This window comes from Paenibacillus sp. EB106-06-01-XG199, assembly GCF_058791575.1.
Genome location: NZ_JBYTDQ010000018.1, coordinates 1 through 56,861 on the forward strand (window position 1 = coordinate 1; position 56,861 = coordinate 56,861).

The following is a 56,861-nucleotide window of genomic DNA, read 5'->3' on the forward strand; positions in this document are numbered from 1 at the left end:
TAGACTATAGCTCTTGTTTGCCATCTAAGATCATTCCTTCCGTTGAGCCTGAACATCTCAATTTTATCGGAATGGTCTTGGTGGTCAAACCCTTGTTCCCTCCACCCGCATAGCGGGTGGTTTTTTGTTTCGCGCGTTTCACGCACTCAACTGGCTAAAGCCATAATCAAAACAGCCGCCCTTCACAAGTGAAGGACGGCTCATTTATTTGCAATATTACGACTCTTGAACCACCGTCCCCGGTTGCTCCTCTAGCTTCAGCTTCTCCACCTGAATGGTGGTCGAGAAGAAGGTGGCGCCGCGGCCCATGTCGCTGAGCCGGGCCGGTGTCAGAACATTGACCCGCTGCGGGCCGTCTTCCCCTTCCCACCAGAGGCCTTGGCTGATCACGGTGCCGGGCAGCATTTTGTCGGTCACAACGGCTTTCAGCACGATTTCGCCCCGGCCGTTATAGACCTTCACTCTGTCGCCGTCACGGATGGAGCGGGCTTCAGCATCCAGCGGGTGGATCTGTAGCATCGGCCCCTTCTCCATCCGCTGATGTTTCTCCACATTGGCAAAGGTGCCGTTCAGGAAATTGTGGTTCGGCGGCGAGATGAAGTTCAGCGGATACGGATCATCTGCACGGGGACGGCGTACACCGTCATATCCTTCCTTCAGCGGTTCGTAAACAGGCAGGGGCGAGAGGCCCTCTGCCTTAAGTGTGGAAGAATACAGCTCGATTTTGCCTGATGGCGTGGGCAGCTTATCCAGGAAGTTCTCCCGCGCCGTCAGATCCAGCTTCACATGGCGCTCGGCCTGCAGCCGCTCCAGTGTAACACCGTTCAGGTACGGGTTGGCCGGATTGTCCAGCGCCTCGCGGATCATTTCGTCCTCGCTCTGACTGAAGGCCTCCTCGTCAAACCCCATCGCACGGCCCAGCAGTGAAAACAGCTCAAAGTTGCTTTTGCACTCTCCCGGTGCCTCAAGAACTGGCTCCTGGAGCTGCATATAGTGATGCCAGTAGGAGGCATACAGGTCGGTATTCTCGAACGAAGCTGTTGACGGCAGCACGATATCGGCATACTTCGCAGTGTCGGTCATAAACAGCTCATGTACCACGGTGAACAGATCCTCCCGCTGCATGCCGGCGCGCACCCGGTCCGCTTCCGGCGCCACTACCACAGGGTTGCTGCAGAACACAAACAACGCCTTCACCGGCTGCTCGGTCATCTCCAGCGCCTGGGCCAGCCGGTTCATGTTGATGCTCCGCGCCCGCGGATTAGGCCGCAGCTTCGGCCGTTCCAGTGCCCGGGCATTAAGCGCGTTATAGGCGCCGTTGAACTTCAGCGCACCGCCGCCTTTTTTCAGCCATTGGCCGGTCAGGGCGGGCAGGCAGCTGATGCTGCGCACGTTCATCCCGCCGTTGTCATGATGCTGCAGGCCATTGCCGATCCGGATGTAAGACACATTGGCTTCGCCGTACATCCGTGCAAGCTGCTCCAGGTCGTCCACAGGGACGCCCGTAATATCCGAGACAGTCTGCGGAGGATACAGCTGCGCCTGCTGGCGCAGCTCCTCATGCCCAAACGTATAACGGGCCAGAAAATCTTCATCCACCAGCTTGTCACGGAACAGGATGTGCATAATCCCCAGCGCCAGCGCACTGTCCGTTCCCGGATGGAGCTGGATAAACCAGTCGCCCCACTGGGCCGTACGGTTGCGGTGAACATCAATAACAATGACCTTCGCCCCGCGCTTGCGCGCTTGTTCCGCCAGCACCACCTGGTGCATATTCGTACTGACGATGTTAGCCCCCCAGATAATAATCAGGTCGGCGTTCACCGTATCCTCCGGATTTAATCCGCCCTTGAAGCCCATCGTATGTTTCCAGCCTTCATTTCCGGCAGATGCACATATGGTCAGCTCCAACCGGCTCGCGCCAAGCGCATTAAAGAAGCGGCGGTTCATCCCCTCCACACTGAGGAAGCCCATATTGCCGTAAAAGTTATAAGGAAGGATGCTCTCGGAGCCGAACTCTTCACTCACTGAGTGAAGCTTCCGGGCAATTTCGGCAATGGCCTCATCCCAGCTGATCGGTACAAAAGCACCTTCCCCTTTAGGGCCAACCCGCTTCAGCGGCTGTGTCAGCCGGTCCGGATGCTGCGTCCATTCGCCCGCATGCCGCACCTTGTTGCAAATCGCTCCTTTGGTCACCGGATGCTCCGGGTTGCCCTCTATCTTGACGAGCTTCCCGTCCTTTTTGTGCAGCAGCAGCCCGCAGGTATCCGGACAATCGAGCGGGCATACCGCGGGAAAGACTCCGTCCTGTATGTTCTTCATGTCAGCTCTCTCCCATCGCTTATAGCAAACGTTAAGATCATAGCTTAATCATACACTAGGGCTCCGGGCATGAACAGAGTGCCTAAATAAATCCCCATTGGAAAAGTGAGCTTTCCCGGGCTACGAGAAATGGATCGATAACATATTCCAATAGTACATAAATCCTGTATAACCGATGCAGGCAATCGCAACGAAGCAGCGCGTCAGGGCAACGACTTTTCCTTTAACAGCCTGACTGGCATTCCGCCAGAGCAAATGAAGTGCAAGCAGGACAGCCACCAGAGGCAGTGAAGAGACACCCCACGCATACCACGCCGGGTAGCCGAAGGTAATGGCCCCATTGCTGTAAGTCAGCTGAAGCAGCAGAAAGACGGACATGAGCAGCGAGATTGCAGCAATATGCAGCGATACAGTTCTGCGCGGCTTACGAAATAAACGCACGACATAACGGATCAGCGTGACTGCCAGCAGTGCAAGGAACAGTAATCCAGGGACAATGTACACGATGAGCAAGGTGGAAGGACGCTTCCAGAAGCCCGGCTCCGGTGAGAAGGTCGTCTCCTGGATGATGGTCATTTTCCAATTGTGCTGCTTGTCGATCAACAGCTGCATCCTCCCCCCCTGTTCCTGAAACAATCCATCAGCAATCGGCACGAAGCTCTTCTCCGCCGTTTCTCCGCTCCCATCCGGGAATACTCCGCTCACAACCAGTTCTCCTTCGGCTGCTGTAACCTTGTAATTTCTGCCGCCCAGGAAATACAGCCATTTGCCCCAGCCATGCTGCGGAACCTTGGCAAAGGTATAGGTCCGCTCGTATTGCTGCAAATCCTCCAAGGAAACCGGCAATGGCGTCACAGCTTCCCTCTTTTTGGTTAACAGCCCGGCAACCGCATCCGTGACCTTGTCGTAAGTTATCCCACCCTCTTCACCATTGCTGACAATTAGAATGCCAAGCTTCTGCGAAGGGATAAGCTCCATTTTGGCGGCGAATCCTTCGATCTCTCCGGTATGCGTCAGCACAGTGCTACCATCTGCAAGGTGCCCCCGATACAGGCCATATCCTACACCGTCAACCTTCGGGTGCTCAGCAAATTGAGACTGCTGCATTATTTCAACGCTGTCAGGCTTCAACAATGCCGTCCCTTGATAAACCCCTTGGTTAAGTAAAGCAATCATAAAATGGGCAAATTCATCGGGAATCACACTCAGGGCTCCGGCCCCAGGGATGTGGGGGTAAGTCGAAGACACAGCATTGTACTTTTTATTGGAATACACATAGGATTTTGCCATATCCGGGCTGCTCTCGGGAACTGTCAGGCTTGCGCTGGGCATCTTCAGCGGAGTAAACACCTTCTGGAACATATAGGACCCTAGATCAGTACCAGCAGTCTGCTCTATTAAGTTGCCAACCAATCCCAGTCCCGCGTTACTGTATTCGTATTCCTGTCCCGGCTCCCGCACGGGAGGCTGCTGACGGAAATATTGCCGCAGATATTGCTCTGCTGAAAGAGAGTCCTCCCGGGAGTGCCCCTGGATATTGTAGATGGACTCGTCCAGCCCGGCAGTATGGGTCAGCAGGTGATGCAGCGTAATGGGCTGCTTTCCGAAGGAAGGCAATTGATACGCGTGCAAAAAAGAATTAAGGTCATCATGCAGCGTCAGCTTCCCTTGCTCTACCAATTGCATAGCAGAGACTGCAGTTACCGTTTTGGTAATCGAACCTAACCGCATGATCGTTTTTGCAGGATCTACAGGAATGCTCTGTTCAACATCGGCATAACCATAACCTTTGCTGAAAATAATCCGGTCCCCCTGAGTCACGACTACGGCCGATCCGGGAACATGCCGCTTCTCAAGCTCCTCTTGCATAATAGGGTCTATACTCTGTTCAAGCTGGCTCGCCGATAAAGCGGTAGGCACGGCAGGTGTGGCAGCCGCTTCTGCTTCATGGCCCATGAAGACGTTCATCCCCAAGAAGACAAGCGGCACTGCGAGCAATCGCTGTAATCTGTTTTTCATTCTTGCAACCTCCAGCACTATAATGGTTCGTTCTGCTTTCAGCATACCGTCCGTTTCTGTCCTGAATCTTCCCTCAATCTTAAATTCATCTTAAGATCATAAAATACGGATCAAAAAATGATAGACTGATGAAAATAGGACAACTTGAGAGGAGCGGAGCAGCAGATGAGCAGAACTGTTTTGCTGGCGGATGATGACCCGGATATTCTGGAATTACTGAGGCTGTTTCTGCAGCGGGAGAACCTGAAGGTGCTGGAGGCACTGAATGGCATCGAGGCATGGAGTTTTATACGGGAGCAGCGGGTTGATCTGGCTGTAATTGATATTATGATGCCTGAGCTTGACGGTATTCAGCTGCTGAAGCTGCTCCGGACGGATTACAAAATCCCCGTTATTATTATTTCCGCCAAAAATGAGGATAGTGATAAAATTCTGGGGCTGCAGCTGGGTGCAGATGATTTCATTGCGAAGCCCTTCAATCCGCTGGAGGTTATGGCCCGCATTCAGGCGATGCTGAGACGGACCTATGAATTTAACGAACCCACCGGCCAGCAGAACCCTGAGCCACCGGCTCTGCAGGAACGCACAATCATCGGACAGTTAGAGCTGGATCACCTGGATTGTGTCCTGTACAAAGAGGGCCAAGACATACCGCTGACGGCGATCGAATACAAGCTGCTCACCACCTTCATGGACTCTCCGGGCCGGGTATGGACCAAAAAACAGCTGTTCGAACAGGCCTGGTCCGATCCTTATTATGAAGATGCCAACACCATTATGGTACATATCTCCCGGCTGAGAGAGAAGATTGAGGACAACGCCAGACAGCCGGTGTATATCCGGACCATCCGCGGACTGGGCTACAAGTTCGCCAGGAAGGATGAATTCCGGTGAAGAAAAACACGCTTTTGTCCAGGCTGGTCAAATCCTATATCTTATTCGCATGTACACTGGCTGTAGTCGGCATAACCTTTCTGATTATGGCTATTGATGTGGAGCAGGAAACCATTACGGTCTCCGTGCAGTGGCTGCTGCTCCTGCTTGTATTATTTGGCCTAAACGTCTTAATCTACAGTGTTTGGACAGCCCGGCGGATCACCAGACCTCTGGAGCAGATTGCCGGAGCCATCCGGGAGATGCGGCTGCGTAAATTTCATAAGCGGCTGGATATTCAAACTGGCGATAGCGATGAATTCGCCCAGGTACAGATGTACTTCAATGACCTGGCCGAGTCGCTGCAGCGGACAGAAGCCGAAAACCGCAGGCTGCAGCTGAGCAAGCAGCGGATGCTTGTCGATCTGTCGCATGACCTTAAGACCCCTATTACTACTATTCAGGGTTACGCCAAAGCACTGCAGCTGGGAATGGCGGACAATGAGGAGAAAAAAGAGCAGTATTTGCAGCTTATCTATAACAAATCCCAGCTTGTCACCTCGCTCATCGACGATATTTTCCATTTATCGAAGCTGGACAGCCCCGACTTTCCTGTATCCGTCAAGCCCGGCGATATCGCCGAGCTGCTGAGGGAAGCCGCGGCGGATTATTATCAGCAGTTCGAGGACAAGCAGTTTATGCTGCATGTTGAAATCCCGTCCCGTGAAGTGCTGGTCTCTTACGATACCAATCTGATGCGGCGGGCCATCGCCAATCTTTTATCGAATGCGCTGCGCTACAATCCCCCCGGCACAGAGGTTACGCTCCGGCTTGAGCAGTCGGAGGATGCCGTGCGGCTAGCTGTAATAGACAATGGCGTAGGCATTTCCGATGAACTGAAGGCTGTGATTTTTGACCCTTTTGTACGGGGCGATGCCTCCAGAAAACGGGACGGGGGCAGCGGGCTGGGACTGTCGATTGCCAAGCAGATGATGGTGCGGCAGGGCGGCGAGTTGAACCTGGACAACCGCCCGGGCCGGACTGCGTTTGAGCTGGTGCTGTACCGGTAAACAAGGTCCCGGATCAAGGAGAGGAGGCCCCAGCCTTTCAAACCTCTAGCTTTAGCCCATCCAGCACTTCGCCCGCCGGGAGACGTACTCACTCGCATACGGCCGGCATAATCCTCCACCCCGCTCTCCTTCATCCAGCTTCACTCCAACCAAGCCTCTCCACCAGCCTCATCCGCTTCACCCTTGCAGCGCCTTACGTACGCTGAGGATATACTTGGCTTGGTCGAGCGGATTCACACCCCGGCGGGTACGCTCGGCGGTGACGTCAGGCGGGCATTCCTCGTAGCCGGCAAAAAAAGACGTGAACGTGCTGCGCCCCTTCGTGTAGGAGCTCAGGGTCACCGGGTAATCGAGCGATGTCGCCAGCGGCAGCCGGCCCTCGATGATCATCCGCCCGCCTTGCAGCAGCGGCGGCTCGAAGGTGCCGCGCATCTGCACGAGGTCGTTCATTACACGGCCGCCGTTCTCCTCCGGCACAACAATGCGCACCTGGAGAATCGGCTCCATCAGCCTGGTGCCGATCCGGTTCAGCCCGTCCATAATGCCCATCGGCGTAGCTACGGCAAAATCCAGCGGATGGGTATGCCACACATGATGGTTCCCCTCCACCAACGTCACCTTCAGGTCGGTCACCTCCCAGCCGTAGAGGCCTTGCTGCAGCGCCTCCGGCACCCGGCGGGCCGTCTCGTTCTGGTACTGCGGCAGCAGATCCGAGCTGCGCACCAGTGATTCATACACCAGACCGCTGCCCGGTGGTCCCGGCTCAATGAGGAAGCGCAGAATCGCCCAGCACGGCTTCGGCATCGTATAGGCGATGAAGCCTTCACCCGCGCGGCTTGGCGTCTCTTTGTAAATCACTGACGGCTGGCCGAAGGTTACCTTCAGGCCGTAACGGCTCTCCATTACGCTGTCCAGTACCTCCAGCTGGATCGGGCCCATGACCTTGATATGCAGCTCCCGCTCCTCCTGCAGCCACTGGGCATCCAGCAGCGGATCTTCGTCCGCCAGCTCCTGGAGCGCGCCGATCACCTTGTGGTCATCGAATTCCGCTCCCCAGAAGACACGAACAGTCAGCAGCGGCACAGCCAGCTTCGCTTCCTGCGGAATGGCATCCGGCCGGCCCAGCACATCGCCGATCCGCACGCCGGAGAGCCCGTATACTACGGCGATATCTCCGGCCTCGAGCGCCCCGACATCCTCCGTCCGTCCACCCTCCACCTTGCGGATCTGCGTCACTTTGGACTCTACATTCTGTGAGTAGTTCTTTACCGTATCACGGTTGCGTATCGTTCCATCGTACAGCCTGACAAAGGCCATGCGGCCCATGCTTTTATCGCGCTGAATGTTGTATACGATGCCGGATACCGGCAGCTCCGCATCCCCTCCAGCCCGGGGAAAATAATCGGTCATCGCGTCCAGCAGCTCCGTAATGCCAAGACCCTTGGCCGCGACGCCGTAGACAAGCGGGAACATCCGCCCCGAAGCCGCTTCCGCCTGCAGATGTTTTTTCCATACCGCAAGATCGGGGGAACCACCTGACATGTAGAGCTCCAGCAACCGCTCATCTCTTTCGGCCAGCGCCTCCAGCAGCTCCGTCCGTGCCGCCGCATCTGCACCTGCCTGCCATAAATCTGAGGCACCCGTGTATTCCTGCTCTTTGCCGGCTGGCTGCTGGACCGGAATAATATCGCCGGACAGGTAGGTACGCGCCTGGGCCAGCACAGCCCCCGGATCAGCGCCGACGCGGTCCATTTTGTTCACAAAAATCAAGGTCGGAATCCCCAGCTTGCGCAGCGCATTCCAGATCATCTCGCTCTGAGCCTGCACTCCTTCCACCGCCGAGAGGATCAGCACCGCGCAGTCCATCACGCGCAGACTCCGCTCCACCTCGGACAGAAAATCAACATGGCCCGGTGTATCCACCAGATTAACCTGCACCCCTTTCCAGACAAATGAAGCCAGCGCCGCCCGCACCGATATTCCCCGTTGCCGCTCGACCTCCATCGAATCTGTCATAGCCGTTCCGCTATCCACACTGCCGAGCGCACGAATCCGCCCGCTTTCATATAAAATATGCTCCGTCGTGGTCGTCTTTCCCGCATCGACATGGGCAAAGATCCCGACGTTAATCCGCTCCATTCCCTGCTGCTGAATCATCTATGTTCTCCTGTCATGGTCTGAAAGTAGTAAATATAGCGCTATCATCCTTAAGTGTACTGCGAAATGGCTCTTTTGTTCAATTGCAAGAGACAAGGCGGTATGAGTTGCTAACAGCGCTGGTGAAGGGAACAGAAGCTTCGCTGCACCTTCCGGCATCCCCGCTTCCAGACTGGTTCATCCCCAATGAGAAGGGTATGTAGTTACTGACAGAGCAACTTTTAGGAGGAATTTATTAAGGCAGGCCAGGTCGCTTTTATGAAAATGGCTGCGCGGAGCTGGCGCAATACGCCATCCGCGTAAATGCCGTCTGCCCCGGATCAATTGATACCAATATTGGAGATAATACGTACAAAAGCGATGCCATTGAGGAAGTAAAAATCCCCGTGGAGTTTCCGGACGGCAGTCATCCGCTGGAGCAGGCTCCCGGCAAGCCGGAGCAGGTAGCCAATCTCGTGCTGTTTCTTCCCTCGGACGAGTCCTTTTATGTCTTAAATTACATTTAATTTGAGCTACTCTGCAACATTTTGCGGCATTCTGCCATCTAAGAGAATAAGAGGTGAGGCACAATGAAGAAAAATCATTCATTCCAGATGAACGCTAAAAAACTAACCATAGCGTGCAGCATTCTGGCAGCAAGCTTGTCTTTGGGAACATCGGCATTTGCATTTTCCGATTTGAACGGCCATTCCGCCGAATCCAAAATCAACACTTTGCATAAGGACGGGATTATCAACGGAGTAACCAGCGACAAGTTCGCACCGAAATCAAAAGTAACCTTCGCCCAGGGCATTCAGTTTATCGTCAGCGGACTGCAGCTATCCCCGCAAACCGCTGGTAAAGCTAGTGATTACTTTGACAAAGTTAAGGACAAAGCCTGGTATGCTTCCGCATTCGTAGCCGCCAAGCAGAACGGCCTGTCCCTGGACAAAACCGTTAATCCGAACAGCACGATGACACGCGCCCAGTTCGCCCATTTGCTGACTCAAGCGTTGCAGAGTAAGGGCAACTTCCCGGTAACGATGATGTTTGCCAATATTTCCGACGGCAGCAAGCTGTCCACGGCGGAAATGAACAGCCTGCAGATTCTGGTTAACACACATATCGTTACCCTTGAGAAGAACAACACGTTCCGCCCATCAGAAGCCGTTACCCGCGGGGAAGCAGCGGAATGGCTCTTCGAAGCAGTTAAATTCGCCAAGGAAGTCATTGAGCCGGATGGCGGAACAGCAGCTCCTTCTTATAATTATGAAACGGCAGTGAAGCTGGAAAAAGCCGCTGACGGAGTAAACAAAGTTACAGTGACCGTCAGCAACCTGCCGCATCCGGGCTATGGCCTAAGCATCGACCGGATCGAATTTGGCAAGAACAAGACTGCCGTCATCTATTACAGCGTAACCCAGCCGGACCCTGGCAAAAGTTACGCACAGGTGATCTCAGCAGCTTCCGTAGTCACCTACTTGCCGGAAGGCTACACGGCGACAGCCCAGCCTGTAACCGGCACTGCCGGTTCCTCAGTATCCTCCAGCAGCGTTCAATAATTTGCCGCTGCTGCTGAATGGAATAGGCCGCGCCTCCTATGGGGGCGCGGCTTTTGCTGTACCTCTCATTCCGCAGGAATCCGCGGCTGCGGATAATGCAAGTTTTGAGTTCTCCGAAATTTTTCAAATTGTATAATTCCCAGAACTAAAAACAAAAGACGGACACCCTGCTGTACTCCAGCAAAGTGTCCGTCTTCTTTATTTATTTATGGCGTCCACTGATCGTGAACGATGCCTACAAGCGCACGATCTTCGCCCATCTTCTCGAAGACCAGCCGCAGGCTGCGCCAGTCCATGCCTTCGACGGAAGGATCGATACCGTCGATATGGTACTCCACGAAGTCGTGAGTTTCCTTCGGATAAACTTCGTTGATATTGTTGACTGTCGTTCCTTGCCCCAGTCCTTTATTCAGCGCGATTTCGGCATCACCGGCAAAGTCTGCATCATATACAAACTGCTTAAAGTATTCTGCAAAAGTCAGCTTAATCAGTTCGCCTGAACCGGCGAATTCCCGCCACTCATATTTCGTGTTGTCTTTCATTACCCCCTCTAGCTTATCACGGGTAAAGACCAGGTCCTTTTTGGGGTCGACATATGCATAGGGCGAGAAGCGGACGCCTTTATCCGGGTGAACCCAGGCCGCGAGCGACTCCATATCACTGTTCTTCAGCGCCTTCATCACCGTTGCGGCAGCTTCCAATGCCGTAGGCGGCTGACCTTCTCCAGGTTCTGCAGGTGCTGTCGGTTCTGTCGTCGCCGACGGCTCTGCAGATTCCTGTGGCTGAGTCTCCGGGGAAGTACTCGCTACCGGGCTTTGTGTCGGCTCAGCCTGTGATGTCTGCACAGGTGCCAATGTGGCCTCCGGTTCTGCTGCTGGTGTCGTGCTGCAGGCTGCAAGGAGCAGCATTGCGGCCACCAGTGCAAACCTTCCAAAATTTCTTACTGTGTACATGAATTCCCTCCTTATTCTGCTGTCTTTCTAATTTAGACGCTTCGCAACTTGTTAAAGTTGCAAATTAAAGAACCGGCTCGCCCCTTGTGAGGCATACAGCCGGTTCTTTTGATACAGAATTATGGGCTACTCTTCATCATATGCCGCAAGTGCCGCAGGAAGCAATTGAACCACAGTATTCCCTACTGCCGGAAGCCCCAGCAGAACAGCACTGATGATTTCTTCTCTGCTGACACCCAGAGCCTTAGCCTGCTTCACGTGAAAAGGAAGTCCGCTCTCAAGTCTGGCCACAGCAAGTACCGCAATGTAAGCCAGCGCTTCCGTTCTGGAATCCAGCTTGCTTGCAGCCCCCAGTCCCTTTACAGCCTGCATCCACGCCTCCTGATGTGCCGGAGCTTCCTTGCTGAACATTTGAAAAGCGTTGCTGATTGAAGATTTGTCATTCATCTCTTTCACCCCATCCTAGTATTTAATGTTAAAATACTCCATCACCTGAGCTAAGAGCTATCAGAAATGTCACCAGCGAAACCGCCATTGTATTTCCTTCAGGCCTCATGCCGTCAGAACAGCACTTCCTGCTTTTATAAATACGGAAGATCATCTATAATTTTGTTCATATGCACAAGCTATAATCCAAAGACCATAACTGAGCATAACCGGCTTGGCAAAGGAGGAACCCGATTGTTTGAGCTTTCTGAGAAACAGGCACAGGAAATTGTAGATAAAATGATGATGGACATCCCCTATAACATCAACATTATGAACGGGAAAGGGGTCATTATCGGCAGCGGAAAAATGGAACGTGTCGGCACCATTCACCAGGGGGCAGTCAAAGCACTGTCCACCGGAAAAATGGTCGAGGTCTGGGAGGATGGACGTTATGAAAAAAAGGGCACCAATGAGCCGATTGTTATAGGCGATGCGCCTGTAGGTGTGATTGGAATTTCGGGCAACCCGGATGAAGTCCGTCCCTTTTGCAATATCGTAAGAACGACCGTCTCTCTGCTGATTGAACAAAGAAATACGCTCGAGGATCTCGCCAATGAAGCGAGCCGCAAGAAGGCATTTCTGGAACTGCTGCTGGCCCATGAGGGAGCGTATTCGCAGAAATTACGAAAAGAAGCAGCCGCTTATCACATCGATCTGCTGCTCAAAACAACGGTCCTGTATATCAAAAATTTTACACCGGCAGAGCAGAATGCCAAGATTCTGCTGCTGCAGCCTTCGTTTCGGATCCAAGAGGACATCTGGCTTATGCTGGTCCAGAACCAGCAGGACTGCAATCTGCTGATCCGGCAAATTCTTCATAACCAGCCACAGGTGCTGCTTGCTTCCGGCAAGCAGGAGGCCAGCATCGCGGAAAGCTACCGGCAGGCGAAGTCGGCTATGGGAATTCTGCTGGCGCTGAAGCCCTCTGCGCAGACCATCCATTTCGAGGAGGCCGAATTTCTGGTGAAGCTGAGCCATGCGGAGCTGACGGACACTCTGAATACCACCATCAAGCTGGAGGATACCGCCGATTTACTGGAGACACTAAGGAGTTTCATCAACCACAATTGCAGTGTCTCGCATACGTCGGAGGCGCTGAACATTCACCGGAATACACTACAGTACCGGCTGAAACGGATTGAGAGCCTCACCGGCAAAGATCCGCGGAATCTGCTGCAGCTGTTCGAGCTCACCTACGGATTGCTGGCCTTGTACAAGTAACCTAAACTCCAGATCGGCCGCTCATTTTCCGGCACCTAACTGCAGAAGGCCCCGAAGAATTTCTTCTTCGGGGTCTTCTGCTTTCGTTATTCGCTTAACTTCAGCACTCTCGCAATATTCTCACAGGTCCGTTCGACATTGGCCGGACCGTCGTTTAGCAGTTTTTCCAGTTCAGCCGCTCCCGGAACGATTCCGAAGATGGCATCTATGCCTTCCGCATAGAGCGTCTCAATCCCTTCACCGATGTAGCCGGCTAAGGCAATGACCTTCTTGCCGCCTGCTTTGGCGGTGCGGGCCACCCCGTACGGTGTTTTACCGAATTTGGTCTGGAAGTCAATGCCGCCCTCGCCGGTGAACACCATATCAGCAGCCGCCAGCTTATGCTTGAGGCCGGTATATTCAATAACGATTTCGATTCCTTTCTGCAGAACTGCCTGTGTAAATATCAGCAGTCCCGCGCCGAGTCCTCCGGCAGCTCCCGCACCCGGCAAGTTACGGATATCCTTGTCCAGCTGTTTGTTTACGATTTCCGCATAATGGGCAAGATTCGCATCGAGCTGGAGGACCATCTCGGGTGTAGCCCCCTTTTGCGGGCCGAACACCCGGGATGCGCCTTGCTCCCCGCACAGCGGGTTGGTTACGTCACAGGCCACGATCAGCTGAACCTGCTTCAGCCGCCCGTCAAGAGAAGCAATATCAATGCTTGCCAGCCGGTCCAGGCTGCCGCCGCCGCGCGGAAGCTCATTCCCCGCTTCATCGAGGAATCTGGCCCCGAGCGCCTCGGCCATCCCTGTGCCGCCGTCATTGGTCGCGCTGCCCCCGATGCCGATAATGATATTGCGGATGTCCCGGTCAAGACATTCCCTAATCAGTTCGCCGGTGCCATAGGTGGTGGTGATAAGCGGGTTTCTGTCCGCCTTGTCCACCAGATGAATACCGCTTGCCGAAGCCATCTCAATGGCCGCCGTACGGCCGTCGCCGAGGATGCCGTACTTCGCTGTAACTGGTTGCCCCAGCGGTCCCATAACCTCTTTGGTATAAATTTGCCCTCCGGAAGCATCGACAAGCGATTGGACCGTTCCTTCCCCTCCATCCGCCATAGGAACATGTATATATTCAGCCTTGGGATAAACCTTTCGCAGCCCCTTTTCCATCGCAATGCAGACTTCCTTAGCGCTCATGCTCTCTTTAAAGGAGTCCGGTGCCAGTACAAAGGTTTTCTCTCTCATTTCCTCACCCCATGTTAGATATTAGAATATAAATCCGTAAATTATCGTCGCCACAAGCGTCATCGTTCCGCCGACGAGCGCCTCATAAGGGACCAGCCCTAACCGCTGCTTGATCGTCATTTTCATACTATCCGCCGTTACATGGAAGTAGTTCCCCTGCGGAAGAGAGTCGATGACAGTGGCTCCGGTATGGACCATTACTGCTGCTGCCAGCGGAGCGGTGCCCATATCGAGAATGGCTTGTCCGAAGGAGCCTGTAGCCAGAATAACACCCGTTGAGGTTGAGGCGGTAGCCGCCGCCATCAGGATACCGGAAATCGGTGCCAGGAAGGTCCCGGATATACCCGAAGCCTGAATCAACTGGACCACCTGGATCGACAGATCAGAAGCCGCAATCAAACCGGCTATGCCTCCTGCACCGATCAGGATAAGAACTGTTGCCGTCATTTTGTTCAAGCCGGACGAGCTGTACTGCAGGATCTTCTTGCCTTGGCCCATAGCCAGCATGCCGACAATCCCTGCAATCGGCAGGATATATAATGCATCCACCTTGAAGCTCGCCAATGCCTCAATTCCGGATAACGAGCCAATCGGATTGATCATCAGCAGAATGACCGCAACGAGCGGTGCAACAATCGCCTGATGAAGCGGCGGATATTTGGAGGTGTCGGCGGTGTTGTTCACCGCCTCCTGGTCTGTGACCATAATCCCCCTTTTCTTCAGAAGTGAAGCGACAATAACGGTTACGATCAGACCGCACACTGCCGGAATCAAGCCTGCCAGCATCACGTGGCTCAGATCCAGATCAAACCCGCGGGCCGCGGCTATCGTATTCGGATTGGGGGAGATAATGTTCCCCGCTTTACCTCCGCCCGACAGAGCAAGCAGCAGCGCCATCTTGGAAATCCCCATCTTATTGCCTACCGACAAAGCAATAGGAGCCACAATCAACACCGCTACCGGAATGAAGACGCCCACTGCGGTAATAATCATCGTTGCCAAGGCCAAGGCCAGAATGGCTTTGCTGCCGCCGAATTTTTTGACAATCGCCTGGGCAATGGTCTCGGCCGCCCCCGATTCCATCATTACCCCTGCCAGGACACCAGCGGCGAGCACACGCAGCACCGTGCCCATTACACTTTGCGTACCGCTTACAAGAACAGTTACCGTCTGCTCCAGATTGGCGCCGCCGATCAGTGCGCCTGCAATGGCCCCCAGAAACAGCGCATATACGGGATTCAGTTTTCTTAATATCAGAATAATAGCAATTGCCAACCCCGCCAAGGCGCCATACCAGCCAATCATTAATCCTTCCATTGTTATGCCTCCCATTGCTCTTGTTGAACACGCTTTCATTGTAACGCTTACCCTCGCCAAAAAATATTGATGATCGGACGAAATGCATTGTGCAGTTGAACAACGATTTTCCCAATGTCTAGGTGGAGTATTACATGCTGTAATGCTTCAGCGAATAAGCAAAAGCGCGTACAGAAGAATTCCGACGGGTTGAGCGCGCACGAATTGTGCACGAAGTCTCGCTCGATTTGTACACTATTTTCCATAAAAGTTATAATATTTATACCGGCGTCATAATAAAAAACCGCAAATAATGCGGTTTTCGTAAATTGGTATAGTTACAACCATGTTAACAAAAGCATCCCTGTGCCCAGGCTGAGCTCAGCGCTTTTTCGTCGTTTCGGATAGACCAAGCAGGCCGGGTTGGCGGCTTATTTCCTAAAATGACGTATTCCCGTCCGTTCGCCTCTATTCTTACTGGGCCGTTAAAATCAGCGGTCCGTCCGGCGTGACTGCGATCGTATGCTCATATTGCGCCGACAACTTGCCGTCGGCCGTTCTCGCCGTCCACTCATCGTCGTCGATCGTGATACGGAACGTACCTTCGTTGATCATCGGTTCAATCGTAAACACCATGCCTTCCTTTAACCGAATGCCTTTGCCGGCTACGCCGATATGCTCGTAGCTCGGCTCCTCGTGCAGGCTCCGCCCGATCCCATGCGCCAGCAGATCGCGTACGACCGAAAACCCGTTCGCTTCCGCATGCTGTTGAATCGCCGACGTTATGTCGCCGAGCCGGCCCCCGGGGAGTGCCCGGGCGATCCCCAGATCCAAGCATTCCTTTGTCACCTTCATTAACTTTTGCGCCTCCGGCCGGATATTGCCCACCGCATAACACCAGCACGAATCGCCGAACCATCCGCCGTATTCCACGACGATGTCGAGCTTCAGCAAGTCGCCGTCCATAAGCATCTGGTTCGAAGGAATACCGTGGGCCACCACATCGTTGACCGAAATGCAGGTTTCGGCGGGGAAACCGTTGTACCCTTTCGTAAACTGCTTGCCGCCCAGCTTGGTGATGTGTCTGGCAACAAAGTCATTGATTTCCCGGGTGGTGATCCCAGGCTCGATCAGTTTGGCCACCTCGCGGTAGCAGTCCGCAATAATTTGGCTCGCCGGCTTCATCTCTTCGATTTCCCTGGGTGATTTTATAATGATCATCTTTTGCTTATTCGCTCCTTCTCCATTCTATAATTTTAAAAACAGGGCGATATCCCTAGCCTCCTCGTGCAGCTTTCCGCGGCGAAGCGAAAGCGAGGCGCAGCCGACCAAGGCAGCCAGCAGCATTTCGGCATGCTGTAGCCGATACGGCGGCTCCGCCGCGTTTCCGCCGGAAGCGTCAGCCCCGTCCGCCGCACGCCCGGTTTCCAGCAGCGCGGCAAACGGCGCGAGCACCTCCCGGCGAAAGGCGGCCGAGAGCAGGGCCGAGCGCGCTTCAGGCAGCGAGGCAAAGTCCTCACTGGCCTGCTTATGCAGCAGGTACAGGGCGTGGTCCTCTGCCCAAAGCTGCAGCAGCCGGACGCCGGCGGCAGCGACGGGGCCAAGCTTTGCGGCAGCGGCCGTTCCGCGGCTTCCGCTTCGGGAATCCGCAGCAGCCGAGTTCCCAGTGTCCGCCGCCGCAGCCAAGGCGAAATGCCCGCCCGCCGGCGCCTCCCCCGAAGCCGAAGCGCGCGGGGCCTTCAGCGGAGCCTTCAGTTGAGCCTCCAGCGGGACCTTCAGCCGTGCCTCTAGCGGAGCCTCCAACGGGAACTCCAGCGGAGCCTCCAGCCATCCCCCGGCCCGCTCCACCGCGTCCCATAACAGATCGTAGAGCAAATCGCCCTTATTGCTGTAATAATGATATACCGTGCCATAGCCGAGTCCCGCCTGCGCGGCCACATCGCGGATCTCCAGTAAAGGCCCTTTATTCAAAAACACATCGGCAGCGGCTTTACGGATCTGCGTCAGACGCCGCAGCCGGATCTCTTCGTTTTGTTCTTTTGTGCGTGGAGTCATTTCGTCCGTTCACCTCTTTTATTATTGACCTGCTCTTATGTCAATATAAAACATCGGCTTGCGAATTACAAGAGATTAGCTGGAGGATTTCCGGCTCAACCTAGAAACCGGTGCTTGACCAACGGGTCTATTAGATTCAAGGAAAAAATAAAATGCTAGACTCAGCAAATAAAGCTGTAGACTGAGAAAATAAAGTATTAGACTGACCATGCTTCATTAAGCTAACGGGTAGGAGGTTAAAGATCAATCTCGGTGAACCGTATCATAAGTAGGGGGCAAGTTTTTCGGTGTGACCCGTTAATTTAGCGTTACAGCGTATGTTGTCACTTGCGACAAAAAAGCTAGGGGGTGTAATTCCTGATGGATATTGACTACAGTGCGATAAGAGATCTTCCTCAAGCAGCGCAGCTGTCTGATGAGGACTGGAACCTGTTTGTAGAACGTTCACGAACAAAACGAATCCCTAAAGGAGTCACCCTAATTCAGGCGGGACAATTGGTGAAGCATGTTTATTTTTGCACAATGGGCTTATTTCGCCTGTATTATACGCTTCAAGACGGCAGGGAATATAATGTTGCATTTACGGTGGAAAATGATTTTGCTACTTCTTATGGTGCCATGGTCATGGGGACGCCTTCTTTCTTTACAATCGAGGCTATGGAAGACTCTGCAGTTATCGAAATATCTTATGATATGCTGAAGGAGTTAGTGGATGAAAGCCGTGCATGGGAACGTTTTGTGTGTAAGAGTGTTGAAAGATTATATATACGAAAGGAAGAAAGAGAGCGGGAATTGCTTTACCTGTCCGCGAAGGAAAGATATGACGTGTTTTTGGTCAAGTACCCTGGATTGGGACAACGGATTCCTCAGTATCACATTGCGTCCTACTTGGGAATTACCCCTGTTTCTCTGAGCCGGCTCCTTCATTCGGAAAAAGATTAACCTATGTTAATGCGAAGCCAGCGCTTTGTCGCTAAAATAAAACAAAAATAAGCAAATAAAGGTGGTAAAGAAATGCGGTACATGATGATTGTGCTGTTGGAGTTTTATCCTTCCTGGCTTGCACTGCCTCGGGAGGAACGGAGAAAACATGCCGATTCATTGCAGGGGATTATACAAAAATACGGTCAGCACGTCAAAGTGCGATTCTTTGACGCAGAAGCGCTGCCTGGAAAAGATTATACGGATTTTGTCCTGTGCGAAACGGTAGACTTAATGCAGTACCACTATATGTGGGAAGAAATCAGAGACTCGCTCCCGTACACCAAAGGGTATATGAAAATCAAAGATGTTGTGATGGGAATAGAAAACGCGTTTCAATCGTATGAGGCAGAAGTACTGAATATGGGAAAAGATTAACGAGTGTATGATCGTTTAGGATTACCCAAAATCGTCCTGCAGATTGATAAAATACTAACGAGATGAAACAGAGGGCCATCCCGCAAAGGATGGCCCTAAAACTTGCCGTTACAGTCAGCGCGGTGAGCCGTATCATAAATAGGGGCAAGTTTTTTGCGGAATTCCTTGTAGTGCATGGATTTGTATATATGTGTGTAGGTTTCGGGCTATGTTAACGCTGAAAAGCAACATTGGGCTATCGTATTTTGAATGGAACATCTGCGTCACATCCCACGGAAGAAAGAGGACTTGTAAACGGTAGGGGCTCCCCGAGGCAGGAAAGAAAAGTGTCACGAGTGTCGATGCTGGCAGCGAACGCGTTTCTGACGGTACTACTATACTGTTGCAAAAATTCAAATTTATGTAGACTTTTCGGCACTTTTCTTTCATTCCTGTTTGTGCCGACTTAGTTCGGAATGGAGATTATTATGAAAAGAGTTGGAATTATTACTCTTTACTACAAAAACTATAATTACGGTGGCCAACTAGGAGCTTATGCACTGCAAAAAGCTATAGCTAAGTTAGGATTTCATTGTGAGCAAATTACATTCAAGTGGCAAAACGAATACACCTTACAAGCATATGAAAGTGCTAAAGGTGCAGAACATTTTAGGAATTTTTCCGAAAGCATTCCCCACAGCGAACGCTTATATACAGTAACTGATATTGCAGAATGTGTTGATGATTACGATATTTTTGTTTGCGGTAGCGACCAAATATGGGGTTTACCATGGGTTATTTCCGATGACATTTTACCCTGTATGGCACTTTCTTTTGTTCCAGCATCAAAAACGAAAATTGCATACGCAGCAAGCATGGGAGGAGCAGAAATAGAGCCCGATCGAAAAAAGATCCTTGCTCCACACGTTAATTCCTTAGACTTTGTTTCTGTTCGTGAAAAAAGGGCAATCCCTTTTGTGAAAACGATGAAAAATGGAGATATTACTCATGTATTGGATCCGGTAATGCTTCTTGATAAATCCGGATGGGATGATATATCTGCTACTCCGCCAGAAAAAGCCTATATACTCACTTATGATTTACGAGATATTACAGGGGTTCAGAAATACGCTGAAGCACTTTCAAGAAAGTACGGATACGAGATTATATCTCTTGCAACTGCTGGAGCAGCTACGGTTGGTCCGAAGGAATTTGTAGGGTACATAAAACACGCTAAGTATTTTATTACTAGTGCTTTTCATGGGGCTGCTTTTGCCATTTTATATAAGGTTCCATTTTTGGTTTTCCCGGTATCTGATAATCCACAAGACCCCAAATCAATGGATTCAAGACTGATAGCTCTGCTGGATACGTTTGGCTTATCTTCTTGCTATGTTTATGACACATCAAATATTCCAAATATTGGCGATGTTACTTTTCATCATATAGACGAATCAAAAACAAGTGCATTTCAACTTAATTCACTTCAATTTCTTAAAGATGCTTTGGAATCTTAAAATAAACCAAAGCATGTGTGCGCTAGGCAAGGGCATTCTACAGATGCGGATGAGTGTTGTCAAACATGACCGTATCACAAATAGAGGCAATTTTTGGTTTGAATGACAGACTCATTCTTTAAAATAGGGCGTAATCCCTCTTGAATATAGGTTCTCCACTATCTTGAAAAATTCTTCTGACGATAAATCCTTTTGACGCTGGAGCCAAAGACGAAATAAAGAAAGGGAAGTTGTCAGGTAAAACTCAATGAAGTATGGCGTTAAGGAATGGTTTTGCGGAACGTTTAATTCTAATTGATCTAAACTGATTTCTTTTTTTAAGCGTTTTAAAAAACGGGCACTTCCATAATCGCCCAAAAGGGCATTAAGAACCAGGAGATGTTCTCTTTTGTCCAGACAATAGAGCGTATCTTGAACCGTATGCATCGATAGCTCTTTATTCGCCAATTCTTTTTTCATGTCATTCAATAAGTCATTTTCAACAGAGTCTAACAATTCGTAAATGTCAGTAAAGTATTGATAAAAGGTGCTGCGGTTATATCCTGACTTATTCGCAATTTCCTGAACCGAAATTTTCTCAATCGGCTTTTGGCTATATAACTCACAAAAAACTTCTACAAACTTTTGTCTTGTTTTCTCCGTTATTTGGGGTTGCTTTTTCATGTTTCCCTCCTGCTAGCGAATCTGAATGTCATCCGACAAATAATAAAAAACTGATGGTTGATCAAGGAATAATGAAGATTTATAATCACATCATACAACATGTTGTCTGATAATTAAAAGGAAATGTTAATAAGTAGGGGTGGTTTTAATGTCAGCAAAACAAGATAGAATTCTAATTTTTGGTGCAGGTGTCATCGGGAGCATGTACGCAATTAAGCTTATTGAAGCAGGGTTTGATGTTAGCCTGTTTGCACATTCTAATAGATTTAAATCATTAAGAGAAAATGGCCTGCAATATAAAGAAAAAGGTACAGTTAGATCGATACAAGTAAATGTCATTGATACGCTCGAAAATTACGATGTATACGATTTTATTTTCGTTACCGTTCGTTATGATCGGTCCGAATCAGCGTTGTTAGCGCTAAAAGATAATCAAAGCAAAAATATAGTCACGATGACTAGTAGTTCAATTGGATTTTCTTCGTGGCTGGATATCGTAGGGGATAGACTTTTACCAGCTTTTCCCGGCTTCGGCGGACAGATTAAAGATGGAGTATTACATGCTCGATTTCTACCAAAGATTTTAGTGGCAACTGCATTTGGAGAAATTAATGGTGTAGTGACAGAACGCATAGAAAACCTCGCAAAATTATTTAAAACAGCAAAGCTTCCCTACGTTATTAAAAAGGATATGCAAGCGTATCTAATCACACATTCCGTATCAGACATTGCCATGTTGAGCGTTTTGCATTCTGAGAATAAGATAATTGACAAAAAAACAGCCAGAACCAGAAAGACGGCACGCAAAATAACAGTCACTTTAAAAACGTATCTAAGGGCAATACAAAAAGCTGGCGTTTCAATTGATCCTCCAATGCTTAAAATGGTGCTTAAATTTCCAAACTTATTTTTGGATCTTTTCTTTATGACATGGCTACGAACTAAAATGGTTAGGGATATGATGTTGCCGGATTATGCGAATAATGCTAACAATGAGATTGTGCAGCTGAGTAATGATTTAATGAAATTTTTAAGTCAAAATGATATCAAATCGGAAATACATGTTCAGTAACGTTGTTAACGCTCAGATTCATTGAATATAAAAGCAAAAGCGGCTGCCGCGTCCAGTAAATATGGGCGCACACAGCCGCTTTCATGGTTATGAGAACAGTTAGTTGAGAGCGGGAGTAAGCCGGACCTCTTCCTGTTATTGATTAAACTTAATTGACGCTGCCTGCTTCGCGGATTAATCAAGCTCAATGTTCTGCAAATATTCTAAAGTCGCATTAAAACTGGAGTCTATTTGGGAAAGCTCCGAGGATAGCGTCTTATTAAAAGCTGCATCACTTTGTTGGTCTTTGCCTTCCAAATGAGTCTTGATCATCTTGACCAGAGATGCTTTATGATTTGCGATCTCTTTAAGGGATGCATCGCTTTCTTTTTTGGCGCTCTTTACGGTTTTTGACAACTTGGCTTTTGCTGCCGCGAGTGTTTTTTTATCCTGAGTCATTTCATTTCTAGCCTTGGCGACAGCCTCCTTGCTCAGCTTGTTTTTGACCGCATTGCTATAGTTAGCTGCAGATACCTTAGATTTCTGCGCTAAGGCTGTAACCTCGGTGCCCAAGACTTTACTTAAGTTCTTCTGCGCATCCTTAACCTCTTTGACCCTGTCTTTGTAGGATTCAAAATAATACTTGTCTACGTACGCATTAGAATATGTAGCGGCAAACGCCTGTGATGGTAATACAACCACCAATAGCAACAACAATATCATCGCCTTTTTCATTCTCCCACTATTCCCCCTTAGTAATATATCCTTACTATAATTAATGTTATACGGCAGCACAATACTTACTTTGCAAGCGGCTAGTTCGGGGTGCAAGCCAACAGTCAGCCATTGGTGATGAAAAAAAGCCCCCTGCCGGCGTTACAGGGTCTGTCCCGCAACCTGCAGAGGGCTTGCTGTTAGATTTACTTGGCGCTGCCTGCTTCGCTGCGCGGCGGACGCATGGTCAGGCTGACCCGGCCTTTCTTGAGGTCAACGCCCATGACCCATACAGTGACATTGTCTCCTACAGAGACGACGTCCATCGGATGCTTCACGAAGCTGCCGCTAAGCTGGGAGATATGCACCAGCCCGTCGTTCTTGATTCCGATATCGACGAAGGCGCCAAAATCGATTACATTGCGGACGGTCCCCTGCATCTCCATGCCGGGAACCAGATCCTCGATCTTCAGCACATCGGTGCGGAAGATCGGCAGCGGCAGCTCCTCGCGCGGATCGCGGCCCGGGCGCTGCAGACTTTCAAGGATGTCGCGCAGTGTAGGCACGCCGACATTCAGCTTCGCAGCCAGCTCTTCGGCGTTCTGCGCCTGCAGCTCCTCTGCGACCTCTTTGCTGCCGAGCCGGGCTACCTCCAGCCCCAGCTCACGGAACAGGCGGTCCACCACCGGATAGGACTCCGGATGGATCGGCGTGCGGTCCAGCGTATTGTCCCCGCCGGGAATCCGCAGGAAGCCGATGCACTGCTCGTAGGATTTGGCACCGAGGCGCGGCACCTTCTGCAGCGCCTTGCGGGTCACGAACTTGCCGTTCTCCTCGCGGAACTTCACAATATTCTTGGCGATTGTGGCATTCACGCCCGCAACATAGGACAGCAGCGATGCGGATGCTGTATTCACATCGACACCGACGTGGTTAACCGCGGATTCCACAACGCCCTTCAGGCTCTCCTCCAGATGCTTCTGGGAGACGTCATGCTGGTACTGCCCGACTCCGATCGCCTTCGGGTCGATCTTCACCAGCTCCGCCAGCGGGTCCTGCACGCGGCGGGCAATGGATGCGGCGCTGCGCTCGGCCACATCCAGATCCGGGAACTCCTCCTGCGCAAGCTTGGAGGCGGAATAGACACTGGCTCCCGCTTCATTAACGATCAGGTACGCCAGCTCAGGATTGCCGATCTCTGCGATGACCTCGGCGGTGAACTGCTCCGTCTCCCGCGAGCCGGTGCCGTTGCCGATTACGATCAGCTGAATGCCGTATTTGGCAATCAGCTCCTTGAACTTCGCCGCCGCCTCCTTCTTCTTGTTGTTCGGCGGCGTCGGATAAGTGACCGCTACCTCCAGCAGCTTGCCGGTATCGTCCACAACGGCCAGCTTGCACCCGGTACGGTAGGCCGGGTCAACGCCAAGCACGTTCCGGCCTTTGACCGGCGGCTGCAGCAGCAGGCTGCGCAGATTCCCGGAGAAGATCGAGATCGCCTGATTCTCTCCTTTCTCCGTCATCTCTCCGCGCACCTCGCGCTCAACAGACGGAGCGATCAGCCGCTTGTAGGAATCCTCCGTCACGGTCTCCAGCAATTCCTTGACCGGAGACGGCCCCTTGATCAGCTTCCGCGAGATAAAGGCATGAATCTTGTCAGTAGTCACCTCAATGCCTACCTTTAGCACGTTCTCCCGTTCTCCGCGGTTGATGGCGAGAATCCGGTGCGGCGGCATTTTATGTACCGGTTCACGGTAACTGTAATAGTTCTCGTATACGCTCTCCTGCTCAGCATCCTTGGCTTCGGAGACCAGCACCCCTTGACTTGCGGTGTACTGGCGTATCCAGGAACGGATGACCGGATCATCGGCAATGTTCTCAGCGATGATATCCATCGCACCCTGCAGCGCCAGCACAGCACTCTCCACGCCTTTGTCCGCATCAATATATTTAGCGGCCTCTTCCAGCGGAAGCCCCTGCCGGCGCTGTTCCATAACCCAGTTCGCCAGCGGCTCCAGCCCCTTCTCCTTGGCCACACTTGCCCGTGTCTTGCGCTTCTGCCGGAAGGGACGATACAGATCCTCCACTTCCTGCAGCTTGACTGCCTTCAGGATCTGCTCATGCAGCTCCTCTGTCAGCTTGCCCTGCTCCTCGATGCTGCGGATGACATCCTTCTTGCGGTCACCCAGATTGCGCAGATAGGCCAGCCTTTCCTCAATATCACGCAGAGCGTTCTCGTCCAGCTCACCGGTCATTTCCTTACGGTATCTCGCAATAAACGGAATCGTATTCCCCTCATCCAGAAGGCCTACCGTCGTACGCACCTGCTTCAGGCTAATGCCCAGCTCCTTGGCAATCGCCGCGGTAATTAGTTCCTGCTCCTGCCGCGCAGCAGCTTCATCCGGTACAGTACCGGCATTCGTATTTTCTGCAGCCAATTGAATCCCTCTTTCCGCACACGTTCTGCGTTCTTATAATCCCTACCTGAAATAGTATCACAAATTGGTTATCTACCAAAGTTTAGGGATTCATTGACCCGGAAAAAGCTGGCTTGCTGCGAGGTATATTGTCAATCCTGCAGGAACCACGGCTCATTTCATTTGCAGGCCCCGCCGGTTCATACGCTTAGCGGAGGCGAGTGACAGCCCAAAGCACAGAACGAGCACTAGTGCAGCCACGGCATACGGGAAGTTGATATCCAGGTCGAACAGGACTCCGGCCACAATCGGACCGGCAATATTGCCAAGACTGGTGTAGGCAGAATTCATCCCCATCACGAAGCCCTGCTGCGATTCCACCGCCAACTTGGAGAGCTGTGTTCCGACAGCGGGGCGCAGGATATCCATCGAAAGAAACACAATGAACGTCACTGTAACGATGGCCCAGTAGCCGTGCACAAACAGTGTGAGGAGGATGAACAGGCCCGCGATAAGCAAAGAGGTCGAAATGACCTTATTTTCACCAAAACGATTCAATATCCAGCTGAACGCCGTAACCTGAATCACAGCCCCCGAGATGGAGCCAAAGGTTAGGACAAAGGCAATATCCTTAGGGGTGAATCCAAACTTATGATCCACAAACAACCCGAATACCGTTTCATAATTCGCCAATCCGAAGGAGAGTACAAATACAATAACCAATCCGAAGAAGTAGGGTTCACGGTAGGAACGCACCAGTTGAGATACAAGGCTCTCTTTATCGTTCTGTGCTGTCTTCACAGCTTCACGCTGGGCTGCGGAACGCGATTCCGGCAATACAAATGTACTTATCACAGCCACCAAAGCCGCTGCTACTGCTGCCGCGAAGAACGGCACACGGATACCAAACTCTGCCAGATAACCGCCAACTCCCGGTCCAATAATAAATCCGGTGGTGATGGCCGCATTGATCAGCCCCATTCCTTTGGCCCGTTCCTCCGTGGAGGTCGTATCCGCCACGTAAGCCATGACCGCAGGCATAATCAACGCTGCTCCGACACCCCCTAGCATTCGGGATACAAACAGCAGCCAGGGCGCATTTGCCAACCCAAACAGCAGCTCCGAGAGTGAAAAAACAATCAGTCCGGCGACGATAATTTTTTTCCGGCCCATCCGGTCCGACAGTCTGCCCGCAAACGGCGACACAATCAACTGGGTTACAGAGAAGGCTGCCACCAGCAACCCGACAACACTGCCTCCGATCTGCAGCTCATTCATATAAGTAGGCATGATCGGAACAACCAGTCCGATGCCTGTAAACGCCAGAAAAATATTCAGCATAAGGAGCAGCATAGCGCCCCGGTTTCTTAGCAGTAATGACATTGCAATAACCTCCGTATTCCCGCAACCAAATCCTCAAGTAGGGGTGATTCTATTTATCTTATAGTTAAATATCCACTTATCCGTCAGTTGCCATCCCTTTTATTCCAGAAATGAAAAATCTAAATAAGACACATAAGACCGACCATCCGGTCTAATTAAGGGTAAATAAAAACGTCTTCTCAAACTAATTTTCCGGCCCAACCCTGCAATAAAATAATTGCCTTACAGCTTGCTCTATCTGCGCTTCAGAGAAGCCTCTATTCTGGTACCCTCGACTAACCGTACACTGCGTATAGCTTCTCTGCAGTGTGCTGTCTTCACAGCATGCTTAGTCTCTATGCCTATCCGGTACGTATCCCCTGCAGCAGCAGCCGTATGGCATCCCGGTAATATTCCATGATATCCTCCGGCGTGTTGGCCAGAACTGTAATCTCGCTGACTCTGCTGATTCCCTCCAGCAAGCCGCTTACAATGATTACGTAATTGTCCAGATTGCCCTTGACCAGATACCCCGTGTCCATACCCTCCTGCAGCAGATTGCGGCAGGCTTGTGACGCCGATTCGTAGAGCCGGGAGAGACGCTGTTGAACCTCTTCTGAATGAGGCCGGGATCTGGCGTATTCCTCAAGCGCGCGGATCAGCGGATTCTGAAAATCATTCGCATAATGCTCGCCTAATGCATAGAAACGTTCCTCGATGCCGTTAATTCCGCTCCGTTTCTGCTCCCAATCGCTGAGCCACTGCTCGGTATCGTCTTCTACTACATATAGAAACAGTTCATCTTTACTCGGAAAATGGTGATATAAACTCCCTTTGCTCACCTTGGCCGCCGTACAGACTTCGTTCATGGTCACCGCTGCAAAACCTTTCTGAACAAATAACTGTGTTGCCTTTAGCACTATCCGCTTTTTCGTTTCTTCTCCGTCAGAACGTCCTTTAATTCCGACCACCTCCTTAACCCGACCGTCCGGTCCAATTGTAGCACAGCTATTGTTTAAAGTGAATACATTTAAGCCACAGGTTCGTATATAGTTTCCATACAATTAAAAAGGCACGCCGGATTATACACCGGACGTGCCTCCATTACACATTCTATACTATGTAGCCCTGCCTGATTTAGAAATCGATCAGGCCCAGACTGATTTGCAGCGAATCATCCACTTTCTTCATTGTATCATCGTCAAGGTGGGTGATCTTATCGGTCAAGCGTTGTTTGTCAATTGTCCGAACCTGCTCAAGGAGAATGACGGAATCCCGGTCAAAGCCGTGGGCTGCCGCATCAATTTCCACGTGCGTCGGCAGTTTGGCCTTCTGGATCTGGGCAGTGATGGCCGCCACAATCACCGTCGGGCTGAAACGGTTGCCAATATCGTTCTGAATAATCAGTACCGGCCGTACTCCGCCTTGTTCTGAACCTACAACAGGCGAAAGGTCGGCAAAAAAAACGTCGCCGCGTTTAACGATCAATATCTACACCCCGCTTACTAAGCGGCCAAGAGTACTGTCTGCATCTTCCTCAGCGAGAAAGGCCTCGCATGCCATCGTCAAATTGATCTTGGCCATTTCCATATAGCCCCGCTGCATAGACTCACGAATGGTGCGTTTCCTCCGTTCGCTTAAATACAGCTTCATGGCCTGCCTAATCAATTCACTCCGGTTAGAGTTCTCCAATTGAGCGATCCCATCCACTTCCTGTAAGAGATGATCGGGCAAGCTGATCATAATTCTTTTGGTGTTCTGCAAATTGGCCACCTTCTCTTCCACCCCCACAAACCTTCTGCCCTTGTGTTTCAGTGTTACAATATACAAGGAATTTTATACAAGGAATATATGCAACCAGTATATCAAGTATGCTGCATCCCATTATAAACTAGAAATGGCGGTTCGTATAGACCATAAGTCACATAGGTCTTTACGGTTCAGCTTCCTTTATCGATTCCTGTAAAAGTTACACAGTAAGAACATCAAGCCTGCAGCAGGGGATTCACCAGGTTCGGAGCAGCACCTTCACGCACATATACGCGGGGCACCCGGTGGGCCAGCATACAGATTACCTCGTAGTGAATCGTTCCCATATGGAGTGCCAGTTCGTCTGCCGTGATGGACACGCCAGCCTGGCTTCCGATGAGTACAACCTCTTCGCCAGCTTTGATTTGTTCCGCTTCTTCAGCGAAAGATTTGAGCGATACCATACACTGGTCCATGCAGATCGTTCCGACGACAGGAACGCGACGTCCACGTATTAGCACCTCCGCTTTGCCTGTCAGCATGCGGGAATATCCGTCTGCGTACCCCACAGGCAGCGTAGCAATGATCTCTTCGCTGTCTGTGAAGTAACGGGTGCCGTAGCTGATGCCCCAATCGGGCGGCAGGGTTTTTACATAAACTGCCTGCGTCTTCAGCGTCATTACCGGGTGTAAAGCCACCTTTGTACGGCTTACCTCAGTCGATGGATAAAAACCGTACAAGCTTATGCCCACACGCACCATGTTACTGGATAGAAGAGGTGTATCAATGGCCGTAGCGCTATTGCCCGTATGTATGATCGGGATTTCAATCTCTCTGTCCCGAAGCGTTTCCGCCACGCTCATGAACCGCCGGTACTGCATCAGTGTATAGCTTTTGTTTTCTTCGTCTGCCTTGGCAAAATGGGTAAACATACCCTCCAGCTCCGCCTGCGCTACAGAATGCACTTCAGCGATGAAATCGGGCGCGTCAGCCGGCAGCAATCCCAGCCTTCCCATCCCGCTGTCAATCTTGATATGCACCTTCAGCCGGTGCTCCGGATCTATAGGAAGCCTTCTTATTGCCTCCAGTACATCCGGTGTGAACAGTGTTACGGTTATATTGTACTCCCAGGCAACGGCTATTCCTTCCGGTGAGGTGTAGCCGAGCACCAGAATAGGAATTAGTATTCCCGCCTGACGCAGCTCCAATGCCTCATCCAAAAAAGCTACACTAACATAATCCGCTCCGAGTCGTTCAAGCTCCCGCGTCACTTCCACTGCTCCATGGCCGTACGCATTTCCTTTGACGCATCCCATAAATTTAGTCTCCGGCAGCAAGGCCGCACGAAAGGCTTCGTAATTGGCACGCAGATCATCCAGATTAATCTCGGCTACTGTAGGTCGATAGCATACTTGCACTTCAGGGTCACCTTCTTACATTGTAGTAAAACAGCTCTGTGATTGTTGTATGGAACCACTAGTCTTACTGCCAATGGTAATGCTAATGGAAGGCGGCTGTCAATGTAAGTACAGCTATCTTGCTGATTGGTCCTCCAAAGGGGCGGTTAACGGCAGAAATAAGTAAAAAGCGGATACGGCTTGTAGAGGAAATGGCTCCCACAATGCGCAGTATCCGCCTACTGAATATTACTTACCCGATTGTTCCGCCATAGAAGCGGCAATTTGCATCATTTCGGTCGCCGGAAGGTTCGCGCTGGTAATGCGGAATTCCACGCCGTCGTTCATCCAGGTCAGAGTCAGCTGTTCATCGCCGCTCAGAAGCCCTGCGGTAAAGCCAAGATCGATTACCTTTCCAGGAACCAGCGATACAGTATGATCCAGCGGACGGCTTTCCATAATCGTATACTGGTAAATTCCGTCATAGCGGAGCAGAGCCGAATGATCTTTGCTGTCCTCGATTTTGTTGCTGTCCTTAAATTCTACACCGGCAGGAATATAAGCCGGTTCAATGATGCCGAAATCGCCAAGCTCCGCAGCAACCGGCTGATCTGCCTGTTCCTTGTCCTCCGGTGCAGCCACCGGATTGCCGTTCTCGTCAACCTCAGCCACCGTGCTTTCGGAAGGAGTACCGCTCGCCATATTTTTTTGCATATCAAAAGAATCCTTATTGAGCTCAGGACTAAACTTGAAGCTGTCGAACTTCACATCGACCACAACCTTGGCCTCGGAGTCGGAGACCTGCACCTGTTTTGGTTCATAGGTCTTTTTGGTCAGCCATATTTTTTGGCGCACCAGTGCGCTGCTCTGGTAATTTGCCGCGACTTCAAACACATAGTTGTCTCCATCCACCGTAAACTGCCGGTTGTTGTCAGAGACAATGCTGTTGAGCAGTGTCTGGTACAAATATACCTGACCTTGGCTATCCGGCCAATCGCTCTGGAAGCGGAAGCTTTTGCCCAGACTCGGTGTCAGCACGAACACCCCTTCATCATTGCGCAGAACAATCTGCGTTACATCCTTCTGCACATTGGAGAGGCTAATCCGGTAGTAGGAAGGATTTTTGTACCAGACCTCCACCTTGTACTCCTGTGGCTGTTCGCCGGTGTACAGGGTCATCGTGCCGGCACCCTGGTAGGCCCCCTGCTTGCTCTCCAGCTTGTCAGACACATTGTTCAAATCCTTGACTACGGAAGCGGCATCCTTCTTCCCGCACCCCGCGAGCACCAGGGCCACGCTCATTATGATCGCGAGTACCCATGTTATCCGGCGCATGACATCATCCCCTTAACCTGTTTTGAATGCATTGATTAGTACATGTCTATGAGGGACAACTCCGCAATATGCAGACGGGCATGACAAGCATGACAAGAGGTTCGAATTATCCGTATGGACGATTCAACAAAGGAACTGGCAGCGGACGTGCAGAATTGTTTAGGCAACGCTTATTGAAAGGGGTACAAGTTATGCAGGGATTTATTTTCAAGAAAGATTACAGAGAAAATGAGGTGCTCCGAAAGAGCCTGTCCGGGCTTGCCGCCAGCAGCTTTGGAATAAGCTTCGAACAGTGGTATCAGGAAGGGTTCTGGAGTGAGCGGTATATTCCATTTTCTTATATCGAGGATGAGCAGGTGATTGCGAATGTTTCAGTAAATGTGCTGGACTTGATCATGGACGGCCACCAGAAAAAGGCGATCCAGATCGGAACTGTAATGACGCATCCGGATTACCGGCATAAGGGCTTGTCTGCCAGTCTAATGAATAAGGTGCTGGAGGAGTATACGAATCAGGTTGATTTTATGTACCTTTTTGCCAATGATACGGTGCTCGATTTCTATCCGAGGTTTGGATTTATTCCGGCGCAGGAACAGCTCTTCTCTATTGACTATACTTCAGGCAGCACCGACTCCGTGGGGATCCGGAAATTAGACGGGACTGAGCCGGATGATCTAAACTTTATCCGCACATTCGCAGCGCAGCGATTGCCGGTATCCCGTCGTTTTGGAACAGACGGAACGCTAGGGCTGCTAATGTTCTACTGCCTAAACGTCTTCAGTGACGACCTCTATTACCTGGAGAACGAGGACGTATTAGCCATTTGCAAGCAGGAAGGCAAGGAGCTGAACATTTTCGACATTGTGTTTACGAAAGCCATTGATATTCAAGCTGTTTTGGCTAAGCTGGCCAGCAGTGAAACTGAAAAAATAGTTTTTCATTTCACTCCCGATTACATAGGGATTGAAGCGGAAAGCACGCCTTACCCGGGCGGCTTATTTGTGAGAACCTGCGGCAACTCTTCATTTCCGGCCCACATGAAGCATCCAGCTACGTCTATCGCCTAGAAACCGGAAGTTAGGGCAAGTCAGCCGCAACCCCGGGATCTGCTATGTTTAGAGAGTCATGAATTGCCCAAACCGGGCCAGGAACTCTTCCTTCTCTTTGTAATCCGGCATGACACTCCCGAGGCGGCGCCAAAATGACCGGTCATGATTCATATGCAGCAGATGGCATAGCTCATGGATAATCACATAATCAATAACCTGGGCGGGGGCCATCGCCAGGCGGTAATTAAACGTCAGTTTCTTGTCCGCGCTGCAGCTCCCCCACTTGGTTCTGGATTCAACGATTTCGATCGTCTTCGGTTTTACGCGGAGCTGATTCTGATAAACAGTAATCCGTTCCGCAACAATCTTCTTCAGGCTGGCAAAATAGAACTTTTTGAGTTCCAGCTTCAGCTTCTCCGCATCCCATTCACCGACATTAATCAATTCATGCAGCGGGTATTCCTTCCCAAGGTAAAGAAACTTCCCTTCCTCCTGATATTCCTTCGCCTTGGGTGCCTGCCGTGCCTCCCGGCCCTGGCGCAGCGTGTCCAGAATCCATTCGCCGTGCCGCTCCACCGCGCCCAAAATCAATTCGTCGCTTGTCCCCTTGGGGGCTTTTACCGTGATCAACCCAATTGCATCTATATGAAGGGAAATCTTCTTCCGCTTCGCGTACTGTACATGGATTTGAATCATTTCACCCTGTAACTGAATCTGCATAGCCACCATCGCTTCTATAAGTATTCTTTCCTCCACTGTAACATGTTTGCCAGCATAGCATACAGAGTTTCATAGTGCGCCTTTCTTCTCACACCACACATAAAAAAGAGTCCACCGGGGACTCTTCACACAAATATTTTATTCGGTTCTCCTCATATCAAAGGGTATGAACAGGCAGGACCGGGTTAAATCAGACGGGCGATCTTTTCGATCTCCACTGCAGAAGCGGCTAACTGCTGCATGGACGCGGTGATTTGCTCCGTTGCCGCAGCCTGGCGCTCGCTCTGTGCCAGACAATCCAGCAGGGTTGCATCCATCAGGGTAATGTTCTTCTTGATCGCCTGCAGGATGCTGGCGATTTCTTTGGCAGAGGAGGCGCTGGAGACCGACATCTTTCGAATCTCCTGCGCTACTATCCCAAATCCCCGGCCATGCTCGGCGGCATGTGCAGCTTCGATTGCGGCGTTCAGGCCCAGCAGATTGGAGTTGTCCGCCACCTTTTTGATGAAATCCAAAATCTCATCCGTACTATGCAGCTCTTCGACAACCTTCTGGCCGAGCAGCTTAAGATCGCTTACGGTATTCGCCAAATCAGAAGCAGTTCCGGCTATCTCCCCGGAGGTGGAGCTTATCTCTTCAGAGGTTGTTGCCAGAGTATTGGCCGCATCGCTTAACGTTTCTTGATTGTGCAGGCTGATCCCAATGGTAAAAACACCGGTAACGTTCCCGTCTTGCCCCCGAATCGGCATGGACGAAGATTTGAAGGGCAATCCGTAGATTTCCTTCGGAATATTTGCACTAACCGTCTCGCCGGTGTCCAGCGATTTTCGGATCCCGCCATTCTGCGGAACCGGCATTCCCTCTTGAATGCGAATATCCAGCTCACTACCCGGCAGATAATAGATGAACTTGTCCGAATCGGCTAATGCGAACATGACATCCAGCGGAAACAAGCGCTGCACGAGCGGCAACGATATTCTCAAAGCATCCAGTAATTGTTCAATCTCCGTTTCACTTTGACTCTTCACGACACAACAGCTCCCAATACAGGATTTTAGATCATTATAGCACGAAGGAAAACGCACCCGACAAGGCATTTAGTCCTTGCTTTTGGGTTGGTCTGTTGCGTCTTTATCCTGCCATAATTAGATAAAACTATGAATCCAGGAAGAAACGTTACCCTCTTAATAGAGAGGGTAACGTTTCTTCGGGAAATTGGACTCTTAACGATACATTGATTAGACTGAAAACTTCGAAATACTTTCCTGAAGCTCTTGAGCAAGCTCGGACAGCATTCTTGAGGCCACTGCAATTTCCTCCACACTGGCCAACTGCTCTTGCGCCGAGGCGGATACATCATAGGTCCCCTCGGAGGAGGCCAACGTGATCCTGTTGATCTGCTCAAAGGCAACTACAAGCTCATGAGTTTCATGCGACATTTCTTGCGAAGCATCGGAGACGCCTCCAATCTGTTCATTAATTTCTTGTATGGAGGCTTCGATTTCGGCAAAGGATTGCCCGGCGGTTTGGACGGCATAAATGCCGGCCTCGACTTCCTTCTCCCCTTGACTGACCATTGTGAGAGTCCGGCTTGTCTCGGATTGAATCGAATGAATCACATCAGAGACGCGTTTCCCGGATTCTGCAGTCTTCTCCGCAAGCTTGCGCACCTCACTGGCTACTACAGCAAAACCCCGGCCATGCTCTCCTGCTCTCGCTGCTTCAATCGCCGCATTTAGCGACAGCAGGTTCGTCTGATTCGCTATATCCGTAATAATTGCAATGATTTCGCCGATTTCTCTGGAGCTTTCGGCCAAGGCGCTGACCACTCCTGAAACCTCACTTACATTTTTTGATACTGCCGATATTTGGTGAATTGCTGATTCAACCGCCTGAATCCCTTTGGTGGCCAGGTCGGATGCTACATCCACCGATTCCTTGACATGAATGGAACGCTCCGCAATTTGCGCGGCCTCTCCGTCCATCTTCTGAACAAGCGCAACACTGGCTTCGATACTGTTCACCTGCGTCTGCGCTCCTTCCGCTAATTTCTCCGTAATGGACGCAACATGCTCCGTAGCTTGTCCCGTTTGTTCTGCGCTGGCTGTCAGCTCTTCCGATGAGGCGGCAACATGCTCCGCATTTGTGCCCACTTCCCGGATCAGATCACGCAAGTGGTTACCCATGTCATTGAAGGCCTCAGCCAGTTGCCCAATCTCGTCCTTATTCTTGATCTCCACCAGAGTATTCCGCAGATCCCCTCCGGCAATTTGAACCGCCATCTTCTGGAGCTTCTGGATCGGGTTCGAGATCGCCCTGCTGATCAGAGCCGCGGCCAGAGTTCCCAGAAGCAAGGCTGCGCCTGTCAATGCAATGACCAGCTTCTTAGTAGCCGATACATCGCTGAAGGTTGTATTAGCTTCCAGCTCCAGTTCCTCCTCCTGAAGCTTAACAAACCGTTCTGCCGTACTGCTGAATTTACTTAGAACAGGTCCCTGCATTTGCAGAATCTCCAGATAATCGCTGTTATTCCGCTTTTTACTGTCGATAACTTGCATCGCAGTACCGCTGTAATGCTCCTGCAGGAGATCGAGTCCGGCGAGGATTTGTTTGTCATCACGATCGGTAGTGAGTGATTTCAGCTGACCAAGAGCAGTGCGGAACTGATTCTTCGCTCCCTCAAAGTCAGCTACTCTGGCCTCATCTCCATCAATCAGGAAACTGCTGATGCTAGCCCTTTCCTGCTCCACTGCAATTCGCAAATCCTTAATCAGTTGAACCGATTCGGATTTGTTCGTCAGCAGTTGTGTGTAGGTATCATTGACCTTGGAAAGGTAAAAGTAGCTGGTGAAGGCTACAACCAGCAGGAGGATCAGTATCAGACCGAACCCGCCGTATAATTTATTTTTAATCGTCATGTTTCTGAGTCTGCTCATTTCGCTGCCCCCTTATCTGTTGTGTCCAGAATTGAGGTGGCTTCTGCCCGATAACTCTTAGCTGCTTGTTCCGGGGTTATGCTGCCGTCCAGCACACGATCCAGGAGGATTTTATAGGCATTGTCAACAACCATGGAACTGCTTGGAGCAGGAGGATCGATTGGTGATGAATGAGTCTTGAGGTAGTCAAGCAGCTCGTACTGTTGTTTTCCCCCTTCTCCCAGCTTGCCGGAGAGCTGTGCAGCAATCACACTGGAAACAGGAACTCCCCGTTCTCCTTTCAGAATGTCATTGGCTGCCTCATTATTAATGAAAAAATTAATGAATTTGGCCGCTTCTTCCGGATATTTAGAATAGGACGACACTGCGAGGAACATGGAGGGTTTGATAAAGCGCCCTTCTTTGTCCCCGGCCTTCGGCAGCGGCAGCAGCTTGATGGTTCTTCCTGCCTTGCTGCTCAAGATTGTCGAAGCATTGCTGGAAACGGAGAAGAAGGCCGTCTTCCCGGTTATTACCGGATGATTCTCATCATTGCTGACTCCCTTAAATGAGCCTACCAACCCTTCATCTGTCCATTTTTTATAGAGAGTGAAATATTCCGCCAGATCTTTGTCATCATCATATCCAAGAGCCGTCCCCCCCGCATTGTACATGGATACGCCTCGGGTTCTCAGAAAATAGCCCGCAGCAAACATATTCCCCATCGGATAGAAATCAGGATCATCTATAGTTTCTTTTAGTTCTACAAGAGTCTTATACAGCTCATCTATTGTATAGTCCTGGGAAGGCACCTTAATGCCTGCCTCCTGAAGGAATGCCGGATCATAGATCAGAGCTTCTGAATTAATGCCGATATTAACCGCATATAATTCATCATTCTTCATGCCTGGAGCCAGGTACTCCGGGGGAACATCCGAAATGGAAAGACTCTTATTCTTAATATAAGGGCCAAGCGGTTCAATGAGATCCCGATTAATATAATTGAATATAAATCCATAATCCCCCTGAATAATATCAGGAGCCTTCTGATCCGCCGTATCCATAGCCAGACGAGAAGACAGTGCATCTGTACCCGAGAAATCCTCCGTCTCAATCTTGACGCCCGGGTGCTCCTTCATATAAAGATCAACTACCTTCTGCGTGTCCTCTTTGCGTTGCTCTTTCCCCCACCACACAAACTTCAGTGTAACCTCCTGAGCTGCTGTCTCTTCCTTGTTTCCGTCACCGGAGTTGCTGCAACCTACAATTCCTGTTAGGACCAGGAGAGCCCCACATACCTTCAATAACCCCCATACTTTGTTTCCCCTCATAAAAGCCACCGCCTATCTATCTAGTGATGTCGAATAAACAAAAAAAATGTAGCATTTTGTACATTCAACAACTGTTTTCTTTATCGGAAAGTGATTCTGCTTTATGAACAGACAAGTGGAAACGGCTTCGGCGCCCTCAAAAGGACGGTATCCGTTTCAGCGGGAAATAGAAGGATAAATTATAGCGTGAAGCATATAAATTCTCTTTTAACAAAAAAAAGCCCGCACTCTGCACGGACTCCTCATCTTAATATGTATCCAGTTTTGGGGACATCTTCATGAATCCTTTAACATGCCTATGATGATAAACGTAGAAATATAGAGCACAAACATAATGGCCAGCACGAGGCGCATCCGGCTTTTGTTCTTCACATATTTATTCAGCAAAAACATAATGACAGCTATTGCAGCAACGCTCAGAATCGTGATGATATTGTTCATCGCAAACCCTCCTTTTTAGTAGACTTTTCTGCTAAGTATATAGGGAAAATCAATTCATTAATATAAAAAAGAGCATAAATAATGTATTTTATTTCATTTATTTGGATCAGGATTTATAAGAGGTACGACATTTTATGTCGTACCTCTTGTTTTATACTACAAAGGTACCATTCAAACTGTGAAATGAGGTTCAAGATTATGCCGAAAACAAAACGGGGCCGCGTACTTTGGAACTTGCCGTCACGGGGCCGGGGGACATGCCCGATCTGTGAAACTACGCGCATTAAACTGCTCTATCCAAAAGTGAAGAGCGATGGAACCGGAATTAAGGTATGCAAGCGGTGCAGTAAAGCGCCGCAAGTCAAAGTTGATGCTATAACAGGCTAAGCGTATCCTTAGTCGGGGATGCCTCTCTCTTTTATGCGTATATGCATAAGACAGGTGCAGGCATCCTTGTTTCATTCCGCCGGGTTCCTTATACTCGAAATAAACAAACACAGGGCCAAGCTCTGATTCTCATAATCATGAAAGGGAGCCTCTTACTTGAGCCATATCCACCGTATTCAATGGTTCGACCAGCAGATTAAGGCGGGGCGTTATCCGAACAGCAATCATCTGGCCGGGCAGTTCGAAATCTCCAAGCGCCAGGCTCAGCGGGATATCGAATACATGGCCGCTTCTCTCCGGGCTCCGCTGCAATATGTAGCGAAGCAGCGCGGGTATTGCTATGAGGATGACAGCTTCATGCTTCCCTATCTCTATATGACCGATCGGGAAAAGCAGATTCTGAAATATTTGGCTTACCGGTACAGCCGCTATAATTACGAGAATGGAGCGGCAGTACGGCGGATTGGCAGCCTGCTGGAGCGGCTTACCGATGACCAGGAGCCGGGTGCAGAGGCACAGCTGCCGATTTTCACGGTAAATGTACATGTACTGCAGTATATTGAGCTGCTGGAGCATGCCATCAAAGAATGTATAGTTGTAAGAATTGTTCATGATGGGCAGGAGGGTGAACAGGAAATCTGCCCGTTGAAGCTTGTTAACCACTACGATGATGATCATGTCATTGCCAGAACGGCAGAACATAGTCCGCCCCAGCACTTCCGGCTATCCTCCATCCGCTCTTTGAAGCTGACTGAGCGGCGGTTCAATGGAGAAGCCGACGGCGGACTGCGGCAGGAACAGGTCCGAAAGCTCAAGCCTTTTACGGCACAGATCCGCCTGGCTGCTCCGCCCAAAGGAGAATCATGGCTCGGATTTCCGGTACATCTTATAGATAAAGACATTTACGAAGTGGATTTTTTCGATCCGGAGATGTTCGTCCAGCATCTGCTCACTACAGAATGGCTGCAAATACTGGCCCCCCAATGGCTGCAGGTCAAAATAAGCAGCAGATGCCAAGCGATGCTTGATTTGCTGAATCCACAGGAGAATCCAAGTGAACCTAAATAATATTCAGATGAAACGTGAATCGAAGTCTTTTACAGACGCCTTATATGCCATCCTGACAGCCGCACAGCGGTTTGAAGGACCAAAGTATATGCTCTCCGGGCTTAGCGGCATGGCCTTCAAATTCTCAGTGCACCGCAGGCTTCTGCCTATGTCGGTCACGGCCTACGGCCAGTGGGGAAATGAGCATGCACCTGCCATTGATAATCTGGGGATTCACACGGCCTATGACGGCGGACGCACAAGGCACAGCTCATTCGAAGTGTATCAGCAGGATGCCATCACTTGGATCAAACAAAGTATAGATGCCGGTGTTGGAGCATTGTACTGGATTCCGGAGTTCGGGGTAATTCACGGCTATGATGATGCAGACAGGGTATTTTATCTGCAGGACGGCTGGTCCGGGGAGAGCCAAGTGGTGTTGTATGACAATTTCGGCATCAACTTCACCTCCTTCTGGTACTGCCAGGTGTTCGGTAATCAGGTAGAGATCCCCTTGAAGGATGCGGTGCTCGAATCTCTTCGTCTGGCACTCTATGACTGGGAGACACCTTACAAAACATGGCCGGATAAGGAAATCGCCTCAGGCCGGCTCGCCTATCCATACCTGATTCAAGCCTTGAAGCTGGGAGACTTTGATTCTTCGGGTGCCGCATATATTCTGGATTCCTATGGATACGCACGAAGGGAGATCAGGGATTATTTGCAGGAAGTACACAAGCTGATCCCTGGACTGGATGAAGTTCATCACATATACAGTGAATTGGCAGACCTAATGACGGAAGAACTTGCAGTGTCTCTGCCTTCCTTTCATGGGACAGGGCAACTGGCTGAGCACCGTCAAGCCTCCTTATGTGCAGCACTGGCCAAAGCTGAGGCCCTCGAAAAACGCGCAATGGAACGGGTCCGGATTGTGTCAGAACGTTACCCTGACCGCAAACGTTCTATTGTACCCAGATGGGGCGCACATTCGGCAAGGTAATATTTTAGCGCCGCAGGCCATGAACAAGAACGGCGGAAAGAAGGAATTTATTCATGAGCAAGATCATTCTCCATTCCCTTCAATACCGCCTGGAATCGCATTCGTTTACAGATGCCCTTTACAGTGTTTTGGCAGAGAAAGGCTGGTTCACTTTGCCGAAATGTATGTTGTCCGGAATGACGGCTGCTTGTTTCCGCTTCTCCGTTCACAGGCAGCTCCATTCCGATTCGGCCACGGCCTACAATTGGATGGCGGAGCATCTTGTAGCTTGTGACCTGATTGGAGTAACCGCCTCCCAAATGGGCGGATTTAATTTCACACCTACCTTTCCTCTCTACCAGCAGCAGGCCATCTCTGATATCAAAGCATGCATTGACCGCGGAACGGGCGCAGTGGTATGGAAAGACCGGTTTGTTATTGTGAACGGATACCATGAACAAAAGCAGGTATTTTATTATTTGGACGGGGTAGCGGAATCCTGCCAGGAACTCCCCTACTTAGAATTGGGGCGGAACCACTCGCCTTATGCCTACTATCAGGTCTACGAGAAGCAGATCGAGATAGATGTGCTGCAGGCCATTAAAGAATCATTCATACAAGCGGTCTTCAAAGCGGAAACCCATGACATCATGCTGCCGGAGTCCGGCTATGCATGCGGGCTTGCGGCTTATGATGCCATTGTAGAAGCACTTCGTTCCGGCCGCTATTATGCTGAAGGAGCCGCCGAAACATTCTTTGTCTACACTGCGGCCAAACAAGATGCGGCAAAGTATGCACAGGAAGTTCTGGCGTACTGGCCAGCTGCAAAAGAGATCGCCGCACATTATACCCGGCTGTCGGAAATATTCGAGGCGATCACACAGGTTGAGCTCCATACGCAACCTCTCCCGCCCTCCGGGTTAAAAAAACTAATAACCTTATTCGATGATGCCAAGGCAGCCGAAACCGCCGCCATTCAGTCGATCCGTCACTTGCTGCGTGAACCGATTGCCAACCGTTTTCACGATATTGGACTGCGCTGAGCAGAAGCAGGTATGCTTGACAACAAAGTTATAGCTTCTATATATTTTAAGAACTATAACAAATTGGAGCGTGCCTATGAGCGCAGAAGAAAAGAAAACATTAGCTATCCATCAGGTGATGGATAGAATGGCAGCCGTCCAGCATAAATCCCAAGCCTTCGTTGACAGAATTAACAGGCAGGAATCCTTGACCCAGAACCAAATTATGCTGTTGTTCCAACTGCGGCTTATGGGAAAGCTGAATATCACCGATATCTCTGAACGATTCGTCATTACGCCGGGAGCTGCTTCCTCCATGTGCGATAGATTGGAGGAGGCAGCTCTAATTGAACGGGTACGCACCAAGGAAGACCGCAGAGTGGTCAATATCATACTTACGGAGCAAGGGGAACGGCGGATTCTTGATCTGTTTGACCGTTTCGCTACCGCAGAGCTGGACAAGATTGCAGATACGCTCTCCAAAATTCAAATACTGATGGACGAAATTATTGAATAGCTCTCTTATCTGCACAAGCACCGCCTCAAGCAACTGAAAGGCGGTGCTTTTTGAGTGGATGATTATTTTATTGACTATATATTATTATATGTATATATTTTAATCATTAAAGTAAATTCGACAAAGGGGGCTCTACTCATGATACATCTGGACAAACACACTTCAGTAACAGATGCGTTGAATCATCCTCCGCTTAAAGTAAGAGGGTCTCTCATCCGCCGGGAGGATATCACCTCTGCCTGCGTAGATGTATTCGGTCACTTGAAAGCGCTGGGCAGGGTTACGACGGGACGGCTGAAAGTGTCTGGAGAATGCTCTATAACAGGTGCCTGTCTTACTGCAAAGGTAGAGAATTTCGGAAGCCTGCGTTTACATAGCCTGCAAGCCGAACATATCCGTTCCTCCGGATATTTCGCGGCATCGGAAGCAATCCATACGCTGACCTTTCTGGGGGAAGGCGCTGTGCGGGTGAACAGCCTTAGTGCGAAGGAATCCATTACGGTTCTGCTCGGTTCTTCCTGTACTGCGGATCAGATCAGAACGGACGGAACCCTGATAGTCAGGCGCTCCTCTCTGCTGCTTAAGCGCCTGATGGGACCGTTCCGCAAATTGACTGCCCGCTTGATTCAAGGGGGAGCCATTGAGCTGGAGTACACCACAGCCGAGCTAGTGTGCGGAGAGCAGATCCGGGTTGGACCCGGTTGCGATATTCAGGAAATCCGCTACAGCGGAAGTCTGCACGTTGACCCGAAATCGAAAGTGGGCAGAGCTGTGCATACGAACGGATCTGGAGGGCCAGTATCATGAGCAGCCGCATGGATTTCCGGCCCAATGCAGCTGCCTTCCTCGGCAAAGACTTCACCCTCCCCGATGCCTCCGAATCTGCCTAAGGTATGTGAAATCCTGAATCCTGGGGTTCATCTTTCATACTCAATAATGGTTTCTCCGCTTGAGCCATCCTGAATCTCTCCGATCCGGATGAACCCCAGCTTCTGATAGAGATATTGATTTCTGACTGCCCAAGAAGGCGTGTCTAATGTCCATTTCTGTGCTGAGGGATAAGTGTCAAACAGGAAGCGGAAGGCCTCCTGGCCGTAGCCTTTATTCTGGTAAACCGGATCCAGATAAATCCGGCCAAGATGACATTCCTCTCCGCCGGGAGCAGGAAAGACGATCATTCCGCCAATGATGGCATCATCGGCAAGCAGCTTGTAATAATGTCCCTTCTGCATCATCTCTGCCTGCCAGGCGCTGGAATCATATCCCGATGGCCCGTCTTCTTCTTTATTTTGGAACTGCCGGGCGTCCTCGTTGAAGGTTTTCTTCTGTATTTCGGCTAAGGTCTTGGCGTCCTGCGGTTCGGCTAGTTGAATCGTAATCATATTGGCTCCTTTGAATAATTCATCTTATTAGTTTGGTTGTGAAAGAAGTAGCTCTGTACCGCTGCAAAAAAAGGGGCGGTGTTCCATTCCCTCGGTTACTGTATTCAACTTCTGAGTTTCAGAGGCTCAGCTGACTGGACGACACTCTTGGATTAAAGGGGAATATGCCCGGAATATTGCGGGAACAGTCTCTTCATTGCATTTTACAGGGAATTCCTCCCTATAAATTCCATCATAAACTCCACATACGACTGGATCCACAGAAATAGCGGGCAGCTTTCCCGTTCATTGCGAAAAAATGCTGATTACCTAAATATTAGCGGACGTTTTTCCCGGTACTTCTGTTGAACGCTTGCGGCTCTAAGTATCCAAACTTTGCGTTCAACATTTCTGATTACTCAATGGGAAAATAGAGATCCATCACCACAGATTCCCCGGTCTCCAGTACTTCCTCCAGCCAGTAACGCTCTTTGTCACAGGCTGCTTGGTATCCCCTGCTGTTCACCCAAACCGCGAGTTTCTTCCAGCCAAGGGGTATACGCTCAAAGGGATCAACAAAGGGCTCCGTAATCCGCAATATTGCGTACCTGCAGCCCTCCACATGCTTACACGTTATACCTTCAGCCAGTGCCGGAACAACCTGATTGAGTACAACCCAATATTCATACCCCCGCAGGCCTTCCTGCTGCTGCTCTTCAGACACAGGAACATCAAAACCAAACCTTCTTGTCCCGGCGCCGATTCCCGTTTTCGCTGACCACTCACTCATAAATGTGATGACCTCCGCCTCAGGATCCTTGCTGATTCTTACGCCGCTGGCGGTATTCATCGTGTGGAGACTGTCAATTCTGACCTCACTTAAATAATCCATTGGAATGCCTCCTGCACTGTGGTTTAAGCTTTCCTCTAACAACGGTTTGGGAGGGAGGGAGTAGTTAACACTCCGGCATCTGCTTGGAACTTGGCCGAACTCCTGCAGAAATGCCCTGCTGAACGCACGCTCGGAGCTATATCCGTAATCCATGGCAATATCTAAAATCCTTCTTCCACGAATCAGCTCATTCATCGCATGGCAAAGCCGTCTCCTGCGGATATACTCCATTAAGGTGACATCCAGATGAATACTAAATAACCTGTGGAAATGAAATTTCGAGAATCCGGATACACGCGCACAATCCTCAATCGTAATCGGACCTTGCAGATTCTCTTCAATGTAATCAATTGCTTTCTGCATATACTCCGTATATCCCAAGCCGTTCACATCCTCGTTGCAACGATTACCTTCATTATAATCACCCTGCAAACGGACTACCGGACATTTATTGCTAAGTCCATTTATAGCGAGAAGCATATAAATTCTATATTTAAACAAAAAGATCCCCCGTTAAGGAGATCCCCTGTTCCGCTGCTCAGCGGATTGATTCAGCAATCTGCATGATTTCTTCGCGGTCTAAACCTTGGGTGCTCAAGCTGTATAATACGCCGTCTGCTTCCCAATCCAAGCTTTTGTTATTCATTAACACTGCGTCGATCCCGTTCACCTTCACCTGCTCGATCTTGCCGTCGGTCGACATCTCATAGGCCGTTTCATGATCAGCATAAGACTGCTGCATCCAGAACTTTATGCCTTTCTTCTCACTGGTGAAGATCAAGTCGACATATTTGCTGCTGATCCCGTCCTTTCCCGTGTAAAGCTCTCCGTGGTCAAAGGCAATCCCTTCAGGTAAATATTCAGGCAGCTTCACTTCAAAAGCAGCGTATTTATTCAGCTCTGCAAGTGTCTTGACGCTGAAAATACCTGCGGCTTTTTCCTTATCCAGCACATCCTGCTCCTGCTGTGTGACAGGTTTGCCGTCTACAAAATCCACAATCGGCTCGCCGTCCGCCGTAAAGACCTGCCCCCTCTCTATCTCCTGGGCAAAGGAGACTACCAGATGGCCGTCCTTATCATAAATCTTGCCTTTCATCTCTTCAGGAATTTCAGGGATCTGGTCCGGATCCATCTCATTCGCGATGATATGTCCCAGATTAATCGTCTGAAGCACCCGGCTCAGAACCTCCTGGGCAAAGGATGGCTTGACCACAGCTCCGCTTACCGCAAATGCTACAAGCAGCGAAGCCGCAATCATTACCAGCCGTTTGAAGCTGCGGGAAGGGCTCCTTCTGGAACCGGCCTGCACTTTGCCGGTCCGGCTTCTAACCTTGGACCAAACTGCCTGCTGATCCGTATTGCGGCTGAAATCATGTTCGGCCAACACTTGTCCAAGCTCAAGCAGCTCACGGTATTCCCCGGATCCCTTCCATTCACCAGAGCCTGCTTTGTGAACACCGTTATCCATATCCCTCGCAAAACGTTGCGCGCTATCCTTGTTTTTCACAGTTCATCGACACTCCCTATTTCAGATTTGAGTTTTCTCATACTCCGGTAGAGAATCACGCCTACATTACTCTCGGAAATCCCTGTGAGCAGAGCGATCTCTTTATTTTTCAAACCGGCACCGAATTTAAGCGCTACGACATTCCGCTCCTTGACAGCCAGCTTGTCCAGCGCATGATTCAGCCTCGTATTTCGTTCTTCCTCCAGCAGCAAATCCTCGGGGGCTTTTTTGCCGGACACCAGTTCCATAACTGTATCCAGTGAGAACAGACGGGTTCTCTTCCGGCTTCTGTAATAATCGTTCACAACATTTCTGGCGATGGCAAACAGCCACACCTCAAAGGGCGCTTTCTCACCGGAAAAGCTGTCCAGCTTAGACAACGTTTTCTCAAATACCAGGCTCGTCAGATCCTCAGCCGTATAACGGCAGCTGACCCTGTAAGCTATATAGTTATATATCCGCTTATAGTAGGTTTCAAAAATCGTTGTAAACTGCTGGTCTGTCTCTGTATTTTCCTGCATTCTTTCTAGAATAAAAGGCTGTAACAATGCGCGCTCTTGCATCCCTTAAGCTCTCCCTTCCTGCAAAATTTCACTTGGCCAAGTAATTTACTCCAGCTAATACGTGTGTACGCGCAGTTTCATTACAGGATTAGGAAATTTTTACGAACGAATCTTTCATGGTACAATTAACCAAATTTATAATCGTTTTTCTGAAATGGAGGATTTGAGATTATGGTAATTGTATTTGCAGCGTTACTGTTAATAGCTGTTCTAGTAGCAGCGTATCGTGTAAGCAGCGGGAAATCCAGAAAGAGAAAATTAATCATCTGGGGGATCACCCTCATGGTGCCTGTCTCTCCCTTGGCATCATGGATGATTTCTTTGCTCTATGCGGACTTTGTTGCACATGATGGATTTGCAGGGATTGCCCTGCTGCTGCTGTTGCTTCCGCTTTTTTGCCTGGCCGGATTGATCGTTCTGCTTACAGGAATTTTTCACAAAAAAGAAACGGGCACTGTGTAGTTCCCAGCGGACCGTTTCTTTTCCAACAACTATTAATTATACATTATTATCTAATTTAGTATATTTATTGATCAACTCATCCAATAACATAGATTGTTTAATTACACTCGGGTGCAGCAGGCCAAACTGCTGTTCCATCTGATTTAGTCTGGCCCGCTCCACTTCAATCTGTTTCTGGATGACTTCTAACTCGTTCATTAGCACTACCTCCCGTAAATATTCTAGGGGTTTATGTCAAAATATAGGTGAAGTTGTACAATGCATCAACGTATAAAAAAACGCCGCTTGCGGTTTAGTTCCCGTTAAGCGGCGGTAAAAAGTCGACAAATATAAATTTCAGAGGCGGAAACGGAATTACCGTAAACAGACCGAGGCGGTACAAGAGTAACTATTCTTGTACCGCCTCGGTCCGGTTCCAGCCATGCTTCACAGTTTAATTTTTTCTAATAAGCCGAGCAGCAGCTGCTTCTCTTCCTGTGCGAAGTCCTCATAGACCGCTGCCAGCAGCGACTCCGATACGGCTTCAAATATCGGCTGAAGCTCCCGGCCTTTCGCCGTAAGAGACAATCGAAAGATCCTCCCATCTCTTTGATCCTGTTCCCGCTGGACGTATTCCATGCGCACCAGTTTATCCACCAAAGCTGTAATTGTAGACTTGTCCTTATCAATGTAGCAAGATAACTGATGCATCGTTATGTATTCCTGGACAAACAGCTGGTATAGAATATCTCCATGCGAGGGGGCGATACCTTGAAGATTGTGTTTTTTCAATTCCCTTTCGATGAACTTATTGCCACGCCGGTGAATGCGGCCAATGACCGCGAGTACATTATTTCCATTCATAATCCCATGTTAATTTTAAGCAAAATATGTGTCAAGCCTTTCCCCGTAAAGCCGCACTTCCCGGCGTAGATTTCTTCAATATTCCGCTTCCAGCCGGTGAATTCCTGTCGATCGGGTTGTGATTATGGGTACCTTCACTACGTTGGCCGCTGGCACCTGACCCATTCGTAACAGCCTTGTTGTTGCTTTGTTAACAGATCGTGATCTGAAAGCAGGCGTTTTAATATATAATAAAATAGACTGGAACTTTTATACTCTGGAGGTTAACCCATGAAAAAATTATTCGGCGCTGCCGCGATCGCCCTGTTTATTGCAGGATGTACGGCTGCGTCTCCTATAGATACTGCTCACGCCGCTTCCCCCTTACTCCTTGCTGTGGATGGACAGCCTGCCCTCACACCTCTTCATCCCTTCCATTCCGGAGGAATCTTGTATGTACCCGTAAGAGTCTTGCTCGAATATTATCCCTGCCAATTGATCTGGGACAATGTCCGTAAACAACTGACCCTTAGCGATATCAGCTCCAATACAGTCCTTACACCCGGCAGCTCAGCCATACAAATCACCTATACACAAACAGACGGCAGTAATGAAGAAATGCAGGAAGGACCTGTCATCGTAAAGGACGGACATAATTATATCCCCGCTGATACATTGTATGATCTTACCGGAGCTGAAAGTAAGCTTGAGACCACAGGGAATACAGTATCCATTGTGCCCGGAAGTGTCAGCACGACGGTTCGGGTTCCCAAGGAACCTCTTGCCGTTGCAGCGAACAACTCCAAGATCAAGCTATATACCGCACTTAAGAACGGCGACACTTATAAAGGATTCATACTTGAAGTGAATGGCCGGAAACAAACCTTCAATTGGTCAGCTCCAAGAATCTACAACTCTCCGCCCGAGCTTCACTATGCCGATGTCGATAACGACGGGAAGCCGGAAGCAATCGTCATTCTGACGCGGGGTACCGGAACCGGAATTGTTGCGCAGGAGGTCCATGTCGTAAAGCCTGAACTGTGGAAAGAGCTAACTCTCCCAGCAGCAGATAAGGCAGCTGCCACTGCCGTTACCTCCAGTCTGGCCATCCATCAAAAGGATGTGCTGATCCGCCTTGAGGTCAAAGGAGCGGAACCGTCCAAGCTAACACTGCGGCTTCCCGGGCGTGCAACGGATAACGGTTTGGATTATTTCGGCAAGCAGGCAGGAATCGGCGCTGTTACCTATTACCAAGTGGAGGGCGGCAAACTAAAGGCAGAGACCAGTGTAATGGTCGGAATGCAGGAAAGTATAGGAACACTCATGCTGGAGTACAAGGCAGGCGGGAAGGGAATGGAACTGGGTTCAATCAAATTTGAGCCCGATGCTGCCATCAAGCCGAACATGGAGCCTAAGCAGGGGTAATTGAACAAAATCAGGAGTCTGCCGGAGACAACAGAAGGAGGTTCAAGAAACCAATGATAGATGCCCATATCCATCTAGAGCAATATAATGACACTGAGCTGGAGTCCATGTTGCTTGAGCTGCCGGGACTCGACATCGAATCGCTGATCGCAGTCTCGATGAACCTGGATTCCTGCATCCGCACGCAGAAAATCGCCGCATTATATCCAGTCCAGGTAAAACCGGCCTATGGCTTCCACCCCGAGCAGCCGCTGCCACAGGAACCCGAGCTTTACGCACTGCTGGACTGGATTGAACGCCATGCCGGTGAAATGACTGCCTTAGGCGAAATCGGATTACCCTACTATACACGGGCAGAAGCGCTGGAGCGGGGCGAAGCCTTTGAGATGGAGCCGTATATCAGGCTGCTGGATACCCTGCTTGGCCTTGCTGCCCGCCTGAACAAGCCCGTTGTACTGCATGCCGTATACGAGGATGCTCTGACCGCTTGCGATCTTCTGGAGAAGCACGGCATTACCCGCGCGCACTTTCATTGGTTCAAAGGACCGGAAGAAGCTATTGTCCGCATGATCGAACGCGGATATCATATTTCCTTCACTCCGGATATTCTCTATGAACCGGAGATCCGCGACCTCGCCCTCCGCTACCCGCCGAAGCTGGTAATGGCGGAAACAGATGGACCTTGGCCCTTCGAAGGTCCTTTTGCCGGGAAGCCCACCCATCCGGCCATGATTCGTGAAGTTGCACCCGCCTGGGGGGCACTGCATGGTTATTCCGCCTCCCAGGCGGCGGCCATGCTGACTGCGAATACGGCGAGGTTCTATGATTTCTAGATAGAGACGCGCTGCCGCCGGGGAAGAAGGATGTGTAATTGCCGGCAAGTCAGAGCTAGCCCTACAGCGGGATTCTCTCTACACCTGACAATTTCTCACCGGTGAATTCCATCCGGTAAATATCCGGCTTCGTAGTCTGCATCAGAAATTCCAGTCCATAGTCATCGGAGAAATACCCCATCATTAAGGCCATAACCAGACCATGGGTGCCGATGACTATGTTTTCACCCGGGTGCTTCCGCAGGATATCCTTAAGGACTTGGACCGCCCGATCTTGGCATTCATTATTAGACTCTCCGCCCGGTAAGGCAAAATCCGCGTCTGCATACATCTTCCTTAAGGCTGGATATAATTCATCTTGTGGCAACGGGCGGTTGCCTTCCATCCAGATTTTTTCTTTTAGCGCTTCATCGGGAACAATCTCCTGGCCCAGTTCTTCTGCTAAATGTGCTATCGTCTGTACCGCACGGACATAAGGACTGCTGTAAAATGCATGAATCCCTTCACTCCGTAATTTTGCCGTCACCCGACGGGCATCTGCTTCACCTTTGGGAGATAACCCGCGTTCTCTCTCATCTCCTCCGGTTTTGGGAGACTCTCCGTGCCGTACCATGTAAATGAAAGTACTCATTTCAATTAATCCTCCTGAAATTGTATTGCCGGCTTTGAATTCCTTCAATAACTGCAACTGCCTACAAGCCTGCGGTTGAAGCATATGCTCTCCTAACAATTTCTCCGGGAGGATTCCATGTCCTCCTGCAACAAGAAAAATAGACCAACCAATGGTTTCTGGCTGACCTAAAACTACCAAAGAGCCACGCAGGCTTGTTGGATGTTTAATTTGAGTATGGAAGTCTTACATGGCAAGCCCTACATGGGAAGCCCTAAGTGTACTTTGTACAGTTATATCAAGGATATTTGCACATATGGGAGAGTTAATTGTATTCTGTACAGCTAAAAGTCGGCTATCCACCGAATTTCGGGCAATCAGCTAATTTTAGCTGTACGAAATACAATTAAAAGTAAAATCAGGCCCTGGGGAGTCACTTTAGCTGTACGAAATACAACTATAAATCTGCCACCCGGCAAATGAGGCAACGTGAGAGGTCCAGCTTACCAAAACACAACTAAAATAACTCCAGGCCCTGCTGCCCTACTACCCAATTCGTCCGCTGAACCAGCTTAACTACGCCGTCACGCCATTTAGAGCCACTTCCACTTCTATTGAGCACACTTCTATACAGCACACTAATATCCAGCATACTCCTGTCCAGCACACTTCTGTCCAGCACACTTCTGTCCAGCACACCTCTGTCCAGCACACTAATATCCAGCACACTAATATCCAACACACCTCTGTCCAGCACACCTCTGTCCAGCACACTAATATCCAGCACACTAATATCCAGCACACTTCTATCCAGCATACTAATATCCAGCACACTTCTGTCCAGCACACTAGCTGACCTGTTCTACAGAACTTACTCTCTCCCGCTTTGCAACTGGCCAAAGCACACGTCCCAACACTATACCGGTCAGACCCAGAACAGCTTGGATGATGCCGAAGTTGACGAAGATTTGACCAGGACCGGCAAGTTCGACCAGCAGACCTCCCAGCAGCGGGGCAACAATCATCACGGCACCGAGGATCGTGCTCTGAATACCGAATACCCGGCCTGTCATATGTGGAGGCGTTTCTTTCTGCAGGCTATAATTAAAGGCTACAATAAACATTCCGTTCCCGATGCCCAGTACAAATCCCAGCAGCAGCACCCAGATTACAGAAGCTCCAGGCTGGAGCAGTCCCAGGCCGAGAACTGAGCCGCCGATCAGCACATAACCGGTGCCAAGTCTCCAGCCATACCCCGTTCCCAGCTTCAGCTTGTTCATGACGAGGATGATGAGCACAGCCCCCACACCGGAAGCGGCAACCATCCAGCCCAGCAGGGATTCATTGGCCGGCGAAATCATCCGGAACAAGCTGGTAAATTGAAAATCAATCATCTGGATCGCCAATGCCCCCGTAAGTCCGAACAGCATCGTATTCAGCAGCACCCGGCTGTGCAGCATAAAGCTCCAGCCTTCCTTCCACATGGTGCGAAGCGGAACCCGTTCCTCTGGTGACTCGGGAACAGGATTTGCCTCTCCCGCAGAAATGTTTCTTACCGAAAGCAGCAGCAGGTAGGAGCAGACACGAAAAATGGCATTCAGTAAAATGCACCACTGCGGCGTGAGTACTGACAAGGCTAATCCGCCCAGCAGCGGGCCGGCAATTTTGGAGCCTTGATTTACAATGCCGTTAAGCGAGGTCGCCTGAAGCAGCTGGTCCTCCCTGACAATACTGCGGGTCATAGACTGCTGTGCAGGCACATTCAGTGTAGAAACTGCTGCGCGCAGCGACAGCAAAGGCAGCAGCCAGACCATATCGGGAGCGAATAATACCAGCACGGTCAGAACCGCGGTGAGCAGATCGCATAACCGCATCAGCTTCAGCTTGTTCATCCGGTCGGCGGCCACCCCGGCCACGGAGCCGAGCAATAGGCTCGGCAGTGCTATGGCTACCGGAATCAGCGCCAGCATCAGCGGGCTGGCCTGCCAGCGGTAGCCGACAAGCACTTGAATGGCCAGTGTATCGAACCAATCGCCAAAGGTTGCCGTGGCGAAGGCGCTGTATACACGCATGAATACTTTGTTATGCAGCAGGCTGGTTCCCTGCTTAGTTGAAGCCTCCATCTGTCATTCCTCCAGGTCACATTTAGAATCTTAGAATTGTGTAATTCATGATCCTACTGTATCGGAGAATTGTCAGAGAATTATCAGAGAGCTTTCAATATTTGCTTCAGCACATCCTCCAAAGACTGGGCAAGCCGGTCGAACCCCAATTCCTCAAGCTTGGCTGCAAATTGATTATCATATTTGTGCTGCAACGCTTGAGGAGGAGGGAACATCCGGCAGAAGTGATATATGCGGTACAACGCATGAAGAGGCAGAGGAACGAATCCGGTCATTCCCAGCACCTGCAGCCCTTCATCCAGCAGTTTCTCTGCTTCACGCCACTGCTTGTTGCGCAAACGCCATAGTCCTTTTACTATTTTATAGCTGCCAATCTCCCGCAAAAAAGGCTTGTCCAACAATACTCCCTCTATAGCCTCGTCCAGCCGTTCCAGCTCAGCATCTTCGGTTCCCGCCACCAGATGCACAAACAGCTCCACAATCATCATAACCGGAATGAAATTTTCATAACCGGGTTCAGCAATGACTTGATAGGACCTTTCCAGACGTTCCAGCGCCCTCTCCGGCTGCCCCGCTAAGGTGAACAAATCCAGAATTGTGAGGATCTCCAATTCCACCTGATCAGGTGGAGGCAGCAGTTTTTTCCGGATCACCTGCTCACAGTACGCCAGCTTCGGCTTGGGATCGCCGGAGAAAAAGTAGAACAGCAGCAGGTAAAAAAGCCGGTCCTTTAAAGGCACCTCTTTCGTATACAGCAGCCACTCCAAATCCCCTTGCACAAAGTGAATAACCATGGAATAATGCGGGTCCAGCTCATAGCCGAGGATGTCCTGCTGACGCGCGAGGGTGAGCATCGATTTGCCCTGGCCGTATACATGAAACTTGCCGAACACGTCACGCATCGTATCGCGCAGCTCCGGATCATGCGTGGTCGGTGTAATCATCACACTGCCCAAACCCGGCACTGCCAGACTATAACCAAAGCCCCGTACCGTCTTGATATCAAGACCTTTAAGTCCGCGGAGCTTTTTGCGCAGCCGGTAGATATGATCATCCACTGTCCGTTCCACCGGATACTCCAGCGGCCATACTTTATCCAGAAGCTGCTCCCGGCTGAAGGTCCGCCCCCTGTTATGGTATAAAAACTGCAGGAGTGCAAATTCCTTAGGCAGCAGCTCGATCGTCATTCCTTCGGCCGACACTTTATATTCGCTCCCGTTTAATTCCAGATGCATAGCTGAACCTCTTTTCCACGGATGAATCTATCACTTTATTATAACAGCCAGCCTTCACCCAGCTCCAGCGGGAAAAAGGCAAAAAGAGCAAACCCGCAACTTCCTGCAGGTTTGCTCTTCCTTCCACTCTACCTATTGCGGTTTGCAGCAGCAGTATCTCTTATCCGCTGATTATCCTGCCATATTGTTAACTGCATCCTGTTCAGAAAATACAGAGATATGATCCACGGTGCCGGAGGACTCTGGAATAATGAATTTGAGCTGGTATTCCTTGCCGGCTTGGTATATGTAGATCTTATCGCTGCCGTTCACCGCAGTGCCGCCCGGCTTGCCGAGTACTTCCTCAATCTGCTTCAGAGTCAACTTCTGCAGCTCAGCAGCGCTTGAGCGGACATCGAAGATCCGGCTGCCTTTATTGAAGCCAAATACGACATGTTTGTCGCTGTAGACTGAATACATCCCTTTACCCGCCGAATCCTTCGTGTCCGGCTCTCCCCATGCTGCTTCGACCTCATCTATTAATCCGCTGTGCGCAGCATATTCTACACCCGGCACTTTGCCCTGCTTGGCAAGCTGGAGCAGTTCTTCCAGCTGCTTGCTGCTATCCTGCAGAGCTACAGCAGAAGACCCTCCAGCTCCAGAGCTTGGTGAAGCTGCCGCTGCCGGCTCCTCGGTTGGAGCAGATGAAGCGCTCGCTGCCGGCTGTGAGGTTGCCGGTGCACCCGTACCAGCCGCCGTTGTCGGCAATGCAGATGCCGCCGCCTGTTGATCAGAAGAATCACAAGCCGTGAGCCCGATCACCCCTGCCAATATAATGATGCCGGCTATTGATCTAAATGTTGTTATCATCTTGTCATCTCCTTGATCGACCCTAACGTTCCTGTAGTATGGGTTCCAGTAAGAACTAACTGCTAGTATTGACGGAGGGAAATAAAGAAAGGTTGCAGCAGCAGATACACTGCCAAGCAACGTGAAACAGTATAAAGCACAGGGATTACCATAAGTACTGAAACAACTTTTGGCACAAGAAAAGACGCCACTTGGCTGCCTCAGCAGCCAAGTGGCGCAATTCGGAATCTTTTACCCGCTTGTCTAGATTAAATCCGCCCGCTGCAGCAACCGCTGAATCATTGCGGCAACTTCGGCTCTTGTGATAGATGCCTGCGGGTCTAATCGTGTAGAAGTTCTACCGGAAACAATTCCGGCGGCAACACTATCTGCAGCACTGCTCACTGCCCATTTCGAAACGCTGCCTGCATCCGTAAAGGAACTTAGCAGCTCAGAGGCCTCTTTATTCTGTTGCTTATCTTTCAACGCGGTGATTTGCATTGCTTTTGCAATCATTGTCATTGCTTGTTCACGGGTGATCTTGTCCAGCGGACGGAAGTTGCCGTCTTCAAACCCGTTAATTAGTTTGTACGCATACGCTGTCTGCACTGAACTGCTATACCAATCCGAAGCCTTCACATCCGAGAAAGCACCCGTACCGTTCTCCAGTTTCAGACCTAACCCCCGTACAACGATTGCGGCGAATTCGGCCCGTGTAATCTCTGCAGCAGGATTAAACGTTCCGTTCCCAACGCCGTCAATAATCATGCGTGAGCCCATGTTGTTGACGATATCTTTTGCCCAATGACCGTCCATATCCTTGAATTCCAGCGGATGCCAGATAATCGAGTAGGTGCTGTTGGTCAAGCTATTGACGATGGCAAAATATTGTTGATCAATCTTAGCCACTTTTGTCGGCACATGTCTCACCGATCCGTCCGGCTCAACCACAATCCCGGTTGTAATTCTGTTCGGGTCCACACCATCCGGAAGAGCAATCATCCGCTCTACATAAGCGTTAAACTTCGTTATTTCAACCGTGGTATCCCCGTATTGAGCCCGGATTACAAAATCAAGTGGTGGAGCAGCAAGCGTAAACTCCCCTGCAGCCGCCGAATTCTCCACTATTCTCAGCGTATCCGCTGTCGGCTTAGCGATCTCAATTTGAATTTTGATATCTTCAAGGGCAACTGACGCTCCAAGCTGTGTTGAAATAGACTCAATGTTAATTTGCGCCGCAGGAAGCGTGTAAGTGGCATTTCCGCTTTTAAACTCAAGCACCGCCTGCTTTTGTTCCATACTCTTGATTATTTGGCCGCTTAACTCGCCTATGACAATATTAGAACTGCTGATCACCGGAATCGTTATCAGAGCTCTTTGGCCTTCGGCTACCAGTCTTTCTTCCAGCTTCTTCTGATCAACTACGACAGTTGTAACACTCTGCCCGTTCACGGTGGAGGTTGTTGCTGTTCCTGCTCTTTCCACCTTGCCATTAACAAAAACATCAACACCGTCGTTTGTCACTGGAGTCGTGCTTACAGGCGGGGTCTCATTCCCTCCTCCACCAGATGGCGCGGATGGCGCGATTGGCGTAACTTCGTTCGATAGAGCGGATGAGGCACTGCTGCCTGCACCGTTAATCGCTTTTACCGTAAAAGTATAAGCTGTGCCGTTTGTCAGTCCTGTAATTGTAATGGGACCTGTTGTTCCAATCCCCACAATGTTGCCTGGCGAAGCCGTAACCTCATAACCGGTAATTGCACTGCCTCCGGTCTCTGCCGGGGCCGTAAAGCTTACCACCGCTTGTCCATTTCCGGCTACTGCGGTTATATCCGTCGGCGCGCCCGGAACCGTTTTTGGCGTTGCGTTCAATTCGTTCGAAGCCGCGCTATCCCCTGCTTCATTGGCCGCTTTGACCACAAAATAATAGACTGTTCCATTATTCAATCCTGTCGCCCTATAGCTGTATACCGAACTGCTGACTGTAGCTATTTCATTGCCGTATTCAGAGGAAGAAAGTCTCTGGAATATCTTGTACCCTGTTGAACCCGTAACCGGACTCCAGATCAGGTTGATCTCGCCATTACCGGCAAAAGCGGATTGCAGGAAAGGCACTCCCGGGATAGGCACCGACGTATCGGTTACTGTAATAACAAGTGTCTGCACTGCGCCCGCTGTAAAGTTGAACGTTAAGCTCGTCGTGCCTTCTGCCAGCGTAGCCAAGTAATCCTTCTGGAGCGTTACTGTGTTGCCTGACACGGTGTAATCACTTCCTGCGGCAAGATATGCCACACCGTTTGAGATGCTGGTGAGATTATTATCATTCAGCATCATCGTTATTACAACATCCGCCTGTTTGCCCGTATTCTTGTCGAAGCTTGCAGTCTTCGGACTGATTGAACTGTTATTGGCTGTTGAAATCGTGTAGCTCTCGCTCAGCACGGAGCTATCCGTCATCCCCGGTTTCACCGCGATGGCTTTAATCGTCTTCGCGCTCGTCAAGGTGATCGGTCCGCTGTAGAGCGTACTGCCGATGGTTGGCGTTGTGCCATCCGTCGTATAGTAGATCACTGCGCTGCTAGTTGCGCTGCTCAGCGTCACCTCCGTGCCGGACGCTACCTCGCCTCCGGCTGGATTTGCTGTCGGCGCTGCAACCTGCTGCGCTGCAATCGTGTAGCTCTCGCTCAGCACGGAGCTGTCCGTCATCCCCGGTTTCACCGCGATGGCCTTAATCGTCTTCGCGCTCGTCAGGGTGATCGCTCCGCTGTAGAGCGTACTGCCGATGATTGGCGTTGTGCCATCCGTCGTATAGTAGATCACTGCGCCGCTGGTGGCGCTACTAAGCGTCACCTCCGTGCCGGACGCTACCTCGCCTCCGGCCGGATTTGCTGTCGGTGCTGCAACCTGCTGCGCTGCAATCGTGTAGCTCTCGCTCAGCACCGAGCTGTCTGTCATCCCCGGTTTCACCGCGATGGCTTTAATCGTCTTCGCGCTCGTCAAGGTGATCGGTCCGCTGTAGAGCGTACT

Annotated in this window: 53 protein-coding genes and 1 pseudogene; 19 read left to right on the forward strand and 35 right to left on the reverse strand. The window is 50.4% G+C overall.

Translation table 11 applies throughout. The features are described 5' to 3' along the window. Positions 1 to 216: 216 nt before the first annotated feature. Together AC3WT9_RS32710 and AC3WT9_RS32715 are read right to left on the reverse strand one after the other, a co-directional pair. Positions 217 to 2,322, reverse strand: a complete 2,106-nt coding sequence (locus AC3WT9_RS32710; RefSeq protein WP_341377543.1) for a molybdopterin-containing oxidoreductase family protein — start codon at positions 2,320 to 2,322, stop codon at positions 217 to 219. Between the two features lie 120 nt (positions 2,323 to 2,442). Beyond that, positions 2,443 to 4,341: a serine hydrolase domain-containing protein gene (locus AC3WT9_RS32715; RefSeq protein WP_341377542.1), complete on the reverse strand. Its 1,899-nt coding sequence runs from the start codon at positions 4,339 to 4,341 to the stop codon at positions 2,443 to 2,445. 165 nt (positions 4,342 to 4,506) lie between these two features. Between AC3WT9_RS32715 and AC3WT9_RS32720 the strand changes: the two genes are divergently transcribed. Both AC3WT9_RS32720 and AC3WT9_RS32725 read left to right on the forward strand, forming a co-directional pair. After that, positions 4,507 to 5,235, forward strand: coding sequence for a response regulator transcription factor (locus AC3WT9_RS32720; protein ID WP_341377541.1), 729 nt, complete (start codon positions 4,507 to 4,509; stop codon positions 5,233 to 5,235). Further along, positions 5,232 to 6,284: a sensor histidine kinase gene (locus AC3WT9_RS32725; RefSeq protein WP_341377540.1), complete on the forward strand. Its 1,053-nt coding sequence runs from the start codon at positions 5,232 to 5,234 to the stop codon at positions 6,282 to 6,284. The genes AC3WT9_RS32720 and AC3WT9_RS32725 overlap by 4 nt, the downstream gene beginning before the upstream one ends. A gap of 177 nt (positions 6,285 to 6,461) precedes the next feature. Here the strand turns inward: AC3WT9_RS32725 and AC3WT9_RS32730 are convergent, their stop codons facing one another. Continuing rightward, a complete protein-coding gene (locus AC3WT9_RS32730) occupies positions 6,462 to 8,441 on the reverse strand; it encodes a GTP-binding protein (RefSeq protein WP_341377539.1) in 1,980 nt (659 codons plus the stop codon). Between the two features lie 237 nt (positions 8,442 to 8,678). On the opposite strand from AC3WT9_RS32730, the pseudogene AC3WT9_RS32735 reads away from it, so the two are divergent. Together AC3WT9_RS32735 and AC3WT9_RS32740 are read left to right on the forward strand one after the other, a co-directional pair. Further along, positions 8,679 to 8,947: pseudogene (locus tag AC3WT9_RS32735) on the forward strand (SDR family oxidoreductase); the annotation flags it as partial. A gap of 63 nt (positions 8,948 to 9,010) precedes the next feature. Then, positions 9,011 to 9,982 carry an S-layer homology domain-containing protein gene (locus AC3WT9_RS32740; protein WP_341377538.1) on the forward strand — a complete coding sequence of 324 codons (972 nt, stop codon included), beginning with the start codon at positions 9,011 to 9,013 and terminating at the stop codon, positions 9,980 to 9,982. Between the two features lie 206 nt (positions 9,983 to 10,188). On the opposite strand, the gene AC3WT9_RS32745 is transcribed toward AC3WT9_RS32740, so the two are convergent. Next, complete coding sequence (locus tag AC3WT9_RS32745) at positions 10,189 to 10,935, reverse strand: hypothetical protein (RefSeq protein ID WP_341377537.1); 747 nt, start codon at positions 10,933 to 10,935, stop codon at positions 10,189 to 10,191. Positions 10,936 to 11,061: 126 nt separating this feature from the next. Next, positions 11,062 to 11,382, reverse strand: coding sequence for a carboxymuconolactone decarboxylase family protein (locus AC3WT9_RS32750; protein ID WP_341377536.1), 321 nt, complete (start codon positions 11,380 to 11,382; stop codon positions 11,062 to 11,064). A 234-nt stretch (positions 11,383 to 11,616) separates the two neighbouring features. Here AC3WT9_RS32750 and AC3WT9_RS32755 point away from each other — a divergent pair, with 234 nt between their 5' ends. Further along, complete coding sequence (locus AC3WT9_RS32755; RefSeq protein ID WP_341377535.1) at positions 11,617 to 12,645, forward strand: CdaR family transcriptional regulator; 1,029 nt, start codon at positions 11,617 to 11,619, stop codon at positions 12,643 to 12,645. Between the two features lie 86 nt (positions 12,646 to 12,731). Here AC3WT9_RS32755 and AC3WT9_RS32760 read toward each other — a convergent pair whose 3' ends face one another. The 4 genes from AC3WT9_RS32760 to AC3WT9_RS32775 form a co-directional block, all read right to left on the reverse strand. Beyond that, positions 12,732 to 13,874 (reverse strand): glycerate kinase family protein, encoded by a 1,143-nt coding sequence (locus AC3WT9_RS32760; protein WP_341090367.1) that lies wholly within the window; start codon positions 13,872 to 13,874, stop codon positions 12,732 to 12,734. 21 nt (positions 13,875 to 13,895) lie between these two features. Then, positions 13,896 to 15,191 carry a GntP family permease gene (locus tag AC3WT9_RS32765; protein ID WP_341377534.1) on the reverse strand — a complete coding sequence of 432 codons (1,296 nt, stop codon included), beginning with the start codon at positions 15,189 to 15,191 and terminating at the stop codon, positions 13,896 to 13,898. A 453-nt stretch (positions 15,192 to 15,644) separates the two neighbouring features. Then, positions 15,645 to 16,391, reverse strand: a complete 747-nt coding sequence (map, locus tag AC3WT9_RS32770; protein ID WP_341090362.1) for a type I methionyl aminopeptidase — start codon at positions 16,389 to 16,391, stop codon at positions 15,645 to 15,647. A 27-nt stretch (positions 16,392 to 16,418) separates the two neighbouring features. Beyond that, positions 16,419 to 17,225, reverse strand: a complete 807-nt coding sequence (locus AC3WT9_RS32775; protein WP_341377533.1) for a TetR/AcrR family transcriptional regulator — start codon at positions 17,223 to 17,225, stop codon at positions 16,419 to 16,421. Positions 17,226 to 17,585: 360 nt separating this feature from the next. Here AC3WT9_RS32775 and AC3WT9_RS32780 point away from each other — a divergent pair, with 360 nt between their 5' ends. The 3 genes from AC3WT9_RS32780 to AC3WT9_RS32790 all read left to right on the forward strand — a co-directional run bounded on the left by AC3WT9_RS32780 (position 17,586) and on the right by AC3WT9_RS32790 (position 20,080). Then, complete coding sequence (locus tag AC3WT9_RS32780) at positions 17,586 to 18,167, forward strand: Crp/Fnr family transcriptional regulator (RefSeq protein ID WP_341090358.1); 582 nt, start codon at positions 17,586 to 17,588, stop codon at positions 18,165 to 18,167. Between the two features lie 72 nt (positions 18,168 to 18,239). Continuing rightward, on the forward strand, positions 18,240 to 18,584 hold the full coding sequence (locus tag AC3WT9_RS32785; protein ID WP_341377532.1) for a darcynin family protein: 345 nt from the start codon (positions 18,240 to 18,242) through the stop codon (positions 18,582 to 18,584). 467 nt (positions 18,585 to 19,051) lie between these two features. Further along, positions 19,052 to 20,080, forward strand: coding sequence for a polysaccharide pyruvyl transferase family protein (locus AC3WT9_RS32790; RefSeq protein ID WP_492408786.1), 1,029 nt, complete (start codon positions 19,052 to 19,054; stop codon positions 20,078 to 20,080). A gap of 111 nt (positions 20,081 to 20,191) precedes the next feature. Here AC3WT9_RS32790 and AC3WT9_RS32795 read toward each other — a convergent pair whose 3' ends face one another. Then, a complete protein-coding gene (locus AC3WT9_RS32795) occupies positions 20,192 to 20,743 on the reverse strand; it encodes a TetR/AcrR family transcriptional regulator (RefSeq protein WP_341377530.1) in 552 nt (183 codons plus the stop codon). A 148-nt stretch (positions 20,744 to 20,891) separates the two neighbouring features. On the opposite strand from AC3WT9_RS32795, the gene AC3WT9_RS32800 reads away from it, so the two are divergent. Beyond that, entirely contained in the window at positions 20,892 to 21,815 is a 924-nt protein-coding gene (locus AC3WT9_RS32800) for a ketopantoate reductase family protein (protein ID WP_341377529.1), read from the forward strand. A 174-nt stretch (positions 21,816 to 21,989) separates the two neighbouring features. Here the strand turns inward: AC3WT9_RS32800 and AC3WT9_RS32805 are convergent, their stop codons facing one another. From AC3WT9_RS32805 to AC3WT9_RS32840, 8 genes are all read right to left on the reverse strand, one after another. Further along, positions 21,990 to 22,529: a hypothetical protein gene (locus tag AC3WT9_RS32805; protein ID WP_341090345.1), complete on the reverse strand. Its 540-nt coding sequence runs from the start codon at positions 22,527 to 22,529 to the stop codon at positions 21,990 to 21,992. A 185-nt stretch (positions 22,530 to 22,714) separates the two neighbouring features. Continuing rightward, the gene (locus AC3WT9_RS32810) at positions 22,715 to 24,874 is read right to left on the reverse strand and encodes a Tex family protein (RefSeq protein WP_341097574.1); all 2,160 of its coding nucleotides are present in this window, start codon (positions 24,872 to 24,874) and stop codon (positions 22,715 to 22,717) included. A gap of 222 nt (positions 24,875 to 25,096) precedes the next feature. Beyond that, the gene (locus AC3WT9_RS32815) at positions 25,097 to 26,305 is read right to left on the reverse strand and encodes an MFS transporter (RefSeq protein WP_341377528.1); all 1,209 of its coding nucleotides are present in this window, start codon (positions 26,303 to 26,305) and stop codon (positions 25,097 to 25,099) included. Between the two features lie 341 nt (positions 26,306 to 26,646). Further along, positions 26,647 to 27,255: a TetR/AcrR family transcriptional regulator gene (locus AC3WT9_RS32820; RefSeq protein WP_341377527.1), complete on the reverse strand. Its 609-nt coding sequence runs from the start codon at positions 27,253 to 27,255 to the stop codon at positions 26,647 to 26,649. Between the two features lie 166 nt (positions 27,256 to 27,421). Further along, the gene (locus AC3WT9_RS32825; protein WP_038586937.1) at positions 27,422 to 27,772 is read right to left on the reverse strand and encodes a type II toxin-antitoxin system PemK/MazF family toxin; all 351 of its coding nucleotides are present in this window, start codon (positions 27,770 to 27,772) and stop codon (positions 27,422 to 27,424) included. Between the two features lie 3 nt (positions 27,773 to 27,775). Beyond that, complete coding sequence (locus AC3WT9_RS32830; protein WP_076111276.1) at positions 27,776 to 28,057, reverse strand: CopG family ribbon-helix-helix protein; 282 nt, start codon at positions 28,055 to 28,057, stop codon at positions 27,776 to 27,778. Positions 28,058 to 28,269: 212 nt separating this feature from the next. Further along, a complete protein-coding gene (gene alr / locus AC3WT9_RS32835; RefSeq protein ID WP_341090340.1) occupies positions 28,270 to 29,451 on the reverse strand; it encodes an alanine racemase in 1,182 nt (393 codons plus the stop codon). A 228-nt stretch (positions 29,452 to 29,679) separates the two neighbouring features. Then, the gene (locus tag AC3WT9_RS32840) at positions 29,680 to 30,765 is read right to left on the reverse strand and encodes an outer membrane lipoprotein-sorting protein (protein WP_341090338.1); all 1,086 of its coding nucleotides are present in this window, start codon (positions 30,763 to 30,765) and stop codon (positions 29,680 to 29,682) included. Positions 30,766 to 30,956: 191 nt separating this feature from the next. Between AC3WT9_RS32840 and AC3WT9_RS32845 the strand changes: the two genes are divergently transcribed. Further along, entirely contained in the window at positions 30,957 to 31,832 is an 876-nt protein-coding gene (locus AC3WT9_RS32845) for a GNAT family N-acetyltransferase (RefSeq protein WP_341090335.1), read from the forward strand. A 48-nt stretch (positions 31,833 to 31,880) separates the two neighbouring features. Here AC3WT9_RS32845 and AC3WT9_RS32850 read toward each other — a convergent pair whose 3' ends face one another. The 5 genes from AC3WT9_RS32850 to AC3WT9_RS32870 form a co-directional block, all read right to left on the reverse strand. After that, complete coding sequence (locus AC3WT9_RS32850; protein WP_341097572.1) at positions 31,881 to 32,534, reverse strand: M48 family metallopeptidase; 654 nt, start codon at positions 32,532 to 32,534, stop codon at positions 31,881 to 31,883. Between the two features lie 185 nt (positions 32,535 to 32,719). Beyond that, a complete protein-coding gene (locus tag AC3WT9_RS32855; protein WP_341090332.1) occupies positions 32,720 to 33,562 on the reverse strand; it encodes a methyl-accepting chemotaxis protein in 843 nt (280 codons plus the stop codon). Between the two features lie 210 nt (positions 33,563 to 33,772). Further along, the gene (locus AC3WT9_RS32860; RefSeq protein ID WP_341377526.1) at positions 33,773 to 35,470 is read right to left on the reverse strand and encodes a methyl-accepting chemotaxis protein; all 1,698 of its coding nucleotides are present in this window, start codon (positions 35,468 to 35,470) and stop codon (positions 33,773 to 33,775) included. After that, the gene (locus tag AC3WT9_RS32865; protein WP_341090327.1) at positions 35,467 to 36,780 is read right to left on the reverse strand and encodes an ABC transporter substrate-binding protein; all 1,314 of its coding nucleotides are present in this window, start codon (positions 36,778 to 36,780) and stop codon (positions 35,467 to 35,469) included. The genes AC3WT9_RS32860 and AC3WT9_RS32865 overlap by 4 nt, the downstream gene beginning before the upstream one ends. Before the next feature lie 276 nt (positions 36,781 to 37,056). Then, a complete protein-coding gene (locus tag AC3WT9_RS32870; protein WP_341090324.1) occupies positions 37,057 to 37,221 on the reverse strand; it encodes a hypothetical protein in 165 nt (54 codons plus the stop codon). Between the two features lie 198 nt (positions 37,222 to 37,419). Between AC3WT9_RS32870 and AC3WT9_RS32875 the strand changes: the two genes are divergently transcribed. The 6 genes from AC3WT9_RS32875 to AC3WT9_RS32900 all read left to right on the forward strand — a co-directional run bounded on the left by AC3WT9_RS32875 (position 37,420) and on the right by AC3WT9_RS32900 (position 41,980). Then, positions 37,420 to 37,608, forward strand: a complete 189-nt coding sequence (locus AC3WT9_RS32875) for a hypothetical protein (protein ID WP_076111252.1) — start codon at positions 37,420 to 37,422, stop codon at positions 37,606 to 37,608. 156 nt (positions 37,609 to 37,764) lie between these two features. Continuing rightward, the gene (locus AC3WT9_RS32880) at positions 37,765 to 38,676 is read left to right on the forward strand and encodes a helix-turn-helix transcriptional regulator (protein WP_341090321.1); all 912 of its coding nucleotides are present in this window, start codon (positions 37,765 to 37,767) and stop codon (positions 38,674 to 38,676) included. After that, entirely contained in the window at positions 38,663 to 39,655 is a 993-nt protein-coding gene (locus AC3WT9_RS32885) for a cysteine peptidase family C39 domain-containing protein (RefSeq protein WP_341090320.1), read from the forward strand. Before AC3WT9_RS32880 ends, AC3WT9_RS32885 begins: the two co-directional genes overlap by 14 nt. Positions 39,656 to 39,708: 53 nt before the next feature. Continuing rightward, positions 39,709 to 40,677, forward strand: a complete 969-nt coding sequence (locus AC3WT9_RS32890) for a hypothetical protein (RefSeq protein ID WP_341090319.1) — start codon at positions 39,709 to 39,711, stop codon at positions 40,675 to 40,677. 76 nt (positions 40,678 to 40,753) lie between these two features. Then, positions 40,754 to 41,173 (forward strand): MarR family winged helix-turn-helix transcriptional regulator, encoded by a 420-nt coding sequence (locus AC3WT9_RS32895; protein WP_341090317.1) that lies wholly within the window; start codon positions 40,754 to 40,756, stop codon positions 41,171 to 41,173. A gap of 138 nt (positions 41,174 to 41,311) precedes the next feature. Next, on the forward strand, positions 41,312 to 41,980 hold the full coding sequence (locus AC3WT9_RS32900) for a hypothetical protein (RefSeq protein WP_341090316.1): 669 nt from the start codon (positions 41,312 to 41,314) through the stop codon (positions 41,978 to 41,980). A 110-nt stretch (positions 41,981 to 42,090) separates the two neighbouring features. Here the strand turns inward: AC3WT9_RS32900 and AC3WT9_RS32905 are convergent, their stop codons facing one another. The 4 genes from AC3WT9_RS32905 to AC3WT9_RS32920 all read right to left on the reverse strand — a co-directional run bounded on the left by AC3WT9_RS32905 (position 42,091) and on the right by AC3WT9_RS32920 (position 45,496). Next, positions 42,091 to 42,555, reverse strand: coding sequence for a GNAT family N-acetyltransferase (locus AC3WT9_RS32905; RefSeq protein WP_341377525.1), 465 nt, complete (start codon positions 42,553 to 42,555; stop codon positions 42,091 to 42,093). A gap of 394 nt (positions 42,556 to 42,949) precedes the next feature. After that, a complete protein-coding gene (locus AC3WT9_RS32910; RefSeq protein WP_341377524.1) occupies positions 42,950 to 43,927 on the reverse strand; it encodes a helix-turn-helix domain-containing protein in 978 nt (325 codons plus the stop codon). Between the two features lie 37 nt (positions 43,928 to 43,964). Then, a complete protein-coding gene (locus AC3WT9_RS32915; RefSeq protein WP_341377523.1) occupies positions 43,965 to 44,933 on the reverse strand; it encodes a DUF4367 domain-containing protein in 969 nt (322 codons plus the stop codon). Beyond that, a complete protein-coding gene (locus AC3WT9_RS32920) occupies positions 44,930 to 45,496 on the reverse strand; it encodes a sigma-70 family RNA polymerase sigma factor (RefSeq protein WP_341090310.1) in 567 nt (188 codons plus the stop codon). The genes AC3WT9_RS32915 and AC3WT9_RS32920 overlap by 4 nt, the downstream gene beginning before the upstream one ends. A gap of 171 nt (positions 45,497 to 45,667) precedes the next feature. Between AC3WT9_RS32920 and AC3WT9_RS32925 the strand changes: the two genes are divergently transcribed. Continuing rightward, positions 45,668 to 45,958, forward strand: a complete 291-nt coding sequence (locus tag AC3WT9_RS32925) for a hypothetical protein (protein ID WP_341377520.1) — start codon at positions 45,668 to 45,670, stop codon at positions 45,956 to 45,958. A gap of 36 nt (positions 45,959 to 45,994) precedes the next feature. Here the strand turns inward: AC3WT9_RS32925 and AC3WT9_RS32930 are convergent, their stop codons facing one another. After that, entirely contained in the window at positions 45,995 to 46,156 is a 162-nt protein-coding gene (locus tag AC3WT9_RS32930; RefSeq protein WP_341377519.1) for a Spo0E family sporulation regulatory protein-aspartic acid phosphatase, read from the reverse strand. 228 nt (positions 46,157 to 46,384) lie between these two features. Continuing rightward, positions 46,385 to 46,801 carry a MarR family winged helix-turn-helix transcriptional regulator gene (locus tag AC3WT9_RS32935; protein ID WP_341377518.1) on the reverse strand — a complete coding sequence of 139 codons (417 nt, stop codon included), beginning with the start codon at positions 46,799 to 46,801 and terminating at the stop codon, positions 46,385 to 46,387. Positions 46,802 to 47,071: 270 nt separating this feature from the next. Between AC3WT9_RS32935 and AC3WT9_RS32940 the strand changes: the two genes are divergently transcribed. Together AC3WT9_RS32940 and AC3WT9_RS32945 are read left to right on the forward strand one after the other, a co-directional pair. Further along, the gene (locus tag AC3WT9_RS32940) at positions 47,072 to 48,205 is read left to right on the forward strand and encodes a stalk domain-containing protein (protein ID WP_341377517.1); all 1,134 of its coding nucleotides are present in this window, start codon (positions 47,072 to 47,074) and stop codon (positions 48,203 to 48,205) included. A 53-nt stretch (positions 48,206 to 48,258) separates the two neighbouring features. Further along, the gene (locus tag AC3WT9_RS32945) at positions 48,259 to 49,038 is read left to right on the forward strand and encodes a TatD family hydrolase (RefSeq protein WP_341377516.1); all 780 of its coding nucleotides are present in this window, start codon (positions 48,259 to 48,261) and stop codon (positions 49,036 to 49,038) included. Between the two features lie 61 nt (positions 49,039 to 49,099). Here the strand turns inward: AC3WT9_RS32945 and AC3WT9_RS32950 are convergent, their stop codons facing one another. The 6 genes from AC3WT9_RS32950 to AC3WT9_RS32975 all read right to left on the reverse strand — a co-directional run. After that, the gene (locus AC3WT9_RS32950; RefSeq protein WP_341377514.1) at positions 49,100 to 49,669 is read right to left on the reverse strand and encodes a histidine phosphatase family protein; all 570 of its coding nucleotides are present in this window, start codon (positions 49,667 to 49,669) and stop codon (positions 49,100 to 49,102) included. Between the two features lie 496 nt (positions 49,670 to 50,165). Next, entirely contained in the window at positions 50,166 to 50,495 is a 330-nt protein-coding gene (locus AC3WT9_RS32955; protein WP_492408797.1) for a hypothetical protein, read from the reverse strand. Between the two features lies 1 nt (position 50,496). After that, positions 50,497 to 51,771, reverse strand: a complete 1,275-nt coding sequence (locus tag AC3WT9_RS32960) for an MFS transporter (RefSeq protein ID WP_341090295.1) — start codon at positions 51,769 to 51,771, stop codon at positions 50,497 to 50,499. A gap of 83 nt (positions 51,772 to 51,854) precedes the next feature. After that, on the reverse strand, positions 51,855 to 53,006 hold the full coding sequence (locus AC3WT9_RS32965; RefSeq protein ID WP_341090294.1) for a winged helix-turn-helix domain-containing protein: 1,152 nt from the start codon (positions 53,004 to 53,006) through the stop codon (positions 51,855 to 51,857). A 171-nt stretch (positions 53,007 to 53,177) separates the two neighbouring features. Further along, on the reverse strand, positions 53,178 to 53,855 hold the full coding sequence (locus AC3WT9_RS32970) for a YjgB family protein (protein WP_341377512.1): 678 nt from the start codon (positions 53,853 to 53,855) through the stop codon (positions 53,178 to 53,180). A 243-nt stretch (positions 53,856 to 54,098) separates the two neighbouring features. Continuing rightward, positions 54,099 to 56,861 (reverse strand): chitobiase/beta-hexosaminidase C-terminal domain-containing protein (locus AC3WT9_RS32975; protein WP_492408800.1); only part of this gene is annotated, 2,763 nt, incomplete at its 5' end.

Excerpts from the sequence above, each read along its gene's own strand:
- map (WP_341090362.1), bottom strand. The coding sequence starts at position 16,391 with ATGATCATTATAAAATCACCCAGGGAAATCGAAGAGATGAAGCCGGCG.
- AC3WT9_RS32715 (WP_341377542.1), bottom strand. The coding sequence starts at position 4,341 with ATGAAAAACAGATTACAGCGATTGCTCGCAGTGCCGCTTGTCTTCTTG.
- AC3WT9_RS32815 (WP_341377528.1), bottom strand. The coding sequence starts at position 26,305 with ATGTCATTACTGCTAAGAAACCGGGGCGCTATGCTGCTCCTTATGCTG.
- AC3WT9_RS32865 (WP_341090327.1), bottom strand. The coding sequence starts at position 36,780 with ATGAGGGGAAACAAAGTATGGGGGTTATTGAAGGTATGTGGGGCTCTC.
- AC3WT9_RS32780 (WP_341090358.1), top strand. The coding sequence starts at position 17,586 with ATGGATATTGACTACAGTGCGATAAGAGATCTTCCTCAAGCAGCGCAG.
- AC3WT9_RS32875 (WP_076111252.1), top strand. The coding sequence starts at position 37,420 with ATGCCGAAAACAAAACGGGGCCGCGTACTTTGGAACTTGCCGTCACGG.
- AC3WT9_RS32740 (WP_341377538.1), top strand. The coding sequence starts at position 9,011 with ATGAAGAAAAATCATTCATTCCAGATGAACGCTAAAAAACTAACCATA.
- AC3WT9_RS32905 (WP_341377525.1), bottom strand. The coding sequence starts at position 42,555 with ATGATTACGATTCAACTAGCCGAACCGCAGGACGCCAAGACCTTAGCC.
- AC3WT9_RS32730 (WP_341377539.1), bottom strand. The coding sequence starts at position 8,441 with ATGATTCAGCAGCAGGGAATGGAGCGGATTAACGTCGGGATCTTTGCC.
- AC3WT9_RS32945 (WP_341377516.1), top strand. The coding sequence starts at position 48,259 with ATGATAGATGCCCATATCCATCTAGAGCAATATAATGACACTGAGCTG.
- AC3WT9_RS32785 (WP_341377532.1), top strand. The coding sequence starts at position 18,240 with ATGCGGTACATGATGATTGTGCTGTTGGAGTTTTATCCTTCCTGGCTT.
- AC3WT9_RS32970 (WP_341377512.1), bottom strand. The coding sequence starts at position 53,855 with ATGATAACAACATTTAGATCAATAGCCGGCATCATTATATTGGCAGGG.
- AC3WT9_RS32890 (WP_341090319.1), top strand. The coding sequence starts at position 39,709 with ATGAGCAAGATCATTCTCCATTCCCTTCAATACCGCCTGGAATCGCAT.
- AC3WT9_RS32745 (WP_341377537.1), bottom strand. The coding sequence starts at position 10,935 with ATGTACACAGTAAGAAATTTTGGAAGGTTTGCACTGGTGGCCGCAATG.
- AC3WT9_RS32960 (WP_341090295.1), bottom strand. The coding sequence starts at position 51,771 with ATGGAGGCTTCAACTAAGCAGGGAACCAGCCTGCTGCATAACAAAGTA.
- AC3WT9_RS32750 (WP_341377536.1), bottom strand. The coding sequence starts at position 11,382 with ATGAATGACAAATCTTCAATCAGCAACGCTTTTCAAATGTTCAGCAAG.
- AC3WT9_RS32895 (WP_341090317.1), top strand. The coding sequence starts at position 40,754 with ATGAGCGCAGAAGAAAAGAAAACATTAGCTATCCATCAGGTGATGGAT.
- AC3WT9_RS32845 (WP_341090335.1), top strand. The coding sequence starts at position 30,957 with ATGCAGGGATTTATTTTCAAGAAAGATTACAGAGAAAATGAGGTGCTC.
- AC3WT9_RS32900 (WP_341090316.1), top strand. The coding sequence starts at position 41,312 with ATGATACATCTGGACAAACACACTTCAGTAACAGATGCGTTGAATCAT.
- AC3WT9_RS32950 (WP_341377514.1), bottom strand. The coding sequence starts at position 49,669 with ATGAGTACTTTCATTTACATGGTACGGCACGGAGAGTCTCCCAAAACC.
- AC3WT9_RS32850 (WP_341097572.1), bottom strand. The coding sequence starts at position 32,534 with ATGCAGATTCAGTTACAGGGTGAAATGATTCAAATCCATGTACAGTAC.
- AC3WT9_RS32840 (WP_341090338.1), bottom strand. The coding sequence starts at position 30,765 with ATGCGCCGGATAACATGGGTACTCGCGATCATAATGAGCGTGGCCCTG.
- AC3WT9_RS32760 (WP_341090367.1), bottom strand. The coding sequence starts at position 13,874 with ATGAGAGAGAAAACCTTTGTACTGGCACCGGACTCCTTTAAAGAGAGC.
- AC3WT9_RS32935 (WP_341377518.1), bottom strand. The coding sequence starts at position 46,801 with ATGAATGGAAATAATGTACTCGCGGTCATTGGCCGCATTCACCGGCGT.
- AC3WT9_RS32710 (WP_341377543.1), bottom strand. The coding sequence starts at position 2,322 with ATGAAGAACATACAGGACGGAGTCTTTCCCGCGGTATGCCCGCTCGAT.
- AC3WT9_RS32940 (WP_341377517.1), top strand. The coding sequence starts at position 47,072 with ATGAAAAAATTATTCGGCGCTGCCGCGATCGCCCTGTTTATTGCAGGA.
- AC3WT9_RS32720 (WP_341377541.1), top strand. The coding sequence starts at position 4,507 with ATGAGCAGAACTGTTTTGCTGGCGGATGATGACCCGGATATTCTGGAA.
- AC3WT9_RS32775 (WP_341377533.1), bottom strand. The coding sequence starts at position 17,225 with ATGACTCCACGCACAAAAGAACAAAACGAAGAGATCCGGCTGCGGCGT.
- AC3WT9_RS32795 (WP_341377530.1), bottom strand. The coding sequence starts at position 20,743 with ATGAAAAAGCAACCCCAAATAACGGAGAAAACAAGACAAAAGTTTGTA.
- AC3WT9_RS32965 (WP_341090294.1), bottom strand. The coding sequence starts at position 53,006 with ATGCATCTGGAATTAAACGGGAGCGAATATAAAGTGTCGGCCGAAGGA.
- AC3WT9_RS32860 (WP_341377526.1), bottom strand. The coding sequence starts at position 35,470 with ATGAGCAGACTCAGAAACATGACGATTAAAAATAAATTATACGGCGGG.
- AC3WT9_RS32765 (WP_341377534.1), bottom strand. The coding sequence starts at position 15,191 with ATGGAAGGATTAATGATTGGCTGGTATGGCGCCTTGGCGGGGTTGGCA.
- AC3WT9_RS32920 (WP_341090310.1), bottom strand. The coding sequence starts at position 45,496 with ATGCAAGAGCGCGCATTGTTACAGCCTTTTATTCTAGAAAGAATGCAG.
- AC3WT9_RS32925 (WP_341377520.1), top strand. The coding sequence starts at position 45,668 with ATGGTAATTGTATTTGCAGCGTTACTGTTAATAGCTGTTCTAGTAGCA.
- AC3WT9_RS32930 (WP_341377519.1), bottom strand. The coding sequence starts at position 46,156 with ATGAACGAGTTAGAAGTCATCCAGAAACAGATTGAAGTGGAGCGGGCC.
- AC3WT9_RS32790 (WP_492408786.1), top strand. The coding sequence starts at position 19,052 with ATGAAAAGAGTTGGAATTATTACTCTTTACTACAAAAACTATAATTAC.
- AC3WT9_RS32805 (WP_341090345.1), bottom strand. The coding sequence starts at position 22,529 with ATGAAAAAGGCGATGATATTGTTGTTGCTATTGGTGGTTGTATTACCA.
- AC3WT9_RS32870 (WP_341090324.1), bottom strand. The coding sequence starts at position 37,221 with ATGAACAATATCATCACGATTCTGAGCGTTGCTGCAATAGCTGTCATT.
- AC3WT9_RS32800 (WP_341377529.1), top strand. The coding sequence starts at position 20,892 with ATGTCAGCAAAACAAGATAGAATTCTAATTTTTGGTGCAGGTGTCATC.